37 protein-coding genes, 2 tRNA genes, 1 pseudogene and 1 other annotated feature are annotated in these 42217 nt (G+C 67.4%); of the genes and pseudogenes, 11 read left to right on the plus strand and 29 right to left on the minus strand.

Annotated elements, in window-relative coordinates; translation table 11 throughout:
* From ACWGST_RS04055 to ACWGST_RS04070, 4 genes are all read left to right on the plus strand, one after another.
* On the plus strand, positions 1 to 641 hold a 641-nt coding region (locus tag ACWGST_RS04055), incomplete at its 5' end, for a hypothetical protein (protein WP_452045366.1).
* Positions 638 to 1000: a VOC family protein gene (locus ACWGST_RS04060; protein ID WP_452045367.1), complete on the plus strand. Its 363-nt coding sequence runs from the start codon at positions 638 to 640 to the stop codon at positions 998 to 1000. The genes ACWGST_RS04055 and ACWGST_RS04060, both read left to right, overlap by 4 nt.
* A gap of 64 nt (positions 1001 to 1064) precedes the next feature.
* The gene (locus tag ACWGST_RS04065) at positions 1065 to 3647 is read left to right on the plus strand and encodes a cation-translocating P-type ATPase (protein ID WP_452045368.1); all 2583 of its coding nucleotides are present in this window, start codon (positions 1065 to 1067) and stop codon (positions 3645 to 3647) included.
* A 206-nt stretch (positions 3648 to 3853) separates the two neighbouring features.
* Positions 3854 to 5374, plus strand: a complete 1521-nt coding sequence (locus ACWGST_RS04070) for an ABC1 kinase family protein (RefSeq protein WP_452045480.1) — start codon at positions 3854 to 3856, stop codon at positions 5372 to 5374.
* A 123-nt stretch (positions 5375 to 5497) separates the two neighbouring features.
* On the opposite strand, the gene ACWGST_RS04075 is transcribed toward ACWGST_RS04070, so the two are convergent.
* The 3 genes from ACWGST_RS04075 to ACWGST_RS04085 all read right to left on the minus strand — a co-directional run bounded on the left by ACWGST_RS04075 (position 5498) and on the right by ACWGST_RS04085 (position 9558).
* On the minus strand, positions 5498 to 7981 hold the full coding sequence (locus tag ACWGST_RS04075) for a glycoside hydrolase family 65 protein (RefSeq protein ID WP_452045369.1): 2484 nt from the start codon (positions 7979 to 7981) through the stop codon (positions 5498 to 5500).
* Positions 7982 to 8090: 109 nt separating this feature from the next.
* The gene (locus tag ACWGST_RS04080; RefSeq protein WP_452045370.1) at positions 8091 to 8537 is read right to left on the minus strand and encodes an Hsp20/alpha crystallin family protein; all 447 of its coding nucleotides are present in this window, start codon (positions 8535 to 8537) and stop codon (positions 8091 to 8093) included.
* 259 nt (positions 8538 to 8796) lie between these two features.
* A complete protein-coding gene (locus ACWGST_RS04085; RefSeq protein WP_452045481.1) occupies positions 8797 to 9558 on the minus strand; it encodes an SDR family NAD(P)-dependent oxidoreductase in 762 nt (253 codons plus the stop codon).
* A gap of 272 nt (positions 9559 to 9830) precedes the next feature.
* Here ACWGST_RS04085 and ACWGST_RS04090 point away from each other — a divergent pair, with 272 nt between their 5' ends.
* A complete protein-coding gene (locus ACWGST_RS04090) occupies positions 9831 to 10100 on the plus strand; it encodes an SHOCT domain-containing protein (RefSeq protein WP_452045371.1) in 270 nt (89 codons plus the stop codon).
* Here ACWGST_RS04090 and ACWGST_RS04095 read toward each other — a convergent pair.
* The 4 genes from ACWGST_RS04095 to ACWGST_RS04110 all read right to left on the minus strand — a co-directional run bounded on the left by ACWGST_RS04095 (position 10097) and on the right by ACWGST_RS04110 (position 14152).
* A complete protein-coding gene (locus ACWGST_RS04095) occupies positions 10097 to 11104 on the minus strand; it encodes a DUF2202 domain-containing protein (protein ID WP_452045372.1) in 1008 nt (335 codons plus the stop codon). The genes ACWGST_RS04090 and ACWGST_RS04095 overlap by 4 nt on opposite strands.
* Positions 11105 to 11532: 428 nt before the next feature.
* Positions 11533 to 13191 (minus strand): FAD-dependent oxidoreductase, encoded by a 1659-nt coding sequence (locus tag ACWGST_RS04100; protein WP_452045373.1) that lies wholly within the window; start codon positions 13189 to 13191, stop codon positions 11533 to 11535.
* A 79-nt stretch (positions 13192 to 13270) separates the two neighbouring features.
* Positions 13271 to 13537, minus strand: coding sequence for a multicopper oxidase domain-containing protein (locus ACWGST_RS04105; protein ID WP_452045374.1), 267 nt, complete (start codon positions 13535 to 13537; stop codon positions 13271 to 13273).
* A 120-nt stretch (positions 13538 to 13657) separates the two neighbouring features.
* Entirely contained in the window at positions 13658 to 14152 is a 495-nt protein-coding gene (locus ACWGST_RS04110) for a hypothetical protein (RefSeq protein ID WP_452045375.1), read from the minus strand.
* Between the two features lie 822 nt (positions 14153 to 14974).
* Between ACWGST_RS04110 and ACWGST_RS04115 the strand changes: the two genes are divergently transcribed.
* Positions 14975 to 15346 carry a rhodanese-like domain-containing protein gene (locus ACWGST_RS04115; protein WP_452045376.1) on the plus strand — a complete coding sequence of 124 codons (372 nt, stop codon included), beginning with the start codon at positions 14975 to 14977 and terminating at the stop codon, positions 15344 to 15346.
* Positions 15343 to 15876, plus strand: a complete 534-nt coding sequence (locus tag ACWGST_RS04120; RefSeq protein WP_452045377.1) for a hypothetical protein — start codon at positions 15343 to 15345, stop codon at positions 15874 to 15876. The genes ACWGST_RS04115 and ACWGST_RS04120 overlap by 4 nt, the downstream gene beginning before the upstream one ends.
* Here the strand turns inward: ACWGST_RS04120 and ACWGST_RS04125 are convergent.
* From ACWGST_RS04125 to ACWGST_RS04135, 3 genes are all read right to left on the minus strand, one after another.
* Positions 15863 to 16231: a hypothetical protein gene (locus ACWGST_RS04125; protein WP_452045378.1), complete on the minus strand. Its 369-nt coding sequence runs from the start codon at positions 16229 to 16231 to the stop codon at positions 15863 to 15865. The genes ACWGST_RS04120 and ACWGST_RS04125 overlap by 14 nt on opposite strands.
* Before the next feature lie 120 nt (positions 16232 to 16351).
* On the minus strand, positions 16352 to 16729 hold the full coding sequence (trxA, locus tag ACWGST_RS04130; RefSeq protein ID WP_452045379.1) for a thioredoxin: 378 nt from the start codon (positions 16727 to 16729) through the stop codon (positions 16352 to 16354).
* 13 nt (positions 16730 to 16742) lie between these two features.
* Positions 16743 to 16928, minus strand: coding sequence for a hypothetical protein (locus tag ACWGST_RS04135; protein WP_452045380.1), 186 nt, complete (start codon positions 16926 to 16928; stop codon positions 16743 to 16745).
* 108 nt (positions 16929 to 17036) lie between these two features.
* Between ACWGST_RS04135 and ACWGST_RS04140 the strand changes: the two genes are divergently transcribed.
* Complete coding sequence (locus ACWGST_RS04140) at positions 17037 to 17324, plus strand: metal-sensitive transcriptional regulator (protein ID WP_452045482.1); 288 nt, start codon at positions 17037 to 17039, stop codon at positions 17322 to 17324.
* 104 nt (positions 17325 to 17428) lie between these two features.
* On the opposite strand, the gene ACWGST_RS04145 is transcribed toward ACWGST_RS04140, so the two are convergent.
* A complete protein-coding gene (locus ACWGST_RS04145) occupies positions 17429 to 17812 on the minus strand; it encodes a prolipoprotein diacylglyceryl transferase family protein (protein WP_452045381.1) in 384 nt (127 codons plus the stop codon).
* 377 nt (positions 17813 to 18189) lie between these two features.
* Between ACWGST_RS04145 and ACWGST_RS04150 the strand changes: the two genes are divergently transcribed.
* Positions 18190 to 21078: a sulfatase-like hydrolase/transferase gene (locus tag ACWGST_RS04150; RefSeq protein ID WP_452045382.1), complete on the plus strand. Its 2889-nt coding sequence runs from the start codon at positions 18190 to 18192 to the stop codon at positions 21076 to 21078.
* A gap of 683 nt (positions 21079 to 21761) precedes the next feature.
* Here the strand turns inward: ACWGST_RS04150 and ACWGST_RS04155 are convergent.
* From ACWGST_RS04155 to ACWGST_RS04190, 8 genes and pseudogenes are all read right to left on the minus strand, one after another.
* A complete protein-coding gene (locus ACWGST_RS04155) occupies positions 21762 to 23066 on the minus strand; it encodes a cation:proton antiporter domain-containing protein (RefSeq protein ID WP_452045383.1) in 1305 nt (434 codons plus the stop codon).
* Between the two features lie 375 nt (positions 23067 to 23441).
* A pseudogene (locus tag ACWGST_RS04160) lies at positions 23442 to 23576 on the minus strand (IS256 family transposase); the annotation flags it as partial.
* 7 nt (positions 23577 to 23583) lie between these two features.
* Positions 23584 to 24875 (minus strand): IS3 family transposase gene (locus ACWGST_RS04165; protein WP_452045384.1). Its coding sequence is split into 2 segments (ribosomal slippage): positions 23584 to 24584 and positions 24584 to 24875, totalling 1293 coding nucleotides; the frame shifts between segments, so codons are not numbered across the junction.
* Positions 24463 to 24591 (minus strand) — a sequence feature (AL1L pseudoknot). It overlaps the preceding gene by 129 nt.
* A gap of 350 nt (positions 24876 to 25225) precedes the next feature.
* Positions 25226 to 26488 (minus strand): tyrosine-type recombinase/integrase, encoded by a 1263-nt coding sequence (locus tag ACWGST_RS04170; protein WP_452045385.1) that lies wholly within the window; start codon positions 26486 to 26488, stop codon positions 25226 to 25228.
* Positions 26488 to 26724, minus strand: a complete 237-nt coding sequence (locus ACWGST_RS04175) for a helix-turn-helix domain-containing protein (RefSeq protein ID WP_452045386.1) — start codon at positions 26722 to 26724, stop codon at positions 26488 to 26490. Before ACWGST_RS04175 ends, ACWGST_RS04170 begins: the two co-directional genes overlap by 1 nt.
* Before the next feature lie 231 nt (positions 26725 to 26955).
* Positions 26956 to 27029, minus strand: a tRNA-Ile gene (locus ACWGST_RS04180).
* 10 nt (positions 27030 to 27039) lie between these two features.
* Positions 27040 to 28293 (minus strand): glycosyltransferase, encoded by a 1254-nt coding sequence (locus ACWGST_RS04185; RefSeq protein ID WP_452045387.1) that lies wholly within the window; start codon positions 28291 to 28293, stop codon positions 27040 to 27042.
* Between the two features lie 180 nt (positions 28294 to 28473).
* Positions 28474 to 29391 (minus strand): DMT family transporter, encoded by a 918-nt coding sequence (locus ACWGST_RS04190; protein ID WP_452045388.1) that lies wholly within the window; start codon positions 29389 to 29391, stop codon positions 28474 to 28476.
* 40 nt (positions 29392 to 29431) lie between these two features.
* Here ACWGST_RS04190 and def point away from each other — a divergent pair, with 40 nt between their 5' ends.
* Positions 29432 to 29995, plus strand: a complete 564-nt coding sequence (def, locus tag ACWGST_RS04195) for a peptide deformylase (RefSeq protein ID WP_452045389.1) — start codon at positions 29432 to 29434, stop codon at positions 29993 to 29995.
* Positions 29996 to 30064: 69 nt separating this feature from the next.
* Here def and ACWGST_RS04200 read toward each other — a convergent pair whose 3' ends face one another.
* The 10 genes from ACWGST_RS04200 to ACWGST_RS04245 form a co-directional block, all read right to left on the minus strand.
* Positions 30065 to 30370 carry an AzlD domain-containing protein gene (locus ACWGST_RS04200; protein ID WP_452045390.1) on the minus strand — a complete coding sequence of 102 codons (306 nt, stop codon included), beginning with the start codon at positions 30368 to 30370 and terminating at the stop codon, positions 30065 to 30067.
* Positions 30367 to 31155 (minus strand): AzlC family ABC transporter permease, encoded by a 789-nt coding sequence (locus ACWGST_RS04205; RefSeq protein ID WP_452045391.1) that lies wholly within the window; start codon positions 31153 to 31155, stop codon positions 30367 to 30369. Before ACWGST_RS04205 ends, ACWGST_RS04200 begins: the two co-directional genes overlap by 4 nt.
* Before the next feature lie 115 nt (positions 31156 to 31270).
* Positions 31271 to 31660 carry an SHOCT domain-containing protein gene (locus ACWGST_RS04210; RefSeq protein ID WP_452045392.1) on the minus strand — a complete coding sequence of 130 codons (390 nt, stop codon included), beginning with the start codon at positions 31658 to 31660 and terminating at the stop codon, positions 31271 to 31273.
* A 177-nt stretch (positions 31661 to 31837) separates the two neighbouring features.
* Positions 31838 to 31910, minus strand: a tRNA-Asn gene (locus ACWGST_RS04215).
* Between the two features lie 99 nt (positions 31911 to 32009).
* Positions 32010 to 33026, minus strand: coding sequence for a D-isomer specific 2-hydroxyacid dehydrogenase family protein (locus tag ACWGST_RS04220; protein WP_452045393.1), 1017 nt, complete (start codon positions 33024 to 33026; stop codon positions 32010 to 32012).
* Positions 33023 to 33880: an ATP-binding cassette domain-containing protein gene (locus tag ACWGST_RS04225; RefSeq protein ID WP_452045483.1), complete on the minus strand. Its 858-nt coding sequence runs from the start codon at positions 33878 to 33880 to the stop codon at positions 33023 to 33025. Before ACWGST_RS04225 ends, ACWGST_RS04220 begins: the two co-directional genes overlap by 4 nt.
* Positions 33880 to 35568, minus strand: a complete 1689-nt coding sequence (locus ACWGST_RS04230) for an ABC transporter ATP-binding protein (RefSeq protein WP_452045394.1) — start codon at positions 35566 to 35568, stop codon at positions 33880 to 33882. The genes ACWGST_RS04225 and ACWGST_RS04230 overlap by 1 nt, the downstream gene beginning before the upstream one ends.
* Positions 35565 to 36638 (minus strand): ABC transporter permease, encoded by a 1074-nt coding sequence (locus ACWGST_RS04235; RefSeq protein ID WP_452045395.1) that lies wholly within the window; start codon positions 36636 to 36638, stop codon positions 35565 to 35567. Before ACWGST_RS04235 ends, ACWGST_RS04230 begins: the two co-directional genes overlap by 4 nt.
* Position 36639: 1 nt before the next feature.
* Positions 36640 to 37731: an ABC transporter permease gene (locus ACWGST_RS04240; RefSeq protein WP_452045396.1), complete on the minus strand. Its 1092-nt coding sequence runs from the start codon at positions 37729 to 37731 to the stop codon at positions 36640 to 36642.
* A 96-nt stretch (positions 37732 to 37827) separates the two neighbouring features.
* The gene (locus tag ACWGST_RS04245) at positions 37828 to 39462 is read right to left on the minus strand and encodes an ABC transporter substrate-binding protein (RefSeq protein WP_452045397.1); all 1635 of its coding nucleotides are present in this window, start codon (positions 39460 to 39462) and stop codon (positions 37828 to 37830) included.
* A gap of 513 nt (positions 39463 to 39975) precedes the next feature.
* On the opposite strand from ACWGST_RS04245, the gene ACWGST_RS04250 reads away from it, so the two are divergent.
* Positions 39976 to 42021: a hypothetical protein gene (locus tag ACWGST_RS04250; RefSeq protein WP_452045398.1), complete on the plus strand. Its 2046-nt coding sequence runs from the start codon at positions 39976 to 39978 to the stop codon at positions 42019 to 42021.
* Positions 42022 to 42217: the final 196 nt, after the last annotated feature.

Raw genomic sequence — 42217 nt, forward strand, 5'->3', positions numbered from 1 at the left:
GGTTTTGCCTTATTTGGCCTTCTACTGCTGGTGTACCTCTATGGGGGGCACTGGACCCCCTTTTCCACGCTTTGGACTATACGCATATGCGACGGGTGCGGGGGGGACCTTCGTCCCCGCCGGCACGCGCCGGAACGACGCACACTGACCGCATGAGCCCGCAACGCGCATTCCGCGTCACCCTGCTCGTCGTCGAGGCGTTCGTTGCGGTGACGTCGTTCGGCGGGGGTGCCGCGCTCACGCTCGGGGCGCTGGTCCCCGACCTCTCACTGGTCATCACGCCGCCTGCCGAGTACCTCGAGGGCTCGCCGTTCTCGTCCTACCTGGTGCCGGGGCTCGTCCTCGCCATTGTTCTCGGCGGCATCCACGCGATCGCCTTCGTGCTCCTTCTCCGACGGCGCCCATCGGCATGGTTCGCGGCTGCGGCGGCCGGGTACGCCGCACTCATATGGATCTTCGTCCAGATGATGGTCATCCCCTTCAGCTTCCTGCAGGCTGTCTACTTCATCGCTGGGGCAGTCGAACTCGGTCTCGTGATGCTGAGCCTCGGCCTGCTTCCGATCGCTCGTGCGACGCGTCGACGGCTCACCCGCTCGAGCGTTGCACGAGACACATCATCAACTACGGGAGGTGCATCATGACCCAGCCAGTCGTACATTGGGAGATCGGCGCCCGGGATGCCGTCAGGTTGCGGGACTTCTACGCCGCGCTGTTCGATTGGGAGATCACGGGCGACGCGGACTACGGCTTGGTCACCCCGGCGGACGGGGGCATCGGCGGAGGGATCCTGCAGACCCGCGAGGGCATGCCGTCATACGTGACCTTCTATGTCGGCGTCGACGACCTGGAAGCGTCGCTCGAACGTGCAGCGAGTCTCGGCGGCCGAACGCTCGTGACACCCATGCCGATCCAAGGGGTCGGTGCATTCGCGATGTTCTCCGACCCCGAAGGCAACGCGATCGGCATCATGGCGGAATCGCCGGACCAGCCGGGAGAGTGAGATCTCGATGGTGATCGCCCCGCAGCGCTGAGGTTGCTGCCGCTGAGGGAATGGGAGGTCGGCGATGACGGGCGGCGATTCGGATGGGTTGACATCGGCGGAAGCCGGACAACTCCTCGCCCGCGACGGTGCGAACGCGCTGCCCAAGGCGAAACGTCCGTCGGCGCTTCGCCGTCTACTCAGGGAGCTGGTCCGCTTCTTCGCAGTGATGCTGTGGGTCGCGGCCGTGTTCGCTCTCGTGGCAGGACTTCCCGAACTCGCCATCGCCATCGCCGCTGTCGTGCTGCTGAATGGCGCCTTCGCCACCGTCCAGCAAGCCCGTGCAGACCGTGCAGCCGACCGACTCCAGGACATGCTGCCTTCGCAGGTCACCGTGCGACGCGACGGCGTCCGCCAGGTGATCGAAGCCATCGAGGTCGTCGTCGGTGATCTCCTGCTCCTGGAGAGTGGCGACCGCGTGCCGGCCGATTCGACCGTGCTCACCGAAGACCGGCTGCTCGTCGACTCCTCCATCCTCACGGGTGAGAGTGACGCGGGCAGCGTTGCAGTCGGCGAACAACTCTTCGCCGGCACCTTCGTGGTGGAAGGCGAGTGTCAAGCCCAGGTCGAGGCGGTCGGCGGGAGAACGAGGCTCGCGGGAATCGCCCGATTGACGGGATCCGCGGAGAAGCCGGACACGCCGCTCACCCGAGGGCTCCATGGCGTCGTGCGATTGACTGCCACCATCGCGGTCGGCGTCGGCGCGCTGTTCCTTCTCGTCTCCGTGCTGGTCGGCAGCTCGATCCAGGATGCGTTCGTCTTCGCGGTCGGCGTGACCGTGGCCCTGGTACCAGAGGCGCTGCTTCCGACCGTCACGCTGTCACTTGCATTGGGTTCGGAGCGCATGGCGAAGCGCAACGTTCTCGTCCGCAACCTCGAGGCCGTCGAGACCCTGGGGTCCACGACGTTCATCTGCACTGACAAGACCGGGACCCTCACCCGGAACCAGATGACCGTCATCGAGGCTTGGGTCCCGGATGGCTGGGTCACGGTCGGAGGCGGCGGGTATGGTCCCGTGGCCGATCTCACATGGTCATCGGACGGCGCGAAGCAGCCGGTCCGTGATCTCGCGATCGCGGCCGAGCGTTGTTCGACCGGGTATGTCGTCGAGGTGGACGGTGAATGGTGCGCCCACGGCGATCCCATGGAGGCCGCCCTCGATGCGTTCGCCCGGCGCCTCGGCATCGACACATCCGTGGACCGACGAGAGGATGTCGTGCTGCGGCGCTTCGCCTTCGACCCGCGGTTGCGTCGCATGGCGGTCGTGCGGACTGAAGAGGTCGTGGTCAAGGGGGCGCCCGACACTGTGCTTCCACTCTGCGGCGACCAGCCGAGCGCCCGCGCGGCGGTCGATGACCTCACGGCCCGCGGTCTTCGCGTGATCGCGATCGCGGCAGGAGCGCGTCGCGGTTCGATTCCAGATCGCCAGGAGGACCTCGAGCTCGGCCTCCACCTGCTCGGCCTCGTGGCGCTCGAGGACCCTCCCCGCCCAGAGGTATCCGAAGCGATTCGGATCTGCCGCGGCGCCGGCATCAAGGTCGCCATGGTCACGGGTGACCACCCGGGTACAGCGACTGCGATCGCCGACGAGGTCGGACTGCGCACCCCCGGCGACCCGGTCCTGATCGGTGCGGATCTGCCTGCGGATGAGCAGCACCTGGGAGCGATCCTCGATCGGGACGGCGTGGTGATCGCGCGCGTCTCTCCAGAGGAGAAGCTGCGGATCGCCCGTGCGCTGCACGCTCGAGGAAACGTCGTCGCCATGACCGGTGACGGCGTCAACGATGCACCCGCCCTGCATGAGGCGGACATCGGCGTGGCGATGGGGCGATCTGGGACCGATGTCGCCCGCGAGGCTGCCGATCTCGTCTTGCTCGACGACTCCTTCGCAAGCATCGTCGCAGGTGTCGAGCAAGGCCGTGCGACCTACATCAATGTGCGCCGGTTCCTCACCTACCACCTCACCGACAACGTCGCCGAACTCACCCCCTTCCTCGTCTGGGCGCTTTCCGGCGACCAGTTCCCGCTCGCCCTCGGGGTGCTGCAGATCCTCGCGCTCGATCTCGGCACCGACACATTCTCCGCTGTCGCGCTCGGCGCGGAAGCTCCCGCGAAGCACCTGCTCGACGGACCACCGGTGAGCGGCCGGCTCATGAACGGGACGGTGCTCCGACGGGCGTTCGGCGTGCTCGGGCCGTTGGAAGCGCTGCTCAGCATGACCGCATTCCTCGTGTCGCTCGCGACATTCGGATGGGTGCCGGGCGGAGTGTTCCCGGCAGGCCAGGAACTGGCGTCGGCCTCCGGTGCCGCGTTCATCACGGTCGTGTTCGCCCAAGCAGCGAACGCCTTCGCCTGCCGGTCCTCCACCCACTGGCCGGGAGCGCTCGGCTGGGGCACCAACCACCTGCTGCTCGGTGCGGTGGCAGCCGGGATCGCATTCTCGCTCCTGACCCTCTGGGTCACCCCCATCGCCGCGCTGCTCGGGCAGGCGAGCCCGCCCACGGCGGGGTGGCTCGTCGCGTTCGCCGCGATCCCGACGCTCCTCGGCGTCGACGCACTGGAGAAGCGTTTGCATCTTCGCTGGATGCCGCGCGTTGCATCGCGATGATGCGGCCCAGCCCTTTCGCACGTTGGAGGTTGGCGTAGGGTCGGACCATGAACGGGGATGAGGGCGCCAGGCCGGCAACGACCCACGTCGATCGTTACCTCCAGATCGCGGCGGCGTTCCGTCGCCATGGGCTCGGCTTCGCCGCGGGTCTTCTGGGACTCGATCGCATGATGCCCCGCGGTCACGGCGGAGCTGCCGATGCCGCGATGCGCGCAACCGCCGAGTCACCGGCGCATCTGCGGGCCGCACTCGAGGAGCTCGGCCCCACGTTCATCAAGCTCGGACAGCTGCTCTCCACGAGGTCGGACCTGCTTCCACCAGCGTTCGTCACCGAGCTCGCGAGGCTCCAGGATGCTGCGCCGCCGGTGGCGGTCGAGGAGATCCGCGCGGTGATCCGGAGCGAGCTCGGTGCGGAGCCCGAGAGCGTGTTCGCGTCGTTCGACGACCGACCGCTCGCATCCGCATCGATCGGGCAGGCCCATGCGGCTACTCTCACCGACGGGACACGCGTCGTGGTCAAGGTCAGGAGGCCCGGTGCGGTCTCCCAGGTGCAGATGGACCTCGAGATCATGCAGAATCTGGCGATGCGCGCGACGCGAGCGTGGGAGTTCGCACGGGATTTCGATGCCGTGGGCATCGTCGACGAGTTCGCCTCGACCATCCGCGCGGAGCTCGACTATCTCGAGGAGGGCCGGAACGCCGAACGATTCGCGCGGGACTTCGAGGACGACCCCAGTGTGGTCATCCCTCGCGTCATCTGGGATCACACCACGTCGCGAGTCCTGACCCTCGAACGGATGGGCGGGATGAACGTCGCCGATACCGTCGCGCTCGACGAGGCCGGAGTCGACCGCCATCTCCTCGCCCGACGTGGCGCCGACATCGTGCTGAAGATGATCTTCGAGAACCGATTCCTTCACGCCGACCTCCACCCCGGGAACCTGTTCATCCACCGCGATGGCACGATCGCGCTGGTCGATTTCGGCATGGTCGGCGTGATCGGGGAGGAGTTGCGCGAACACCTGAGCCACCTCTTCATCGCCATGGTCCGCGGCGACGTCGGCCTGCTCGCGTCAGCGCTGATCGAAGTCTCGGTCACTGGCGCTTCCGTCGATCGCATGACGCTCCGCGATGACCTGCGGCCGTTCCTCGTTCGCTACCGTCTCCGGTCGGTTCGCCAGACACCGTTCGCCAGGATGATGGCGGACCTGTTCGCGATCCTGCGAGACAATCGCGTCCGGCTGCCACGCGAGATGATCCTGCTGTTCAAGGCGCTGCTGCTCATCGAAGCGCTCGCCATGCGGCTCGATCCGGACTTCCGCCTCGGAGACGCGCTCGAACCGTATGCGGAACGCCTTTCGTGGGAGCGGCTCCGCGCATCGGTCATCGCGAAGCGCCTGGTCAAGGCCTCCGTCGACGTCGGCGAACTCGCGCTCGATCTTCCCGGCATCGTCCGCCGACTGGTCGATGCAGCTGACACGACGGGCATCCAGGTGCACCTTCGAGCCGCCGAGCTCGAGCCGCTGGTCGGGCGTGCCGAGCGAATCGGGAACCGGCTCGTGGCCGGCATGATCGGCGCCGCTCTGATCTCCGGCATCGGCGGACTGGTGGCCAGCGAACGGCGATGGCGCTCCTGGGAGGGCGCGATGGTGGGCGCCGGGCTCGGAGCGATCGGAACCCTCGGCGCGTACCTGACGTGGACCGCCCGGCGCCGCCGGCTGCGCTGACATCACGCCGTCACGGATGCCTCCACCTGGCATGTGGCCTTCGCCCCTTCGATGCTCGCGGCCGACCACCATGGGTGACTCGTACATGCGCATGCCGTGTGCTCGACACCCTCGGTAGCGGGCTCAAGCGACAGCTGGAAGACGGAAGCTCCGCTCGTCGCCGGTGGCGAGTTCGTGCTCCATGCCCTCGACGACGATGCGGATGGGGGCGGCCTCCCCCTCGGCCGAGATGATGCGCAGCTCCTCCTGCGTGACGGTCACGCTGAGCGCCTGGTCTCGGTAGGCGAGGTGGAACGTGACGGAGCCGATCTCGCTGGGCAGTAACGGGTGGAACCACAGCCGATCGCCGCGCATCTCGAGCCCGAGATAGCAGCGCGTGACGAGATCGACCGATCCGGCCATGGCGGCAATGTGCACACCTTGGCGCGTGGTGCCGTGCTGGATGTCGTCGAGGTCGCTGCGGAGCGCCTGCGTGAGGAACCCCCATGAGCGCGCGCGATCCCGTCGCGCCTCGAGCCACGAGTGCACGACGTTCGAGAGCGTCGATCCATAGGTGGAAGTCACCGAATAGCGCTCCACCGTTCGCACGACCGCATCGGCCGGCAGGTCGTAGCCCATGTCGGCCAGGATTCCCCGCAGCTCCTCGGCCGAGAAGAGGTACAGCAGCATCAGCGCGTCGGGCTGCTTCGACACCTGGTATCGGTTCGTCGTGTCATCGTCAGCATTGAGGATGAGGTCGAGCCGTCCGATGTCCGCGTACCTCCGTCGGTACGCGTCGAGGTCGATGGGCTCGAGGTCCTCGTAGCCGTCGAATTGCGAGAGCGTGCCGTCGTCGTTGAACACGACGGTGAGTCGGCGCGCGATGCGCTCCCACTCTTCGGGCTCGCCGGGCATGATGTCGAGCCGCTTCCAGTCGAGACCGCCCGGATGCCGCCGCAGCACGTCGACCGTGGCGATAGCTCTTCGCAGCACCCACGCCGTCATCACATTCGTGTACACGTTGTCGCGCACGCCCTCGCCGGGCCGGTCGAGGTAGCCGTCATGAAACTCGTCAGGACCCATGACGTGGTCGATCGAGTACCGGTCGCGCGCAGGATCGTAGACCGCGAGCGACGCGAAGAACCGGGCGACCTCGATGATGAGGTCGGCGCCATCCTGCAGTATGAACTGGGTGTCCCCAGTGGATTCGTAGTACTGCCATGCGCTGAACGCGACCGCGAGTCCCACGTGACGCTGGAGCGACGAGTGGTCGGGCATCCACTGCTCGTTCAACGGGTTGAACAGCCGTCTCGGGGTGACGTCGTCGCCCGCGATGCCGCTCTGCCACGGGAACATCGCGCCGTCATGGCCGGCCCGAGCAGCCGCCGCACGCGCTGCACCGAGGCGACGGTGCCGGTAGGCGAGCAATGCTGAGGTCAGTCTGGGCCGGCGCAGCGTGATGAACGGGTATACGAACAGTTCGTCCCAGAACACGTGGCCGTCATACGCCTCACCGTGCAGGCCGCGAGCCGGAACTCCAGCATCGAGATCGGCGTCCACGGCATTGAGTGTCTGCAGCACATGGAACGCGTTGAAGTGCAACGCGAGAGCCTCCTTCCCCGCGGGCCGCAGTTCCACTGCGAACTCGAGCCAAAGACGTTCCCACGCCTGCGTGTGGGCGATCAGCAGTTGGTCGAAGGATGCCGCATGCGCGATCCCGTCCGCGGCGGCTTCGGCCGGCGTGAGCACTGCCCGGTCTCGAGAGGTGCTGACGTGCACCACCTTCTCGATCACGAGTGGAACGCCGACCGCGGCATCGGTGGTGAACTCGTGCATCACTGCCCCGCCCGAGTCTGCGTCGAACCGGCGCGTCGGTCGAATCTCGGATTCGCCGAGCCGCGCCGTGGTGCGGGCGGCTGTGGCGATCCGGACATTCGACCGTTTCGTCTCCGCTTCGAGCAGCACCGTGTCCGGTGCCTGTTCGCGCAGCACGGTGGGGCGCAAGTGCCGATGCGTGCCCGGCGAATGGCCCGGCACGTTCGAGTTCGCGACCCGGCCGTCGATGCCCGTCCGCACCGTGACGGGGCCCGACCAGTTCGCGGGCAGGATCGACACCCGCAGTGCTGCGAGCCGTGGCGTCGCCTGGGAGACGAACCGATCGCTGCGCACCTCGGTCACCCGGCCGAAGGGATCGCGCACGGCGACGCTCCTCGTCAGGATGCCGTGGCGCACGTCGAGCTCCTGGTGGAACTCGAGCAGGTCGGTGTTCTCGAGCGGGTCGAGACCGAACCAGTCGTCACCTCCGAGGCGGATCCGAACGGGCAGCCAGTTCGGTGCGTTGACCATTTCCTCGTCGGGCATCGCGACGCCGCCGACCATCCAGTCGACCACGTCGTAGACGCCCGCGAAGTACGTCCCCGGGTAGTGCGTGTCGTCGGCGACGGCCTCCTCAGCGGCTCCGCGCGTGCCCCAATAGCCGTTTGCGAGCGTACAGAGCGCTTCCCGCTTCCCTTCCTCCGCAGGCACGTACTCGTCGAACGCCACGACCCATGTGTCGGCAGCGTCGGATGGATGGTCCGGATGTCGGACCCCGCAGAGGAGCCCGTTGAGGAGGCCGGAGTCTGCCATTCCTCCACGGTACGCAGCGGCATCCGCCGAATGACCAAGGTATGCCGTGCGCCTCAACTCCTCCTCAATCGCGGTACAGCCCTCCTCGAGACGTGAATCGTCGAGAGCATCACTTCGAGTCTTCCTTCGTGTCTTTCGCAGGGGAGATCGTGATCTTCCGGGCGGCCGGGAGTGCCTTGAACGGCACCGTGACCTTCAGCACGCCACTGGTGAAGGTGGCCGAGACCTGGTCCTCGTCGGCCTGTTCAGGAAGTGCGATACGACGGTAGTAGCTCGCGCTGCTCTCGCGCACGACGTACCTCTTTCCCTTGTCTTCCTCCTTCTCGTGCTTCTCCGCCTGAATGACCAGTACGCCCTGGTCGACGTCGACGCTGATGTCCGACTCGTGGAATCCGGGAAGGTTCGCTTCGACTGTGAGCTGCGAGTCATCCTCTGTGTAGACGTCCGTGATCGGCATCATCTTGCGACTTGGGCTGAAGAGACCCTCGGAGAAGAGTTGCTCCTTCAATGCGGTGAGTTCGGCGAACGGATCGAACCGAACGAGGTTGCGTGCCATGATCGTTCCTCTCGAGTTTCACGCGGAGCGTGCTGACGTCGGCGACGTTACAGCTCAGGTGTTCCTGCACGAGGGTCGAACGTCCCATCGTCCGTGCCGGCCCGTCCCACCGGCTTCCGGCGTGTGCGGACACAGGTCGCCCACGTGGTCTTCGGCCGAGTGGTCGAGCAGCCGCGCGCGGCGGTCGCTTCCTCACCCGCGTCGACGAGTTGCTGCAGAAACCGGAGCAGGCTGCTCGATGTCCTGGCGCGGCCGAGTCTCAGATGGCGACCCAGCCCCCGTCGCTCGCCAGCACGACGCCGGATACGTTGAGCGAATCATCGCTGAGCAGCCAACAGATCGCCGCGGCCAATTGCTCGGCCGTGGCGATTGGAGGCACGTTGACCTGCATGAAGGGTCCGAGGCGTTCGCCGGCGAACTGCGACTTGAAGGGTGCCTCGATATTGGTGGCGACGCCGCCTGGCGCGACGGCGTTGCACCGGATCCCCTTGGGCGTATAGAAGAACGCAGTGCTCTTGGTGTATCCGTTGAGCGCATGCTTCGACGTCGTGTAGGTGGTTCCTGCGGCTGATCCGCGTAGACCGGCCTCTGAGCTGACGTTGACGATCGAACCGGAGCCGGCCTCGAGCATGAGCGGAAGGACGGCCCTGGTGAGCCTCATGACGGCAGTGAGGTTGACGTTCAGCACCCGCTCCCACGTGGCATCGTCGATTTCGGCGGATGGAAGGAAGCCGTCCATGATTCCGGCGACGTTCGCAAGCGCGTCGACCCGCCCGGCTGCCGCAGCGACGACTGCCTGTACCGTCTCCTCTGAGCTGATGTCCCCGTCGACGGTCACGAGTCGTTCGCTGAAGCGGGCGTTGCGGAGTTCCTCCAGCCTCTCGGTGACAACGTCGGTGGCGATGACCCGTGCGCCTTCCTGTAGCAGGCGTACGGCGGTCGCTCTGCCGATGCCGGAGCCGGCGCCCGTCACGATCGCGGTCTGACCGGCGAACCGGTCGGGAACAAACGAGTCGGTCATGATCTTCTCTCTCCGCACCGTTCCATCTCGCATCTCTACCTCTCCATTGGACTTCGTCGGAGCCGTGATGCGCGGGCCGAAGGTCCCGCCGCCGGCGAATGGCTCCGGGTGAGGCTCCCGATCGGCATCGACGCCCTCGACGACCGAATTCAACTCTGATGCGACCCGAACCGGCCAGCTGAGCCGACCGCCCACGGCGCGGGTCGAAAGACCCAAGGGGTGGCGCCACCGAGTGCTTGACTCCGACAAAGCGACCGAGAGGAGGTCGAGCCATGATGTGGGACTACGGCTACGGCATGTGGTGGATGTGGATCCCGGGCCTTCTGCTGGCTCTGCTCATCATCGGCGGCATCGGCGGCATCGCCGCATTGATCGTGATGGTGGTCCGCTCGACTGGCTCATCGACGCGCCCGCCAGACACGAAACGGCCAGACACTGATCCTGCTCGTCGCATCCTGGAGGAACGACTCGCCCGCGGCGAGATCACGCCCGAGCAGTACCGAGAACTTCGTTCATCCCTCGATGAAGGTCGGCACCTCTAGCGCACGATGTGAGTCGACGGTTGACGCGGACACTCCTCACAACCCGTTCGAGAAGGCCCTCGGTGTGAGCACCTGCGCACAGACGCCGTCCCGCGTCGGCGCCGCACGATCCGCGCCGTCGCGACGGCGCGGATACGCGTCCGCACTGGCCTGCTGGCCGCGATGATCGGGTCGCGCTGTTCTCCAGTTCCCGCCATCACCGTGCAGTACGGTCTGCACGGGCGGCGGTCAGGTGGGGTACGACGCGTTACCGGAACTTCGCGTGAATGACCGGAGGTGGGCTCCAAGCCGGCGAGGAGCCGCTCGAACACGCTCACCACATTGGACTCATCCTCGGCGGTGATGGCTGCACTGAGGTCGGTGATGTCCTTCTCCTCGATCAGGATGCCGACCTGGATCGCTTCGTCGAGGCTCGTCGAGCCGCGCGCGACCGACTGGTCATGCAGGGACTGCGGGTCCGGATCGGCGAATACGCCGACCTCCGCCGAGCGCGGATCGTCGATGCCGCGATCGCCGAGGAGCGGCGCGACCGGGCTCAGGTGGGTGGTCTCGCTCCCGGCGATGTTCGCGAAGATGCCGGTGCCCCACTCTTCACCGAGCGTGACGTAGACGTCGTGAGCGAGTCTCTTCTCCTCCATGAGGAAGACCAGGGCGGTGGTCGTGTCGTATGGTGCGACGGCTTCGGGCTCGGGCGTGTCGGCCGTCGGAGGTGCCTTGGAGGGCATCGTTGCGATCGTCGCGGCCGCGACATCCGGACTCTCGATGAAGAGCACGCCCAGTCCGACGCTGCAGAGTGCGAGCTGGATCTCGGCGCTGACGCCGAGGAAACCCATCGCGGTACAGGAGACGAAGGCCAGCACGAGACCGATGATCCAGGTGAGCTTCTGTTGCTCGCCGACCCATTCGGGTCGCTGGCGTCGCACGATGAGCGACCCGATGACCAGGCGCGGCATGTACCGCGCTCCCACGAACAGCCGCATCGACATGTCGAACAGGAACGTCATGCCGAACGCTTGCAGGGGCTGCAACTCACCGGTCAGCGCCGGGCGTCGCCATGGGTCGTCACCTCACCGGGAGAACAGGCGCGAGAAGAAGCCCGACTCTTTCGCGTGGCCCTCGCAGCGCTGGCTGCGCGGAATGCCTCGCATGACCTCGTCGACATGCTGGCCGCAGCCGGCCCAGGTTGTCTTTCCGCACCTACGACAGGTGACTGCACTGCACATGGATGGTTCTCCTCGGGTTGGGGTTCGGGGGCGGGTCAGTGCGCTCAGCGCTGGGTGTGGCTACCGTCGCACCACTGTGCGGCGGGGACGACTTGCTTCACATCGTCGACGTGCTGGCCACAGCCGGACCAGGTCGTCTTTCCGCAGGTGCACGGGACGGGGCTGCACATGATGGGCTCTCCTCAGGGGTGTGTGGTGTGGTGGACGGCCTAGGCGACGAGTGCAGGAACCGCCGAGCGGGCCCTCGTGCCGGCGATCCAGGTCAGGTAGCCGCCGTCGAGGTTCACGGATTCGTGGCCGAGCTGGGCGAGCAGTCGCACGGCGGTGTGGCCGCGCTGGCCGACCTTGCAGTGCACGATGAGGCGTCCCTCGGGCAGCTCATCCGTCCGCGATCGGATCTCGTCGAGCGGGATGTTGACCGAGCCCGGGATAGCACCGTCGGCGTGTTCTCCCGCAGTGCGCACGTCGACGAGGGTCGCACCCGCGTCGCGTTCGGCCTCCAGCTCATGCCACTGGATCGAGGGGGTGAGGCCCTCGGCCGCGTTGAGTGCGACATAGCCGAGCATGTTGACCGGATCCTTCGCCGAGGAGTACTGCGGCGCGTACGCCAGCTCGAGGTCGGCGAGCTCGGAGGCTCTGATACCGCCGGTCATTGCCGTGGCGATCACGTCGATGCGCTTGTCGACTCCGTCGCCACCGACGCCCTGAGCGCCGAGGATCTCATCGGTCGTGGCGTCCACCACAAGCTTGAGCGACATCGACTCCGCACCGGGGTAATAGCCGGTGTGAGAGGCCGGGTGAGTGTGGAAGACGCGGATGTCGCGGCCGATGCGCCGGAGCAGCTTCTCGTTCCAGCCAGTCGCCGCGATGGTGAGGCCCATGACGCCGACGACGGCGGTGCCGAGCGCGTCGCGCACGTGGATCGTCTTGCCTGTGATCGCGTCGGCGACGAGGCGTCCGTGGCGGTTGGCGAGCCCGGCGAGGGCGACGAGGCGCTGCTCACCCGAGATGGCGTCGGTCTTCTCGACCGCGTCACCGATCGCGTAGATGTGCGGGTCGCTCGTGCGCAGCTGGTCGCCGACCCGGATGCCGCCACGCTCGCCGATCTCGAGGCCGGCGGCCGTGGCGAGCGACGAGTCGGGTCGCACGCCGATCGAGGCGAGCACGAACTCGGCGGGGACCACCTCGCCGTCGGAGAGCACCGCGGTGTCGGTGCCGAGCTCGGTGACCTGCGTGCCGAGACGCACGTCAACGCCCGCGGCGCGGAGTCGCTCCGCGACGGGGCCGGCCATCTCGGGGTCGAGGGGTGGCAGCACCTGATCGCCGAGCTCGACGAGGGTCACGGCGAGGCCGCGGTGCACGAGGTTCTCGACCATCTCGAGACCGATGAATCCCGCGCCGATGACCAGCGCGCTGTTCGGAGCGACGGTGAGCTCGGCCATCGCGGCGTCGACGTCGTCGATGTCGCGGAGCGTGAGCATGCGATCGCCGCCGGGGATGTGGGGACGCACTGGCGTCGCCCCGGGCGAGAGCACGAGCGCGTCGTAGGCCTCATCGGTCTCCTCCCCCGTCGTGAGGTCGCGGACCCGAACCGTCTTGGCGTCGCGGTCGATGGAAACGGCCTCGGTACGCACGCGCACGTCGAGTTTGAACCGGCTGCCGAGCGACGCGGGGGTCTGCAGGAGCAGGGTGTCGCGCCGCTCGATGACGCCGCCGAGGTAGTACGGAAGTCCGCAGTTCGCGAACGAGACATGGCCACCGCGCTCGAGCACCGTGATCCGGGCGTTCTCGTCGAGCCGGCGCAGGCGGGTGGCAGCGGACATGCCGCCGGCGACTCCGCCGATGATGAGGTAGCGCTTCTGGGTCATGAGACCATCGTAGGGATACCCGGGGGGTATTGTCAAAATACCCCAGGGGTATTCACTGGCTCGTCTTCCGGGCGGCACGTCAACCCGTGCGGATCGTGCCCATCATGCCGAGATCCTCATGGTCGAGGATGTGGCAGTGATACACCGCCTTGCCGGTAAGACCCTCGAATGCGATCCGTACGACCGTGCGGCCGCGGGCCGGCACCGGAACCACGTCGCGCCAGTCGATGCCCTCGACGGGCCGCCCGGCTACCTCGAGGAGCTGCATGGGCCAGGCATGCAGATGGAACGGATGGTCCATCGGGCTTTGGTTCACGATTGCCCATTCCTCGAGCGACCCGCGCAAGACCTCGGTGTCGATGCGATCGTGGTCCGATGCGATCGTGGTTGAAATCGCGGCCGTCGATCGTGAAGTCCATGCCGCCGCCGCCCGGCCCCATCACGAGGGTGATGGTCCGCGCTCCGGTCATCTGCTCGGCGCGGAGGTCCCTCGTCGTCGGGAGCGGAACAGTGAGTGGGGAAGCGGTGACCGGCTCACCCGCCACCACCAGAGTGAGGAGGTCTGCGCCAGACGTCGCACTTGAGGGACTCCCGAGCATCCCCAATGCTGCCGCGATCGAACGGCAGTGCCTGAAGCACGCTGGTCCCCCCGCACGGCCGTCATCATGACGTCCGCGCGATTGCCGGGTGCGAGCACGATCTCGTCGACGTCCTGGGGCTCTGCGTAGCGGCCGGTGTCGACACCGAGCAGCTGCATCCGCTGCCCGTCGAGGCGAAGCCGCAGGTAGCGCGAGCTGCACGCGTTGATGATGCGCCAGCGTTGCCGCTCCCCCGGCCTCGCGATCAGCGTCGCACCCACCTGGCCGTTGACCATGACCAGGCCGCCCTCTCGCCCCAGCGTGCGCTCGCCGGCGGATGCCACGTGCACGTCGGCGCCGTCGAACGCGATGTCGGAGATCATGAGCAGCCGCTCCCCCGCGGCCGCGACGGGCTCCTCGTCGTCTACGATGATCGCGCCGTACAGGCCCGCGAAGAGCTGCTCTGCGGAGTCGCCGTGGTGATGCGGTGATACCAGAACACCCCGGGCGGGTGGTCCAGCTCGCTTCGGAACGTCAGGGCGATCCGATCGCCGGGCCGAATCCGCAGTGTGGGACCCGGGAGGCTGCCGTTGAACGTCGACGCCCGCACCTGCCGACCCGCTACCACGACGTCTGTCAGTGCAGCGGCGAGGGTCAGCTCGAGGAGGCCGTCCGAACTCTGGAGCACTTCGGGCTCGGTGAGGGTGCCGAAGTCCTCGAGCTGCGGCGATGGGTTGAGCGAGGGGCTCGCCTCGGGGGTCGCCCCCGCCGGGGCTTCGGGTTCATTGCGCCCCCGGCTCCGAAGCCAGAGACCGCCCCCAGCGAGAGCCGCCGCGCCAACACCGCCCAGGACGAGCGCGTTGCGGCGGGTGATTCCCCGACTGCCACGTCCAGCGCTCGGCGTCGGGTGCTCGTCGACCATGACATCACCTCCACTGGGAGACTATGGTCGCCCCCAAGGAACGCTCGGGACCTTCGCCTCGCGCTCCCGGTCGCACGTAGTGCCCTCGAGATCGCCGGCATCTCGACGTTTCGCGCTCGATCATCGCGGCGCGAGGTCGCCGCCTAGGAAGCCGGCTCCGGTGCACTCTTCACCGATCAGTTTCGACGGCGCCCGTCTCGACCGCCGTTTCGCAGTAATACCCCAGGGGTATCTCTGCTAGCGTGGGTGACTCGCCTCCACCCTCACCCAAGGAATCGCCGCCATGAAGCCCCTCTCCCGCATCCTTGCCCCACTCGCCGTCGCGTTCACGGTGGTGTTCGGTGCCGCCGCCTGCGCCCCGACCGCAGAGGCGATCGACGTGTCATCCGACACCGTCACCATCGACGTGCGCACACCCGCCGAGTATGCCGACGGCCACCTTGACGGGGCCGTCAACATCGACGTGCAGTCGCCCGAATTCGGCACGCTCCTGTCCGCGTTGCCCACCGACGGCGAGTACGTCGTGTACTGCCGGTCGGGCAACCGCTCGGCCGCCGCGATCGAGCGCATGGAAACCCTCGGGTTCACGTCACTCGTGAACGCCGGCGGGGTGGAGGCCGCGTCGAGCGCGACCGGCATCCCGGTCGTCAAGTGATCCGCGTGCCGCTCGCTGAGCTGCGGGCCTGGCCCGCTTCGCGCCGCCCGATCGCCGTCGCCGCGGGAATCGGGGCGGCCGCGATACTCGTCGCGACCGGGAGCCTGGTGACCTCCTCGGCAAGGGTGCCGTGGTGGACATGGCCGGTGATCGCGGTCGGCGCGGTGCTGCTCGGACTCGTCATCGCCACCTTCCGCGCCGCGCCCATCGGCGCCGAACCCGTGGTCTGCGACCTGCGCTGGCCGGTGTTCGGCCTCGTGGGGCTGTCCCTCGCGACCGAGCAGGTCAGCGCCGTGCCGATGATCGACCCGCTCGTGCGCCCGGTCGTCGCACTCGCCGCACTCGTCGTGCTGGTCTACGGGCTCGTCGACCGGACGTCCCGTGAGCGCCGCATGATCGCGGAGCGGCGCCGCCTCGAGGCCGGCGGCGAGTCGGACGAGGGTCTCACCTGCACCACGTGCCGACCCCTCTTCCCTGCGCACCGTGATGCCGCAGCTCCGACGGCGGCAGACGACGTCACGCGTCGCTGACGGCGAACTCCCCGAGGGCCTGCACGCCGCCGGCACGATAGCTCTGCCACTCCCGGCTCTCGCCCGCCCCGGGCATGGGTCGCCGCTCCCAGTCGGTACGCAGTCGAGCCGCGGCATCCGTGATCTGTTCCTCGGTGGACTCGGCGTCGACCCGGCGCAGCAATTCGCCCAGCCCTGCGATCCGCCCCTCATGGAACTTGGCGGCGGGATACGATCGGCCGTCCTTCGCGATGGCGCACGCCGTGGTGTCGCCGAGGAGCATCGACATCTCCTCCGCGGCCGCGAGACGGCGGCGCTTCATCTCCGTACGGTCGATCACTTCGCTCGTCATCTCCTGCTTGGTCGCGATCTGCATGTGCACGTCAAGATCTCGATGCGGGTCGACGACGATCGCCTCGCGATTCGCCTGGCGGCCGGTAGGTGACTCGCCTGATCGAGATCGTCGGCGTGGATGTGCTCCAACAGCCGGTTCGGGTCACGCCGTGGCCTGGCTGGATTCACGCTCCGTGATCTGGCGCCGCACGCTATCCATGTCCAGTGCGCGCGCACCTTCGACCAGCTGCTCCAGTTGCGGCCCGCGTAACGCACCCGGTTGGGAGAAGACCAGGATGCCGTCGCGGAAGGCCATCAGGGTCGGGATCGACGAGATCCGGAAGGCCGCGGCGAGTTCCTGCTCCGCCTCGGTGTCGACTTTGCCGAACACGATGTCGGGATTGTGTCGGGCGGCTTCCTCGAAAACCGGGGCGAACGCCCGACAGGGGCCGCACCATGCCGCCCAGAAGTCGACGAATACGATGCCATCGCCCGAGACGATCTGCTCGAGGTTGTGGCTGGTGAGTGTCACTGTGGTCATGGCCTGGCCCCTCCTATCGGCCGAACAAGCGGGCGAAGGAACCCCCACGGTTCTGCGTGGCTGCGTCGATCTGCGCCTGGGTGTGTGCGCCGCTGCACCAAGCGGATGCCGGCACCGTGCGCCGCACATCCTGCACGTGCTGGCCGCAGCCCGCCCAGGTGGTCTTGCCGCACACGCGGCATTTCACTGCTCGGCACAAAACGTCTTCCTCTCACCGATCTCTCACCTCAAGGATACCCCCTGGGTATTTCTCACTATACTGGTGGGAGTATGCTCGATGTTAAATCCATCCATGAAGGGCTTCCTGATGACGAATGCGACCTCCTCGGCTGCAGTGCACGACGCTGACGCTCAGCGCAAGATCGTGAATCGTCTGCGCAGAGCCCAGGGGCAACTCGCAGCGGTCATCACGGCAGTGGAGAACGACGCCCCCTGCCGCGATGTCGCGCAACAGCTCGCGGCAGTGTCGAAGGCCCTCGACCGAGCCGGCTTCCTCGTGATCTCCACCGCGCTGAAGGACTGCCTCGCCAACCCCGATGCGGAGGGCATCCCGCAGCCCGAGGAACTGGAGAAGCTCTTCCTGTCACTTGCCTGACCGGGCAGCGACCCGGCGCGCAACACGCGCGTAACACGCGCGGGACACCGAGCAAGCCTCGCAATGCTCGTTCGCGGCGATTCTGCGTGCTCGGCCCGATGCACTCAACCTGCGGGCGAAGTGTTCTCCGACTCGCCTGTCTCAGATGACTCGGGTCGACTCGTCACGCTTCCGGCAGCTGGTTCGTGGCCAGGCAGATACGGGGAGGGCTCCGGTTCGTGGTGGCGCATGGATTGCACCACCAGGATGACGATCCCGACGGTGATAACCGCGAACGAGGCCCAGATGTTCGCCGGGATGCCAAGCGGTGCGTCGCTGGTCGGGTCGATCCGGATGGCCTCCAGCCCACTGCGGCCGAGCCCGTACCAGATGAAGTAGATGGCGAGGCTGCGACCCCATCCCAACGTGAAACGTCTCTCGAGCAGCACTATGACCCCAGCACCGCAGAGGTTCCAGATCATCTCGTACAGGAACAGCGGGTGGAACAAGGCTATTCGTAGGCGGCGAAGGCCGCGCTGTGATCGTTCGGCGATAGTTGGAGTCGGAAGCCGAGCACATATGCCTCGACCATCGCCAACGCAGACCCGTGGCCGGCAAGCAGCGACTCGTCAACGAGTCGGAACAGGCCGCCTGAGCTGGGCTCATCGCCGGAGCTCGGTGTCGGGGTGGAAATGTCCAGTCCGAATCACCTTCGCACTTGAGTGCGGCGCCCCCGCCGGTTGGCCTAACAGTAGGGCCGCGCATGGAGGGCCCAAGGTCCCGGTCGCCGGTACACCTTGTGCGTACCGTCAACCTTGCTGGGCTGTGCACGACGACGTGCTCGCGAGGCGGAAGACTTCAAGGGGGAATCGTGGACGAGCGGGCGATGGACGTGCTGGTGGCGGGCTACCAGGACATCGCGACGGCGCAGCGGGACTTCGACGGGCTCGTCGAGCTCGTGAAGGCGAAGAGCGTGAAGATCGAGGGCGCGATCCTCGTGAAGCACGATGTCGACGGCGAGGTCACGATCGCCGACACGGGCGATCACCTCGGGCGAAAGGGCGCGGGATGGGGGGCCGGGGTCGGCCTCGCGGTCGGACTGTTCGCACCGGCCCTGCTCCCGGCGATCGCCGTGGGCGCGGCGGGTGGCGCGTTGGCGGGCGTCTTCACCGACCACCGGCTCAAGAGCGGGATCGCGGAGAGCATCGGCGCCAACTTGCCGCCCGGGCGGGCGGGCGTCATCGCCGTCTTCGACGACGGGTACCGACTCGCAGTCGAGCAGGCGCTGCCGGGTTCGCCCGCGAAATCCATCGCGCAGTCCGACAGCCACAGCTTCGGCCAGTTGAAGGAGTCGCTCGCGGAGGCCGCGGGGAAGTTCGCGCCGGACCGCACGGTGCTGCCGCTGAAGGACCCGGCGTTCGGCGGCACCATCGGGCGCACCATCGACCAGGCGGTCGCCGACTGGACCATCGTCGGCACGCCGAAGCCGCCCGCCGGCGCGCCCAACGTGCTCGTCGTGCTCATCGACGACGCCGGCTTCGGCAACCCCAGCACCTTCGGCGGGCCGATCGCCACGCCGAATATGACGCGTGTGCAGCAGATGGGCCTCACCTACAACCGCTTCCACGTCACCGCGATCTGCTCGCCGACCCGCGCCGCCCTGCTCACGGGGCGCAACCAGCACCGCGTCGGGTTCGGCTCGATCGCCGAGTACCCGGGACCTTTCCCGGGTTACACTGCCGCGGTGCCGAAGAGCTGTGCACCCGTGGCCCGCGTGCTCAAGGACAACGGCTACGTGACGGGCGGGTTCGGCAAGTGGCACCTCACGCCCGACAACGTGCAGGGCGCGGCCGGCCCGTTCGACCGCTGGCCGGGTGGATGGGGGTTCGACCACTGGTGGGGGTTCCTGAGCGGCGCGGCGGGCCAGTACGACCCGATCATCACGCAGGACAACTCGACGCTCGGCGTTCCCGAAGGCGAGGACGGGAAGCAGTACTACTTCCCCGACGACATCACTGACAAGGCCGTCGAATGGCTGCACTCCGTTCGCGCGCAGGATGCGGCCAAGCCGTGGTTCATGTACTACTCGACCGGGTGCGCGCACGCGCCGCATCACGTCGACACGGAGTGGGCCGACAAGTACAAGGGGAAGTTCGACGCCGGTTGGGACGAGTACCGGAAGACCGTGTTCGAGCGGCAGAAGGAGCTCGGCGTGGTCCCGCAGGATGCCGAACTCACCGAGCGCCCCGACCTGTTCCCGGCGTGGGACAGCCTCACCGAGGTCGAGCAGCGCCTCTACGTGCGCCAGATGGAGGTGTTCGCCGGGTACTCCGAGAACGCCGACTGGAACGTCGGCCGGCTGCTCGACTCGATCGAGGAGATGGGCGACCTCGACAACACACTGGTCTTCTACATCTGGGGCGACAACGGCGCAAGCATGGAGGGCACGATCACCGGCTCGTTCAACGAGCTCACCTTCCTCAACGGCGTCCCGCTGACTCCCGAGCAGCAGCTCGTACTCATCGACCAGTACGGCGGCATCGACGCGCTCGGCGGTGTTGACACCGCGCCGCACTACGCCGCAGCCTGGGGCTGGGCCGGCAACACGCCGTTCCAGTGGGGCAAGCAGACGGGCAGCCACCTCGGCGGCACCCGCAATCCGATGGTCGTCGCGTGGCCCGACCGGATTCCGGGTGGCGGGGAGCTGCGCTCGCAGTTCACGCACTGCATCGACATCGGGCCGACGATCCTCGAGGCCGTCGGCCTCCCCGAGGCCACGTACGTCGACGGCATCGAGCAGGAGCCCATGGACGGCACGAGCTTCCTCCACACGTTCGAGGCCGCCGATGCCGAGGAACGGCATACGGTGCAGTACTTCGAGTCCATGGGCAACCGCGCGATCTACCGGGACGGCTGGTGGGCGTGCGCCCGCCTCGACCGGATCCCGTGGGACTTCTCGCCGGCGACGATCGCGAGGCTCGCGCCGGGTGTCTACGACCCCGAGCAGGACACGTGGGAGCTCTACTACTTGCCCGACGACTTCAGCCAGGCGCACGACCTCGCGGCTGAGCAGCCCGAGAAGCTCGTCGAGCTGCAGGAGCTCTTCTGGCAGGAGGCCGAGCGCAACAAGGCCCTTCCGCTGCTCGGCGGCATGTCCGTCTTCTTCGGCATCCTGCCGCCGTTGCCGACGACGACGCGGTTCACGTTCTACGGCGACGTGCAGAACGTACAGCGCGGCATGATCCCGCGCATCTACGGGCGGTCGTACGCGATCGAGGCCGACCTGCTCGTGCCCGCCAGCGGCGCCCAGGGCGTGATCGTCGCGAACGCCGACTCGATCGGCGGCTTCGCGCTGTGGGTCGACGAGGGCGGGCTGCTGCACCACACCTACTCGATGCTCGGAGTCGAGACGTACCGGCAGGTGTCGACCGAGTCGATCCCGAGCGGTGCGGTGGCCGTGCGCATGCAGTTCGACGCAGACGAGAACAAGACCGGCAGCGGCGGGGTCGTCTCCTTGTACGTGAACGGAGGCAGGATCGGCGAGGGACGCCTCGACCGCACCGTCCCCCTCGCGTTCTCGTCGTACGCCGGCATGGACGTGGGCCGCGACAACGGACTCGTGGTCGACGAGGCCTACAAGCAGCTCGCCCCTTACGCGTTCACGGGCGAGGTGCGCAAGGTCGTCTTCGACCTGAAGCCCGCGTCGCACTCGGTCGAGCAGCAGCTCCACCACGCAGCCAGGGCGACCGGCGTCGGCGCCGGCGCGGCGGGCTAGCGTGTTCCGCGACGCCCGGGGCGGTGGAACAGCAGGATTGCGCTGAGGAACAAGCCCACGCAGGGAAGTGCCGAGGGGTCCACTGACGCTCGCCCCAAGCGACGAGGAGAACCAGGGCGACGAGGTATCCGAGGTAGAACACCCAGCGAGGTACCGATGAGGCCTCAGCCCGACGGTGCTCACCGAGAGGGTGAAGACCGCCGCCATTCGCATTGAAGACACCGAGATGAGCGTCTCGGCGCTGGTGCGACCGAACGCCCAGACGTCGGCGTCGGCGTTCGGGCTGGCGACCATCTCCATCATGCTGACCGACGTCACGGCACCCATGAACACCATGCCGAGGAACAGCGGTCCGCTGCCGAGAAAGACGGTCGAGAACAGGCGGTCCTCGACCTCGGCCAACTGCTCCCGCACTACCCCGATGAACCACAGGAACGCGATACCGGCGAAGGGCACCAGTCCGAGACCCCACGTGATGAGGGTCCTCCGCCCGGCATCTGACCGGAACGCCTCGAACCCGCCTTCGGCGGCCGCGAGGCGCATCAGCGTCATCGCCGTCATGAGCAGAATGGCGAACGCGATCCCCGCGATCGCCGCCCCCTCTCCGGGATCGCCAAAAGGGAGGGGAAGGAACCGGCGAACCGGTGGTCGCAGCGTGCTCGTCTACAGGCATGTATCCGATCTCACCGTTCTCCAGCAGCCGGAGGCGCGGCACCGTCCGGGCCACGCGCCGGATGATGACGACGAGGGAGCCCGCGAACGGCCATGTCGGCGACTGTGCCGCCCGGCTCCGGCCCACGTGCTGCATTCGCACGGGCGTACCGCGCGGCGAGGGGTGCGGCGCTGGCGCCGTGCGCGATGACGCTCAGGAACACGGTCGCCGCGATGATCGTCACGGCGAGCCCGGCATCCGTTTCGCCGAGCTCCTCCAGCGCGAGCAGGGCGAACACCAGCGATGCGAGGCCCCTCGGACCGAACCATCCCACGAACAACACCGTGTTGCGGTCCAGACCCGACCCGATCGTCGCGATCGCGACCGGGAGCATCCGCACCACGGTGAGGCTCATGACCGCGTAGAGGACCAGGACCGGGCTGAGTCGGTCCAGGAGGATCGGGATGGCGATCGCGCCGAAGGCCAGCCACACCAGCAGCGAGACCAGGCCGCTGGCCTGCTCGAGGAACACCAGCTCCGCCCGGCCGCGACGACCTGCGGTCGCGCCGAATGCCAGCCCGCCGCAGAACGCCGCGACGAACCCGTTGCCGCCGACCACGACGGCCAGCAAGTAGGAGATGAGGGCGAGCGCCAAGACGGCAATCCCTGCGAAGTCCTCGGCGACCCATCCATTGCGGCGCGTCAGGCGCAACAGGTACCCGCCCGCTCCCCCGACCACGACGCCGACGAGCGCACCAATCGCGAGCTGCACCAGCGCCGCTCCCAGGCCCACTGCACCCTCCGCGCCCTCGACGGCTGCCGCGCCGGCGATAGCGAACATCACGACGGGAGTCGCGATGCCGTCGTTGAGGCCACTCTCGACGGTGATCAGCCGTCGGATCCGCGACGGCACGGCCGGGTTCGTCACGACGGGCACGCCGAGCGCCGCATCGGTGGGGGCCAACGCCGCGGCGACCAGCAGCGCGAGCCAGCCATCGAGTTCCGGGAAGAACCACTTCGCCAGGCCCCACCCAGCCAGGATGGTGAGCGGCAGGCCGATGCCGAGCAACCGAAAACACCGGCCGAGGTCGGCACGGAGGTCCTGGATACGCACCCGTGCGGCATCGGAGAAGAGCACCCAGACCAGCGCGATCTCGACTAGCGGCTTCAGCGTCTGGGGAGCCGCGGCAGCATCCACAATGCCGAGGCCGACTAGGCCCGCGCCGAGGACGGTGAAGACGATCGGGGCGGCGAGGTCAGCCCGTTCGAACCGTGCCGCGACTGTTCCCCAGAGGAAGACCGCCGCCAGCACCAGCAGCGCCGCCACCGCATCCATTCCGACCTGCCCCACCGCGTGGTCGCCGCGACCGCCCGACACCATGCCAGCTCGCGATTTCCAGCGTGTCCAACGGTGAACCCAAGGGAAGGGTCCAAGGTCCCGTCATGAGCTTTCACCCCTGACCTCAGGTGTCTGGCGCACTGGGACTCGGAGGGACCCGAAGCCGCCCGAGTCCTCCTAGCCGGTTCATCCACGATCCTCATCGACTGGCTGAACCGGTTCCGCGCCGATGGCCCCACGATCGCGCTCGCGTGGTCCTCCAGAGGGCAGCTCAAGGTCCTTTCCGCGATCAACTCGTGTGTCAGAGCGAGCCGCAAGGACGGGTCAAGCCCCGGGTAGTGGTGTACTGGCCGGTGATCCTTCTGCTGTTGGTTAGGCGCTGAGTTCGAGGACGGGCTGGTCGGTTACCTCCGTTCCTGTGTCGCGGACGAGACTGAGGCGGCTCTTGGCGAGGATGTCTAGGCCGAGGTAGCGGCGGCCTTCGGCCCATTCGTCGGTCTGAATCGCCCCGGGTTTAGTGGAGGGCGAGTTCTCCCAGTGCCGGCCGGCTCTGGGAGTTGATCTCACGGTAGTACTCGTTCTCCTTCTCGATGGGTGTGAGGTATCCGATCGATGAGTGCAGCCGGTTCTCGTTGAACCAGTGCACCCAGGAGAGCGTGGCGAGTTCGAGCTCGTCGGCGGTGCGGAACGGGCCGTCGATCTTCACGCACTCGGTCTTGTAGAGCCCCACGACGGTTTCTGCGAGTGCGTTGTCGTAGCTGTCGCCGACGGTGCCGATTGACGCGATCGCGCCGACGTCAGCGAGTCGTTCGGAGTAACGCAGCGCGGTGTATTGCGACCCGGCGTCCGAATGTTGGATGACACCTGTGACGTCTTCACCGGCTTCGTCCCGGATCCAGAGCGCCATCTCCAGTGCGTCCAGCGGCAGATCGGTCGGCATCCGGTCCATGGTCCGCCACCCGACGATCCGTCGCGAGAATACGTCAGTCACGAACGCGGTGAACGCCATCCCCGACCACGTTGGAACAAACGCCATCCCCGACCACGTTGGAACATAGGTGAAGTCGACCACCCAGAGTTCATTCGGTCGATCCGCGCTGAAGCAGCGTTGCACGTGATCCGGTGGACGGAAGGCAGCGCCGTCAGCTTTCGTGGTGATGAACTGCTTCCCGCGCCGGATCCCACGCAGCCCCTGCTGCCGCATCAAGCGTTCGACCGTACATCGGGCGGCGACGATGCCCTCGCGACGCAGCAGCCGCCAGACCTTGCGGGCTCCGCTGATCCCACGGCCCAGCCTGCGATCCCAGAACACCCGCTCGATCTGGACGATCAACCCCGCGTCGCTCTCGGCACGAGCTGAGGCTGGCCGGGTCTTGAAGGCGTAGTAACCGGACGGAGCGATCGGCACGGCGTGCTCGGTGAGCACGCGGCAGATCGGCTCGACCCCGAACCGGTCACGATGATCGTCGATGAACTGAACTACCACGGCAGTCGCGGGTCGAGCTCCCGCGCGAAGAACGAGGAAGCCGCCAACAGAATCTCGTTGGCACGCTTCAACTCGCGCACTTCGGCCTCGAGTGCTTTGATGCGCTGCGCTTCGTTCGTCGTGGTTCCGGGGCGTTCGCCCGCGTCGATCGCGGCCTGCTTGCACCAGCCACGCAGTGTGTCGGGATTGACCCCGACACGCTGCCCGATCCGGACCACCGCCGCGTTCAACGACAGCTCCGGATCTTCCTTCCTGGCCTCGGCAACAAGCCGCATCGCCCGCTCACGAAGCTCCGGCGGGTACTTCCTCGGTGCTGGCATGATCATCATCCTCTCGGGGAATCAGACCCTCCACTAAACCCGGGGCGATTCAGATACCCCGATCGTGCTGACGAACGCGCCGACGAGATCCGACTCGAACAAGCCAAGCTCGGCGTCCCCGTCAGCCTGACGACCGCCGAAGTTCGACGCACCGGCCACCGCGCCGAAGCCCGCGAACCGATCCCTGTCAGTGCAACAGTCCGATACCGATTCGTCTACGAGGAACCACGAACGGTCGAAGGCCAGGCGATGGCCTGGACTCGGGGTGCGGTGCTCGTGAAGTACCCCGATCCAATGACGCACCAGGATCAGTTCGTCTGGGTGTACGCGAACGCGGTCACGAGACGCGCTTAGCTGAGGTCTGGCGGAATAGCTGTCGATCGACCCTCAGAGCCTGTATCCGGATCTTCGCCCTCAGGTTGCAAGCCTCCCGGCGCCAACCGCTGCAAGACCTGCGCCGGCAGCGGACTCACCCGCCGGTTGGGCTCGGCATAGTGCAGCTTCGTCGTCGACGTCGACGTATGCCCCAACTGATCCGCGGCGGCCTGGATTCCAAGCTCGTGCGCGAGGAGCGTCGCGCCCGTGCGCCGGAAGGCGTGCGGGCTGATCTTCAGATCCCCCAGACCCGCTTCTTCCAGAATCAGCCGGAAAGTGCGGCGCACGTTGTAGGGCGCGAGCGGCGTCCCGTTCCGTGTGAAGAACAGCAGATGCTCATCAACTTCACGCTCGTCATCGGGAATGAGCGCGAGTCGGCGGCGAACGACCTCAGCAGCGAACGCCGGCACCGCGATCGCGCGATTGGACTCGTGCGTCTTCGGGTGCGATTGACGACTCACCCCCGCACCCTTGCGCCAGACGATGGTGCCGGCGACTCGGACGGTCGGCGGGTCCACCGTCATGTCGACATCGCATTTCCTGAGCGCGAGCGCCTCGCCGATCCGGGTCGCGGTGCCGAGCATGATCTCGATCACATCACGCACCTGCCCGTCTGGTTTGGTACCCATTCGCCCGACGCCGTGGTTGCGTGCGGCGAGCCGGATCGCTGCGATCTGCTCAGTAGTGAGTGCCTTCGGCGTTCGCTTGGGCCGCTTCATCTGCGCGGTTTCCTTGATCGGATTCGTCGCGATCACGCCGTGCCGCACCGCGAACCCGAGAATCATGCTGAGGATCGTCTTCGACTGCTTTGCTCGCGAATACGACGTCGCGCGCTGGGTCTTGAGAAAGCGGTCGATCCTGGCGACAGTGAGCTCTCGCACCGTGAAGCTCTCGAAGGCCGGCATCACCCAGAGCCGAAGCGCTCGTTCATATGTATCCTTCGTGCTTTCGGACCGGTCAAGGTCCAAGCGCAGGTCTTCCACCCATGCGGCCGCGAGTTCTGCGAACGGCGAATCGGCTCGGACGCCGTCTTGCCCGCCGCTCACCTTCATTCGGTTCGCGAGTTCGAGTTTCAACGCGGTCTCCGCGCCGCTGCGACTCTTCGCCGTCGCCGTCACCTTCCGCGACTGGCCATCCCAGTCACGGAAGCGTGTCGTGGCCCTGAACCGTCCGGGCGTGTACTCCGTCGTCGTGATCGATCCGAACGTGCCGACGGGCTGGCGTGGTCGCCCCGCCATCAGCGCGCGTCCAATCCGATGCTCAACGCATGCTCGGGCTCGTGCAGGTCGTCCAACCACCGCAGCACATCGGAGACACGGAACCGCATCTCCCGCCCGACTCGAATGCCGGCGGGTCCCCGGCCGTCGGTGCGCAGATCGTAGATCGCCTGCACATGCACGCCGAGGTACTCGGCGAGCTCGCTCGTGGTCAGTACCGGCTCGAGACCGAGCCCCGTGAATCGTTCAGTGTCCATGCACGACAGGTGCGCGCCGCGCCCCGCGAATCCGAGATGCGTCCAGATGAATCGACGCCGATCGACAGCCTCGCGCAGACCGCCCGAGGCGGGTCGAGATTGAGCGCGAGCAACCGATGAGTCGGTCCGAAGCGCGATCTCGCACGCGCATTTGTGGTGAATAAATGGAGAGTCACTCAAGTCTCTGCCCTTTCAATAGGACAAGAAGACCTGATCAGACCATTTTCACCGTAGGGCGGACGGGACTTGAACCCGTGACCGATGGATTATGAGTCCACTGCTCTGACCAGCTGAGCTACCGCCCCGCGCGTCGGGTCATTCCGAGGTACTGGCCGACGCGGTGTCGGTGACCGGGTCGGTCACCGGCTTCCCACGATACAGACTCTCGAACGTCGAGATCGTGCGCTGGATGTCGTGCGCGGCGATGAGTCTGAGCGAGCCCTCTTTGAGGGAACGGTATTCAGAGGGCGACGCCTCGAGCACGACGCGCAGCTTGGCGGCGAGATCTTCGGCGCTGCCCGGCTCGAAGAGGTAGCCGTTCTCGCCATCGTGCACGAGGTGCGGCAGCGCCATCGCGTTGGCCGCCACGACCGGCAGCGCAGACGCCATGGCCTCCATCGTGACGATGCTCTGCAGTTCGGCGATCGACGGCATGGCCAGCACCGAGGCGCGGTGATACGCCTCGCGAAGCTGCTCGTCGGTCACATACCCGGTGAACGTCACCCGGTCGGCGATGCCGAGCTCGACCGCCATGTGTTCGAGGTGCTTCTTCTGGTCGCCGCCGCCGACGATCTCGACCTTCGCGTCGAGCTCCTTCGGCAGCAGCGTGAGCGCTCGCAGCAGCACGTCGATCTGCTTCTCGCCGGTGACTCGACCGACGAAGAGGATGCGGTTCTCGGTGCGCGGCTCCCAGCTGGGCGAGTACTTGTGCGCGTCGATACCGCACGAGATCGCGTGCACGCCGACGAGGCCGGTGTGCTTCTCGAGGAACTGCGCCGCCTTGCGGGTCGGCGTCGTCACAGACTCGGCACGTCCGAAGGTGCGGCGTGCTGCCTTCCAGGCGAGGCCCACGGCCCACTCCTGCCAGGCGGTCGGCAGCAGGGTGAACTCGAGCATGTTCTCGGGCATGAAGTGGTTCGTGCCGACGATGCGGATGCCGCGTTTCTGGGCTTCGATCGACAGGCCGCGGCCGGTGATGATGTGCGACTGGAAGTGCACGACATCGGGCTTGACCTGGTCGATCACGCGGGCGCTGTTCTGCTTGATGCGCCACGGCAGGGCGAAGCGCAGCCAGTCGTGCGGGTACCAGCGCCAGCTGAGCAGGCGGTGCGCGGTGATCTCCTGACCCTCGTGCACCTCCTTCCAGGTGCCGTGCTTGCGGTTGCCCGCCGGGGCCATGACGTGCACGTCGTGGCCGCGCTCGGCGAGGCCGGCCGCGAGACGCTCGGCGAATCGGGCGGCGCCGTTGACGTCGGGGGCGAAGGTGTCGGCGCCGATCAGAACCGTGAGCGGTCGCTCGTTCTCAGCACGGGCGATGCCGGGCGTACTCGCACCGGGGGTGTCAGACACGTGGGGTTGTTCCTCACCATTCAAGGGATCGAGGGCGATCGGCCCTCATCGGGGCGCCGCAGCAGGGCGGTCGGCGCACGGACTGAATCCGACGATAGTCTACGCAGCCCGGCTCACCCATCCCTGCGCTCGCATGTCGTCGCCGCGACATCCACTCTGCTCAGCAGTGCGGCAGCGGCCTCACAGGCGAGTCTGCGGGTGATTGCGGGCCAATTGGAAGACGCCCAGCACGGCGACGACACCGGCGACGATGAACACTCCGATCGCCCACGGCGGCGCCTGCGAGGCCTCGCCGAGCACGACGATGCCGATCGCGACGGCGACCATCGGGTCGACGACCGTGAGCCCCGCGATGACGAGGTCGGGCGGGCCCGAAGCGTACGCGTTCTGCACGAAGTACGCGCCGAGGGCCGACGCGCCCAGCAGGCCGATCACGCAGAGGGCGGTGAGCCACTCGAACTCCCCCTGTTCGACCCGCCCGATCACGACCTTGGCCAGTGTGGCCACGAAGCCGTAGAGCACGCCGGCCATGATGACGTAGAAGATCGCGCGAATGCGGTGGCGGAGCATCGCGAAGGTGAGGCCGGCGAGGGCCAGCACCACCGCGAGGATGATCAGGATCGTGATGAGCTGCTTGTCGGTCACGGGTTTGTCGACCGCGGTGAACGCGGCGACGCCGACGAAGAGGAACACGCCGCCCACGCACATCACGATCGCCCAGATCGACTTGGCGTTCAGCTTCACGTGATTGATGCGCGAGTTGAGGATCGAGGTGATGACGAGCGCGATCGCACCGAGCGGTTGCACGACGATGAGCGGTGCGAAGTAGAGGCTCGACAGCTGGAAGACGATCGCGAGGCCGAGCATGACCGTGCCGATGACCCACGACGGCCGCGCCAGCAGCAGCGCGAGCTGCTTGACGTTCAGCCCCTTGCCGAAGCTGTCGACGGTGTGGGACTCGACCTTGACCACGCCCCGATGCTGGAACTGCGCCCCGAGCGAGAGGAAGACGGCGCCGATGAGCGCGAGTGGGATGCCGATGAACTGCCTGGGGTCGAGCGCGATCTGCTCGGTGAGGTCGCTCAAGTCCGGATCCACGCATCGACCCTACCCGTTCTGCGGCGGATATCCTTGCCGAATGGCCGTGCTCCCCATTCGAATCACCGGCGACCCGGTGCTGCATTCCCCCGCCCTCCCGATCGCCGACATCGACGACGAGATCCGCTCCCTCGTCGCCGACATGTTCGAGACGATGGACGCCGCGCCCGGCGTGGGTCTGGCCGGCCCGCAGGTCGGTGCGGGGCTGCGGCTGTTCACGTACGCATGGGTCGACGAGAACGACACGCGCTGGCGCGGCGTCGCGATCAACCCCGAGCTGTGGATCTCGCCGCCGCCCGCCGGCGAGCCCGACATCGACGAGGAGGAGGGTTGCCTCTCCTTCCCCGGCGAGCGGTTCGGCCTGCGGCGGGCCGAGCGCGCGATCCTGCGGGCGACCGACCTCGACGGCGAACGATTCGAGATCGAGGCCGAAGGATGGCTCGCGCGCATCTTCCAGCACGAGTACGACCACCTCGACGGCACGCTCTACACCGACCGTCTCGGTGAGCGCGATCAGCGCATCGTCGCGAAGATCACCCGCAAACTCGGTTGGGGCAAGCCCGGCCAGCAGTGGATGCCGGGCGTCGACGACCTCGACGCCTGAGCGGCCCGCCGGAGGCGAACGAACGCCAGGCATCGAGAGCGCAGAGTGGATGCCGCGTGGCGCGGGGCTTCACGCGAACGCGCGTATGCCCGCGGCGACGAGCGCGCCGATCGCCACGACGATGACGAACGGCACCCGGAGCGCGTAGAGCGCCGCCGCGACGATCAGGGCGGGCACGCGCGCGTCGACCACGATCTCTTGACCGACGCCGAGCGTCTGCACGGCGATGAGTGCGGCGAGCAACGCCACGGTGAGCAGGTCGGCGATGCGGGCGGGGCGCTCGCGTTCGAGGAAGCCGGCCGGCACGAAGTGGCCGACGAGCTTGAGCGCGAGCGTGGCGGCCGAGGCGATGAGGATGATGTGCCAGGAGGTCATGCGGCTCGCCTCCGCTCGAAGAGGTCGAACCAGCCGACGACGACGGCGACGAGTGCCGCGACGAGCACCGGCAGCCCCGGCATCAGCACCGGCGTGGCGAGGGTCGCGACGACCGCCGCAGCGACCGCCACCGCGCCCGCCTGGAATCGCTTGAGTCTGGGCCACAGCAACCCGAGGAATGCGGCGGCGGCTGCGGCATCCAACCCCCATGCCCTCGTGTCGCCGATGGCGTCGCCGATGAGTGCGCCGGCGAGCGTGGTCAGGTTCCACCCGATGAAGATCGTGATGCCGGTCGCCCAGAAGCCGACACGGGCAGCGCGGTCGTTCGTCTGCGCGAGGGCGACCGCGGTCGACTCGTCGATCGTGATCCAGGCGGCGGCGATGCGGCGCCAGGTGCTGCCGCGCCCGGTCGCCGGGTCGACGACGTCGACGATCGGCTTCATGCGCATGCCGTAGACGACGTTGCGGATACCGAGCATCGCGGCGGTGGCGATCGCGGAGCCGCCGGCGGCGACTCCCCCGCTCGCGAGCACGCCGACGAGGGCGAACTGCGATCCGCCGGTGAACATCACGAGGCTGAGGAAGCAGGTCTGCCAGATGTCGAGTCCCGCAGCGACCGCGAGTGCGCCGAAGGAGACGCCGTAGATCGCGGTCGCGACCCCCACCGCGAGGCTGTCGCGGATCGCCGATGAACGGCCCACCTTCGCCTCGCGGGCGTCACTGTCACCGTCACCGTCACCGTCACCGTCGGCGAGCGGCGCGTCGGCGGCGGTGCGTTCGTTCACGGGCTCTCCTGTTCCGCCCTCCACACTAACCGGGCGCCGCGGCATCCCACGCCCGGAAGGGACGGCCCGACCCCGCCCCAGTCATGGGGCGGGGTCGGTGCAGTTCAGCCCGCGTCTACGAGGCCTGCAGCGCCTTCGCCTTGAGCGCGTCGTACTCGGCCTGCGTGATCGCACCGCTGTCGAGCAGTTGCTTGCCCTTCTCGATCTCCGTCGCCGACGACGAAGCAGAGCCGGCGACGCTTCGGATGTAGTCGGCGCTCGCCGCCTGCGAGTCGGCCATTCTGGCGGCATTGCGTTCGGCCATGCCGCGGCCGCGCGCGATCAGGTAGATGAACGCCGCGAGGAAGGGCAGGAACACGAGGAACAGCACCCAGAGCGCCTTCGCCCACCCGTTCAGGGTGTGGTCTCTGAAGATGTCCACGATGACCGTGATGAAGATCCAGATGCACGCGATCACCACGTAGAACCAGAAGAGCCAGACAAGGAAGTCCCAGAAGCTGTTCATATCGACGGCCTTTCGTTTCGTGAACGCGCGTTGACCGCGCCTGCTCCGGAGGCTATGACCGTGCCCGACCGCTCGCATCATTCGATTCGCGTGAATCGCTGGGCCGCTGCGGGTTTGCCGCCATCGGGGGCCGAGAACGCAGAAGCCCCGTGTTCTCTCGGAACACGGGGCTCGTCGCTCCCCCACTTGGACTCGAACCAAGAACCTACCGGTTAACAGCCGATTGCTCTGCCAATTGAGCTATGGAGGATCGCTTGTTCAGCGATGGATACTCTAGCAAAAGGTTCGCCCGACTCCCAATTCGAGGTCGCCTCGACAACGCCGAACGGGTCGGCCGACCGGCTCGCCGTCAGTATCCCGCGATCGGATCGATGCGGCCCTCGAAGTCGCCGTCGCCGAGCAGGGCCCGCACGTTCGCCGCGATGCGCTCGGCGAAGAGCGGCACCGTCATGTCGTCGGTGTCGGCGACGTGCGGCGTCACGATGCAATTGGGCGCTCGCCAGAGCGGATGCCCCGTGGGCAGCGGTTCGGGGTCGGTGACATCGAGCCCCGCTCCGCCGAGACGGCCCGACTCGAGCGCGGCGACCAGCGCCTCGGTGTCGAGGAGTCCGCCGCGGGCGACGTTGACGAGCACGGCGCTCCGGGGCATCCTGGCCAGCTCCGCCGCGCCGATCAGCCCGCGCGATTCGTCGGTCAGCGCCGCCGCGAGCACGACGACGTCGGCGTCGCCGAGCACCTCGCCGAGACGTGCGGTCGACACGGTGCGTTCGGCGCCGACGACGGGCTCTGCGCTGCGCCGCACGACGGTCACGTGGGTGCCGAACGGAGCGAGCAGCCGCAGCAGTTCGACGGCGATGCCGCCCGCGCCCACGACGACGACGTTCGCGCCGTAGAGCGTGCGGCCGAGTTCGTCGGTGTGCCACGAGGTCGCACGGGTGCGCCGCGGGATCTCGCGCAGCACCGCGAGCACGAGCATGAGCGCGTGCTCGGCGACGGGCTGCGCGTAGGCGCCTTTCGCGCTCGTCCAGACCCTGCCGTCGCCGCTCGCCCGTTCGATGAGTCCGGCGAACGCGTCGACGCCCGCCCACGGCAGCTGCACCCACGCGATCGAGGGATGCTCGGCCAGCGCTCGGTCGAGCTCTTCACCGCCGGATGCCGCGGACCACACGAGTCCGCGGGTCGCGGGACTCAACGGGGCGACGACTCCCCCGGCCCGCTCGACCGCATCGACGAACGCCGGCTCGGCCTCGGGCAGGATCGCGACCGGCCCGGGTTCGATGGGGCTCGGTTCGGCGCGCTGCGATCCAGAAGCGCCCCGAACGACGCGGTGTCGCGCGCGCGGCACGGACGCCGCGGCATCCGTCATACCGAAGGACCCATGTCGAGGTCGTCGATGACCGCGTGACCGGCATCGAGCGCGCCGGCGAGTGCCATGACATAGGGGTCGCGCGGGTCGTCGAGCACCTCGTCGATCGTGCCGATCGCCACGAGACGGCCCCGGTCGAGCACGGCGATGCGCTCGGCCGTGCTGCGCAGCACGGGCAGGTCGTGGCTGATGATGATCGCCGAGAAGGTGTGCTCGTGGCGGAGCTCGCCGATCAGCTGCGCCACGACATCGCGCACCGTGAGATCGATGCCCGCCGTGGGCTCGTCGGCGATGAGCACGGACGGCCCGAGCACGAGCGCGCGTGCGAGCGCGACCCGCTGACGCTGCCCGCCCGACAGCTCGTACGGGTACATGTCGAGCTTGCCGAGCGGCAGACGCACGCCGTCGAGCATCGTGGCGACCCGGGTCGCGAGGGCCCGCGCGTTGTACCGGTGATCGCGCTCGAGGATCGGCTCGCCGATGATCTCTGCGACGGTGCGGTCGGCGGGCAGGGTCGACGCCGCATCCTGCGGGAGGTAGCCGACATGGAACCGGTACTCGGGCAGCCGCCGCTTCGAGATGCTGCGCAGCGACTGGCCGAGCACGGTGGCATCGCCGCCCGTGACGACCGGCCGTCCATCGGCCGAGCGATGCTCGAACGCCGCACCCGAGAGCAGCTTCGCGAGCGTGCTCTTGCCGCTGCCGGCGCTGCCGAGCAGTCCGAGCACCTCGCCCGGCGCGACCGAGAGGGTCAGACCGTGCAGGGCGACGTGCGCCGGGCTCGGCCCCTTCGCCGGGTACTCGATCGAGAGATCGTCGAGCACGATCGGGTACCCGTGCGCCGCGCCATGCATCACCCGGCCTCCCGAAGCCTGCGGAGTTCTTCGCGTCGCTCGGCCTGCGCCACCGGATCGGGCACGGGCAGCGATGCGAGAAGCCGCTGCGTGTACGGGTCGCTCGGCGCACCGAGCACCTCGGCGCCGGTGCCCTCTTCGACGAGCGCGCCGCGGTAGAGCACCGCGATGCGGTCGGCGAGGATGTCGACGACGGCGAGGTCGTGGCTGATGAAGAGTGAGGCGAAGCCGAACTCCTTCTGCAGCTCGGCGAAGAGTTCGAGCACGCGAGCCTGCACCGAGACGTCGAGCGCCGAGGTCGGCTCGTCGGCGATCAGCAACTCGGGCTCGAGCGCGAGTGCCCGCGCGAGGCTCGCCCGCTGTCGCTGACCGCCCGAGAGCTCGTGCGGGTACCGATCGCCGTAGGCCTTCGGCAGCTGCACCGCCTCGAGCAACTCGTCGACGCGCGCACGCGCTTCGCCGGGGTTCGACGCCCGACCATGGATGACGAGCGGCTCGGCGACGCACTCGGCGATTGTCAGCAGCGGGTTGAAGCTCGAGGCCGGGTCTTGGAAGACGAACCCGATGCGACTGCGCAGCGGGCGGAACTCGCGCTCGCGCATGCCGTTCATCTCGTGGCCGAGCACGCGCAGCGAACCACCCGTGACCTTCGTCAGCCCCGCGATCGCACGGCCGATGGTGGTCTTGCCCGAACCCGACTCCCCCACGAGCCCGAGCACTTCGCCCGGGCGGATCACGAAGTCGACGCCGCCGACGGCCTGGAACCCCGGACGCCCGAAGCGGCCCGGGTAGACGATCTCGAGACCGGATGCCTCGACGACGGGCGCCTGCTCGACCCAATCGGCCGGTCGCTGCGCAGCACGTTCGATCGCGCTCGCCGTGCCCGTGCCGACATACGGCACCGCGGCGAGGAGCGCCTTGGTGTACTCGGCCTGGGGCGAGGCGAAGAGCGTCTTGGCATCGGCCTCTTCGACCAGCTTGCCCTGGTACATCACGGCCACGCGGTCGGCGAGGTCGGCGACGACGCCCATGTTGTGGGTGATGAGCACGATGCCCATGCCGAACTCGTCGCGGCAGCGGCGCAGCAGGTCGAGGATCTCGGCCTGCACCGTCACGTCGAGCGCCGTCGTCGGTTCGTCGGCGACGATGAGTCCGGGGTCGAGTACGAGCGCCATCGCGATGACGATGCGCTGCTTCTGGCCGCCCGAGAACTGGTGCGGGTAGTGGTCGATGCGATGCTCGGGGTCGGGGATGCCGACGCGACCGAGGATCTCGATCGCCTTGGCACGCGCCCGCTTCTGGGAGATCGAGGTGTGGGCGCGGAGCCCCTCGATGATCTGCCAGCCGACGGTGTACACGGGGTTCAGCGCCGTCGAGGGCTCCTGGAAGACCATTGCGACATCCGTGCCCCTGACCGCGCGGAGCTGCTTCTTCGAGAGCGCCACGACGTCGCTCTCGGACGTGCCCGCCTTGTTCGAGAGGATGACGGCGCCGCTCGCGGTGGCCGTCTCGGGAAGGAGGCCGAGGATGGTCTTCGCCGTGACGGTCTTGCCGCTGCCGGACTCGCCGACGATCGCGAGCACCTCGCCGCGCTCGACCTTCAGTGAGACGCCGTCGACGGCTTTGACCGCACCCGCGTCGGTCGCGAACGAGACGCCGAGTCCTTCGATGCTGACGACCGTGCTCATGACCGGACCTCGATTCCGTGCTCGTCGAATGTTTCGCCGTCTTCGAGTCCGGCGAGGCCTCCGGGTCCGGCGACGAGTGTGCCACCGGGCACGACGGAGGTCTCCGCCACCTCGCCCGAGGCTTGCGCCACCCGGCGACGGCCGCGCAGTCGCGGGTCGGCGAGGTCGTTCAAGCTCTCGCCGACGAGCGTGATGCCGAGCACCACGAGCACGATCGCGACACCCGGGTAGAGCGCCGTCCACCAGATGCCGCTCGAGACGTCGGACAGCGCCTTCTGCAGGTCGTAGCCCCATTCGGCGGCAGCCGTCGGCTCGATGCCGAAGCCGATGAAGCCGAGACCCGCGAGCGTCAGAATGGCCTCGGACGCGTTCAACGTGAAGATGAGCGGTAGCGTGCGGGTCGAGTTGCGCAGGACGTGCCGGAACATGACGCGGCTGTTGGAAGCACCGAGCACCTTCGCCGACTCGACATACGCCTCGGCCTTGATGCGCACCGTCTCTGCTCGGATCACGCGGAAGTACTGCGGGATGAACACGACCGTGATCGAGATGGCGGCTGCGAACACACCGCCCCAGAGGTTCGATTGACCTCCGGAGATCACGATCGCCATGACGATCGCGAGCAGCAACGACGGGAAGGCGTAGATGGCGTCGCACACGACGACGAGCACGCGGTCGAGCCAGCCGCCGTAGTAACCCGAGACGAGACCGAGCAGCACACCGGCGAAGAGCGAGAGGGTCACCGCGATGATGATGACGAGGATGGCGGTCTGCGCCCCCCACAGCACCCGGGAGAGCACGTCGTAGCCGCCGACCGTCGTGCCGAAGAGATGCTCGGCCGAGGGCGGCTGCTGGCTGCCGAACGGCCCTGCCGCGTCACGCAGCTGCGCGAAGCCGTACGGTGCGATGAACGGAGCGAAGATCGCGACGAACACGAAGATGCCAGTGAGCACGAGGCCCGCGATGAGCATTCCGCGCTGGAGGCCAACGCTCTGGCGCAGCTGGTGCACGACCGGAATGCGGTCGCGAAGGCGCCGCTTCGGCGCGCGGGTGACGATGTCGGTCGACATGTCAGTACCTCACCCTCGGGTCGATGAGCGCCGCGATGATGTCGACGATGAAGTTGGTCAGTGCGACGATCACCGCGAGCAGAGCGACGATGCCCTGCACGGCGACGAAGTCGCGAGCCTTGATGTACTCGACCAGCTGGAATCCGAGGCCGTTCCACTCGAACGTCGTCTCGGTGAGCACCGCGCCGCCGAGGAGCAGCGCGATCTGGAGTCCGATCACCGTGATGATCGGAATGAGTGCCGGGCGGTACGCGTGCTTGCGCACCAGTCGGTACTCGCTGACACCCCGGGAGCGCGCCGCATCGACGTAGTCGGTCGAGAGTGTGCCGATGACGTTGGTGCGAACAAGCCGGAGGAACACGCCGGCCGTCAGGAGGCCGAGCGCTATGGCGGGCAGCACCGCATGCGCGAGCACGTCGCCGAGCACCGCGGGGTTGCCCGTCATGATCGCGTCGATCGTGTACAGGCCGGTCTTGTTCGGGAGCAGCTGCATCTGCAACTGTGCACCGACCGAGGCGCGGCCGGCGACCGGCAACCAGCCGAGCCAGACCGAGAAGACGAGTTTCAGCAACAGACCGGAGAAGAACACCGGCGTGGCATAACAGAGGATCGCGAAGACGCGCAGCGCGGCATCCTGCCCTTTGTCGCGGAAGTACGCGGCGACGAGACCGAACGGGATGCCGATGACGAAGGCGACGATCAGCGCATAGAACGCGAGCTCGAGCGTCGCTGCGCCGTACGTGAAGAGAATCTCGGTGACCGGACGGTTGTCGGTGAGCGTGGTGCCGAAGTTGCCCGTGACGATCTGACCGAGGTATTCGAAGTACTGCACGAGGATCGGGCGATCGTAACCTGCGGCATGGATGCGTTCGGCGAGCTGATCGGCGGGGAGCTGTCCGCCGAGCTTCGCAGTGATCGGGTCACCGGTCGAGCGCATGAGCACGAAGACCAGGGTGACGAGGATGAACACCGTCGGGATGATGAGGAGGGCCCGCACGATGATGTACCGGCCGAGGCCGCCACCGGAGGACTTCGGTGGTCTCCGTCTTGCGGGGGACGCGCTACTGGCGGGCGCCGTCGTCGTTGAGGTCAATGTTCGCCAATCGGTGGGGCTCGAATGCGGATGGCCCGCTCCGGAGAGCAGGCCATCCGTTCATTGCGTAGAAGTGACTCTAGCCGTTCAGACGACTCAGCCCTTCGACAGTGCCGCGTAGCGGAACTTGAACGACGCGTCGAGCGTCTCGTCGGCGCCCGTCACATCGGTGCCCGTGATGGCGACCTGAGCACCCTGGAGGTACGGCACGGTCGACAGGTCGGCCGCCACCTTCTCCTGGATCGCCTCGATGTCGGCGGTGCGTGCGGCGGGGTCGGGCTCCGACGCCTGCTTGATGATCAGGTCGTTGACTTCCTGGTTCACGTAGTGGTTCGAGAGGAAGTTCTCGATCAGGAAGAACGGCGTGACGTAGTTATCGGCGTCCGAGTAGTCGGGGAACCAACCGAGCTGGTAGGCCGGGTACACGTCGGCGACGCGGTCCTTGGAGTACTGCACCCACTCGGTGGTCTGCAGGTTCACCGTGAACAGGCCGGTCGACTCGAGCTGGTCCTTGATGAGCGCGTACTCGTCGGCCGATGACGGGCCGTAGTGGTCGTTCGAGTACTGCAGGTTCAGCTCGACCGGCGTCGTCACACCGGCAGCCGTGAGACGCTCGGCCGCCTTGTCGGCGTCGGGCGCACCCTGGCCGTCGCCGTACATCTCGACGAGCGGCTCGACCGCACCTGCGATGCCCGCGGGCACGTAGGAGTACAGCGGCGTGTAGGTGCCCTTGTAGACCTGGTCGGCCAGCTCATCGCGGTCGATGAGGTCGGCGACCGCCTGACGAACGGCGAGGGCCTTGGCCGGGTCGGCCTCGGCCGTCTTCGCACCGTACGGCTGCGTGTCGAAGTTGAAGACGATGTAGCGGATCTCGCCGCCGGGACCCTCGACCACGTTGACCTTGTCGTTGCTCTTCAGGTCTTCGATGTCGGTCGCGGAGAGGCTGCGGTAGGCGACGTCGATGCCGCCCTCCTGCACGTCGAGCTTCAGGTTCGACGACTCGGCGTAGTACTTGAGGTTGACCGTGTCGGTCTTCGCCTCGGCGAGCAGACCCTTGTACTCGGGGTTCTTCTTGAACGAGATGAGCGTGTTGAAGTCGTAGCTCGTGATCATGTACGGACCGGCGAACGCGTTCGCCGCGACGATGTCGTCGTCGGGCGTGATCGCATCGGCGGAGAAGGTCTCTTCGTCGACGATGGCGCCCGGGAAGCTCGTGAGGATGAGCGGGAAGACCTGGTCGTTCTCGGCCTTCAGGTGGAACACGACGGTCGTGTCGTCGACGGCCTCGGTGCTCTCGAGGTTGTAGAGCAGGCTCGAAGCGCCGTTGGGGTCGGCGATCTTGAGCTGGCGGTCGAACGAGAACTTCACGTCGGACGCCGTCAAGTCGTTGCCGTTGGCCCACTTCAGTCCAGCAGGCAGCGTCACCGTGTATTCGGTCGGCGAGGTGAACTCAGCCGATTCGGCGAGGTCGGGCACGACGTCGGTGCTCTGGTAGTCGGTGTTCAGCAGGTACGGGAAGACCTGCGTCTGCACGGCGAGCGAACCGTTGTCGTACGAGCCGGCGGGGTCGAGCGCCGTCACCTTGTCGGTGGTGCCGACGGTGATCGAGCTGCCGGAGGCAGCGTCGGTGCCGCCGCCACCGGCTGAGCAGCCGGCGAGTGCGAGTGCTGCGACCGAGAGACCGGCCACCGCGACGACGCTGCGCCGCCCGTTCTTGGATGCGGATGTCATATCCGTCTACCTCTTCCTGTGGATTTCGGTTCGACCGCTGGAGGCGGCCGCCGAGTTGTTGTGATCGGTACGTCGAGTCCCATTCGCGGGTACGAACCGGGATCGCTCATCCTCCACCCGAATGCGGTGAACAGAGTTGCCTTTCCGCTCAGCTGCGTGCGGGGACACTTCAAGAAGTAGCACGGCGACCCTTGAGAAGAATGCAACGTTACCGGACTGTAATGCTCAGGAATTCTAATGAATAACGGTCGGAATCTCCCACCGGTTGAATTCGAGCGCGCCCTGTCGGTTCGTGTCCGGACGATGCAAGGATTCCCGGAACATCCCTGTGCCAGTGATGTCCATGCGACGGGGATGCATGCATGCGGGGCCGCATGACCCGCGAGACTCAATCTGGAGGTTGAAGTGTCACGACATGAACACCCACGCACGACACGGATGCGGCGAGCCGGTTTCGCCGTCGCCGCTTCCGCAGGCGTCATCATCCTCGCGGCCGCTTCGAACGGCACCGCGATGGCAGCACCCCCCGACTCGTTCGACCCCTCGGTCCTCGGCCCGGTCGACCCCCAGACCTGGGAGAACATGGACGACATGACCTGGGACGACTACGTCGACGTCCCAGGCACCGACTGGGCGAACGACCTCGAGGGATCGGCCCGGCAGTTCAACGGCGCGATCGTGCTCGTGGACTTCGAGAACCAGCCGTTCCTCGTCACGCAGCCCGAAGGAGCGCACGCGTTCGGCGACCCCTCGGGTCTCGCCAACGGCCTCGACCGCGAGGACGTGCCCGAGTTCTACCTCGACCTGCTCAACACGCCCAACGAACTGAACCACGGCCGCACCATCAATGAGTACTGGATGGAGCAGTCCGGCGGGCGACTCAGCGTGCAGATGGAGGCCTTCGGCCCGTACCAGCTGCCCGGCAATATCGAGGAATACGGCCTGAACGACTCGTTCAACCGGCCGAACGCCGCGTTCTGCCCCCAGGGCGAGACCTGCAACAAGAACATCCGCTCCGACGCGCTGCCCCTCTGGGGTGCGGACATCGGCAGTGACGACCCGCTGAAGGAGTTCGATCAGGTCTTCTACGTCACGGCCGGTCACGACGAGTCGTCGACGTGGGAGGAATTCGGGCAGATGCTGTTCGAGAACCCGGAAGACGTCACCGACGACTTCGGGCCGCCCCGCGACGAGAACGGAGTCGCGCTCGACCAGAACGGCGCGCCGATGGCCAACTGGGCGAAAACCCGCTACGTTCCGTGGACCTCGTGGGCGGCTGCCGTGAACCACTGGCCGAACGCCAACTTCGCCTCGGGCGGGCGAGCGGGCAACTCTACCCAGGGCGAGTCGTCGGGCATGGGAACCTATGCCCACGAGTTCTCGCACATCCTCGGCATCTCCGACAACTACGGGAACCCGTACGGCACCGAGGCCGACGACGGCGGGCCGCTCCGCGACACGAGCGGGCCGTTCGACGTGCTCGCGCGCGGCTCGTTCAACGGACCCGGCGGAACACACGAGCGTTGGAGCGTCCCCTCGGTCGCCGGCGGATCGCAGCCCGCAGGTGTCGCCCTGCGCAACCGCATCAAGCTCGGCATCATCGACCAGGCGAACTACCTCAACCTCCAGGAGACCGAACTGGATACGCTCGGTACCGTCGTCACGAACGTCGTCTCCCGTGCGGTCATGCGACCGGGCGAGCTGACCGGCATCAACCTCGTGTTCGACAAGCCGACCGCAGCCGCTGCGGATGACTCCACCGGAATCTGCACCCGAAGGGGGCAGTTCGACTGCGACGGCGGTTCGTTCGACAACTACACCGTCGAAGTCATCGACCGGATGGGCACCGACTCGTTCCAGCCCGACCACGGCGTGATGATCGCGAAGACGAAGAACGCGGATCGCAACCCGTTCATCTGGACCGTCGACGCGAACCCGCAGGACATCGCCACGGTCGACTACGTGCGCCCGGACGGAACGCCGATCATGATCACGCGCGGCGACCAGCGCCAGCTGAACGACGCGCTCTTCCACGCCGGCAACGACTCCGGCTCGGAGTACGAGTACGTCGACACGGCCAACGGGCTGCACTTCTACATCCTGAACATGCAGCGCGACGACGACGGCATCCTGTCGTATGACGTCGCGGTTCGCTCGACCGTCAGCGCGGGGCCCCAGGCTCGCGGCGTCGACCTCGGCAAGGCGGTCGTGAAGGGCAACCTCGCGTCACTGCACGGCCAGGCGGAGGCCAACGGCATCGCGATCGCTCAGTGCCAGGTGCCGCTGACGAACACCGGCGCCGCAGTCGCGGACGCGAAGGCGAACAGCGATGTCTTCCGCCTGACGACGTCGATCGCCGGCAACGGATGGTCCGTGAACACGCCCAGCAGCATCGTCTCCGCCACCGCCGGCGAGACGATCACCGTGCCGGTCTATGCATCGCGCGGGGCTGACGCCTCACGTGACGCCACTGTCACCGTCACGGCGACATCGGAGAACGATCCCTCAGCGACCGAGACGATCGCCTGCGAGCTCGACGCTCCGGGCAAGGCTCGCTAGTCGATCCCACGATCGGGGCGCGGGGGGCGGGGGGCACCCCGGCCGCCGCGCCCCCGGGGGGGGGGCAAAGCGCCACACCCCCCCCCACCCCCCCCCCCCACCAAACAGCAGAAAAGCCACACCCAGGGGCTCCACGCAAAAAATCAGACCCCCACCCAACACGACGGTGATAAACAGAAAGACCAAAACCCCCAGC

It is taken from the genome of Agromyces sp. NPDC055520, from assembly GCF_053619715.1.

What these genes read in the sequence shown, in the direction of transcription:
- ACWGST_RS04100 (WP_452045373.1), bottom strand. Translation starts at nt 13,191, where the DNA reads ATGACCCAGAAGCGCTACCTCATCATCGGCGGAGTCGCCGGCGGCATG.
- trxA (WP_452045379.1), bottom strand. Translation starts at nt 16,729, where the DNA reads ATGACCACAGTGACACTCACCAGCCACAACCTCGAGCAGATCGTCTCG.
- ACWGST_RS04065 (WP_452045368.1), top strand. Translation starts at nt 1,065, where the DNA reads ATGACGGGCGGCGATTCGGATGGGTTGACATCGGCGGAAGCCGGACAA.
- ACWGST_RS04235 (WP_452045395.1), bottom strand. Translation starts at nt 36,638, where the DNA reads ATGTCGACCGACATCGTCACCCGCGCGCCGAAGCGGCGCCTTCGCGAC.
- ACWGST_RS04075 (WP_452045369.1), bottom strand. Translation starts at nt 7,981, where the DNA reads ATGGCAGACTCCGGCCTCCTCAACGGGCTCCTCTGCGGGGTCCGACAT.
- ACWGST_RS04200 (WP_452045390.1), bottom strand. Translation starts at nt 30,370, where the DNA reads ATGACCTCCTGGCACATCATCCTCATCGCCTCGGCCGCCACGCTCGCG.
- ACWGST_RS04085 (WP_452045481.1), bottom strand. Translation starts at nt 9,558, where the DNA reads ATGACCGACTCGTTTGTTCCCGACCGGTTCGCCGGTCAGACCGCGATC.
- ACWGST_RS04245 (WP_452045397.1), bottom strand. Translation starts at nt 39,462, where the DNA reads ATGACATCCGCATCCAAGAACGGGCGGCGCAGCGTCGTCGCGGTGGCC.
- ACWGST_RS04115 (WP_452045376.1), top strand. Translation starts at nt 14,975, where the DNA reads ATGAAGCCCCTCTCCCGCATCCTTGCCCCACTCGCCGTCGCGTTCACG.
- ACWGST_RS04060 (WP_452045367.1), top strand. Translation starts at nt 638, where the DNA reads ATGACCCAGCCAGTCGTACATTGGGAGATCGGCGCCCGGGATGCCGTC.
- ACWGST_RS04230 (WP_452045394.1), bottom strand. Translation starts at nt 35,568, where the DNA reads ATGAGCACGGTCGTCAGCATCGAAGGACTCGGCGTCTCGTTCGCGACC.
- ACWGST_RS04225 (WP_452045483.1), bottom strand. Translation starts at nt 33,880, where the DNA reads ATGCATGGCGCGGCGCACGGGTACCCGATCGTGCTCGACGATCTCTCG.
- ACWGST_RS04150 (WP_452045382.1), top strand. Translation starts at nt 18,190, where the DNA reads ATGGACGTGCTGGTGGCGGGCTACCAGGACATCGCGACGGCGCAGCGG.
- ACWGST_RS04125 (WP_452045378.1), bottom strand. Translation starts at nt 16,231, where the DNA reads ATGCAGATCGCGACCAAGCAGGAGATGACGAGCGAAGTGATCGACCGT.
- ACWGST_RS04110 (WP_452045375.1), bottom strand. Translation starts at nt 14,152, where the DNA reads ATGATCTCCGACATCGCGTTCGACGGCGCCGACGTGCACGTGGCATCC.
- ACWGST_RS04250 (WP_452045398.1), top strand. Translation starts at nt 39,976, where the DNA reads ATGGCAGCACCCCCCGACTCGTTCGACCCCTCGGTCCTCGGCCCGGTC.
- ACWGST_RS04140 (WP_452045482.1), top strand. Translation starts at nt 17,037, where the DNA reads ATGACGAATGCGACCTCCTCGGCTGCAGTGCACGACGCTGACGCTCAG.
- ACWGST_RS04090 (WP_452045371.1), top strand. Translation starts at nt 9,831, where the DNA reads ATGATGTGGGACTACGGCTACGGCATGTGGTGGATGTGGATCCCGGGC.
- ACWGST_RS04220 (WP_452045393.1), bottom strand. Translation starts at nt 33,026, where the DNA reads ATGACGGATGCCGCGGCGTCCGTGCCGCGCGCGCGACACCGCGTCGTT.
- ACWGST_RS04210 (WP_452045392.1), bottom strand. Translation starts at nt 31,660, where the DNA reads ATGAACAGCTTCTGGGACTTCCTTGTCTGGCTCTTCTGGTTCTACGTG.
- ACWGST_RS04080 (WP_452045370.1), bottom strand. Translation starts at nt 8,537, where the DNA reads ATGGCACGCAACCTCGTTCGGTTCGATCCGTTCGCCGAACTCACCGCA.
- ACWGST_RS04175 (WP_452045386.1), bottom strand. Translation starts at nt 26,724, where the DNA reads ATGGACACTGAACGATTCACGGGGCTCGGTCTCGAGCCGGTACTGACC.
- ACWGST_RS04155 (WP_452045383.1), bottom strand. Translation starts at nt 23,066, where the DNA reads ATGGATGCGGTGGCGGCGCTGCTGGTGCTGGCGGCGGTCTTCCTCTGG.
- def (WP_452045389.1), top strand. Translation starts at nt 29,432, where the DNA reads ATGGCCGTGCTCCCCATTCGAATCACCGGCGACCCGGTGCTGCATTCC.
- ACWGST_RS04070 (WP_452045480.1), top strand. Translation starts at nt 3,854, where the DNA reads ATGCGCGCAACCGCCGAGTCACCGGCGCATCTGCGGGCCGCACTCGAG.
- ACWGST_RS04095 (WP_452045372.1), bottom strand. Translation starts at nt 11,104, where the DNA reads ATGACGTTCCTGTTCGACATGTCGATGCGGCTGTTCGTGGGAGCGCGG.
- ACWGST_RS04170 (WP_452045385.1), bottom strand. Translation starts at nt 26,488, where the DNA reads ATGGCGGGGCGACCACGCCAGCCCGTCGGCACGTTCGGATCGATCACG.